The sequence below is a fragment of the Streptomyces sp. NPDC002138 genome, assembly GCF_040296485.1.
Lineage (GTDB): Bacteria > Actinomycetota > Actinomycetes > Streptomycetales > Streptomycetaceae > Streptomyces.
Window position 1 is genome coordinate 57,672 of record NZ_JBEOXE010000026.1, and the last position, 54,643, is coordinate 112,314.

At 71.0% G+C, this 54,643-nt stretch carries 46 protein-coding genes and 2 pseudogenes (1 of these 48 running past the window's edge); 24 read left to right on the forward strand and 24 right to left on the reverse strand.

What is annotated here, in order from left to right; translation table 11 throughout:
• Positions 1-658 carry the 5' end (the start) of a LamG domain-containing protein gene (locus ABT084_RS18820; protein ID WP_351044871.1) on the reverse strand. 6,665 nt of this gene lie to the left of the window's left edge, so the window shows 658 of its 7,323 coding nt (coding positions 1-658); its start codon is at positions 656-658; its stop codon lies beyond the left edge, outside the window.
• A gap of 587 nt (positions 659-1,245) precedes the next feature.
• On the opposite strand from ABT084_RS18820, the gene ABT084_RS18825 reads away from it, so the two are divergent.
• The 3 genes from ABT084_RS18825 (at position 1,246) to ABT084_RS18835 (ending at position 4,641) form a co-directional block, all read left to right on the forward strand.
• Entirely contained in the window at positions 1,246-3,051 is a 1,806-nt protein-coding gene (locus tag ABT084_RS18825; RefSeq protein WP_351044874.1) for a CocE/NonD family hydrolase, read from the forward strand.
• A 148-nt stretch (positions 3,052-3,199) separates the two neighbouring features.
• Complete coding sequence (locus ABT084_RS18830; RefSeq protein ID WP_351044877.1) at positions 3,200-3,361, forward strand: hypothetical protein; 162 nt, start codon at positions 3,200-3,202, stop codon at positions 3,359-3,361.
• A gap of 500 nt (positions 3,362-3,861) precedes the next feature.
• Positions 3,862-4,641 (forward strand): oxidoreductase, encoded by a 780-nt coding sequence (locus ABT084_RS18835; RefSeq protein ID WP_351045002.1) that lies wholly within the window; start codon positions 3,862-3,864, stop codon positions 4,639-4,641.
• 185 nt (positions 4,642-4,826) lie between these two features.
• On the opposite strand, the gene ABT084_RS18840 is transcribed toward ABT084_RS18835, so the two are convergent.
• Together ABT084_RS18840 and ABT084_RS18850 are read right to left on the reverse strand one after the other, a co-directional pair.
• Positions 4,827-5,960: a PP2C family protein-serine/threonine phosphatase gene (locus ABT084_RS18840; RefSeq protein WP_351044880.1), complete on the reverse strand. Its 1,134-nt coding sequence runs from the start codon at positions 5,958-5,960 to the stop codon at positions 4,827-4,829.
• Positions 5,961-6,514: 554 nt separating this feature from the next.
• On the reverse strand, positions 6,515-7,033 hold the full coding sequence (locus ABT084_RS18850) for a winged helix-turn-helix transcriptional regulator (protein ID WP_351044883.1): 519 nt from the start codon (positions 7,031-7,033) through the stop codon (positions 6,515-6,517).
• Between the two features lie 99 nt (positions 7,034-7,132).
• On the opposite strand from ABT084_RS18850, the gene ABT084_RS18855 reads away from it, so the two are divergent.
• Together ABT084_RS18855 and ABT084_RS18860 are read left to right on the forward strand one after the other, a co-directional pair.
• Positions 7,133-7,918, forward strand: a complete 786-nt coding sequence (locus tag ABT084_RS18855; protein WP_351044886.1) for an SDR family oxidoreductase — start codon at positions 7,133-7,135, stop codon at positions 7,916-7,918.
• 25 nt (positions 7,919-7,943) lie between these two features.
• Positions 7,944-8,303, forward strand: coding sequence for a nuclear transport factor 2 family protein (locus tag ABT084_RS18860; RefSeq protein ID WP_351044889.1), 360 nt, complete (start codon positions 7,944-7,946; stop codon positions 8,301-8,303).
• A 355-nt stretch (positions 8,304-8,658) separates the two neighbouring features.
• Here the strand turns inward: ABT084_RS18860 and ABT084_RS18865 are convergent, their stop codons facing one another.
• The gene (locus ABT084_RS18865) at positions 8,659-9,501 is read right to left on the reverse strand and encodes a helix-turn-helix domain-containing protein (RefSeq protein ID WP_351044892.1); all 843 of its coding nucleotides are present in this window, start codon (positions 9,499-9,501) and stop codon (positions 8,659-8,661) included.
• 144 nt (positions 9,502-9,645) lie between these two features.
• On the opposite strand from ABT084_RS18865, the gene ABT084_RS18870 reads away from it, so the two are divergent.
• From ABT084_RS18870 to ABT084_RS18885, 4 genes and pseudogenes are all read left to right on the forward strand, one after another.
• The gene (locus ABT084_RS18870) at positions 9,646-10,386 is read left to right on the forward strand and encodes an SDR family oxidoreductase (RefSeq protein WP_351044894.1); all 741 of its coding nucleotides are present in this window, start codon (positions 9,646-9,648) and stop codon (positions 10,384-10,386) included.
• A 47-nt stretch (positions 10,387-10,433) separates the two neighbouring features.
• Positions 10,434-10,568, forward strand: a complete 135-nt coding sequence (locus ABT084_RS18875; protein ID WP_351044897.1) for a hypothetical protein — start codon at positions 10,434-10,436, stop codon at positions 10,566-10,568.
• A gap of 400 nt (positions 10,569-10,968) precedes the next feature.
• Positions 10,969-11,331 carry a site-specific integrase gene (locus ABT084_RS18880; protein ID WP_351044899.1) on the forward strand — a complete coding sequence of 121 codons (363 nt, stop codon included), beginning with the start codon at positions 10,969-10,971 and terminating at the stop codon, positions 11,329-11,331.
• A 917-nt stretch (positions 11,332-12,248) separates the two neighbouring features.
• Positions 12,249-12,431, forward strand: a pseudogene (locus tag ABT084_RS18885) (DUF5655 domain-containing protein); the annotation flags it as partial.
• Positions 12,432-13,114: 683 nt separating this feature from the next.
• On the opposite strand, the gene ABT084_RS18890 reads toward ABT084_RS18885, so the two are convergent.
• Genes ABT084_RS18890 through ABT084_RS18915 form a run of 6 tightly spaced genes read right to left on the reverse strand, consistent with a single transcriptional unit; the run spans position 13,115 to position 25,845 of the window.
• Positions 13,115-14,872, reverse strand: coding sequence for a hypothetical protein (locus ABT084_RS18890; RefSeq protein ID WP_351044902.1), 1,758 nt, complete (start codon positions 14,870-14,872; stop codon positions 13,115-13,117).
• A 52-nt stretch (positions 14,873-14,924) separates the two neighbouring features.
• On the reverse strand, positions 14,925-16,691 hold the full coding sequence (locus ABT084_RS18895) for a hypothetical protein (RefSeq protein WP_351044905.1): 1,767 nt from the start codon (positions 16,689-16,691) through the stop codon (positions 14,925-14,927).
• Positions 16,691-17,548 carry a hypothetical protein gene (locus ABT084_RS18900; RefSeq protein WP_351044908.1) on the reverse strand — a complete coding sequence of 286 codons (858 nt, stop codon included), beginning with the start codon at positions 17,546-17,548 and terminating at the stop codon, positions 16,691-16,693. The genes ABT084_RS18895 and ABT084_RS18900 overlap by 1 nt, the downstream gene beginning before the upstream one ends.
• A gap of 54 nt (positions 17,549-17,602) precedes the next feature.
• Positions 17,603-21,046, reverse strand: coding sequence for a hypothetical protein (locus tag ABT084_RS18905; RefSeq protein WP_351044911.1), 3,444 nt, complete (start codon positions 21,044-21,046; stop codon positions 17,603-17,605).
• A 3-nt stretch (positions 21,047-21,049) separates the two neighbouring features.
• Positions 21,050-23,224 (reverse strand): hypothetical protein, encoded by a 2,175-nt coding sequence (locus ABT084_RS18910; RefSeq protein ID WP_351044914.1) that lies wholly within the window; start codon positions 23,222-23,224, stop codon positions 21,050-21,052.
• Positions 23,224-25,845 (reverse strand): DUF6603 domain-containing protein, encoded by a 2,622-nt coding sequence (locus ABT084_RS18915; protein WP_351044916.1) that lies wholly within the window; start codon positions 25,843-25,845, stop codon positions 23,224-23,226. Before ABT084_RS18915 ends, ABT084_RS18910 begins: the two co-directional genes overlap by 1 nt.
• Positions 25,846-27,236: 1,391 nt before the next feature.
• Here ABT084_RS18915 and ABT084_RS18920 point away from each other — a divergent pair.
• Entirely contained in the window at positions 27,237-27,551 is a 315-nt protein-coding gene (locus ABT084_RS18920) for an RICIN domain-containing protein (protein ID WP_351044919.1), read from the forward strand.
• A 214-nt stretch (positions 27,552-27,765) separates the two neighbouring features.
• On the opposite strand, the gene ABT084_RS18925 is transcribed toward ABT084_RS18920, so the two are convergent.
• From ABT084_RS18925 to ABT084_RS18950, 5 genes and pseudogenes are all read right to left on the reverse strand, one after another.
• On the reverse strand, positions 27,766-28,704 hold the full coding sequence (locus ABT084_RS18925) for a sporulation-delaying protein SdpB family protein (protein WP_351044921.1): 939 nt from the start codon (positions 28,702-28,704) through the stop codon (positions 27,766-27,768).
• Positions 28,704-29,303 (reverse strand): SdpA family antimicrobial peptide system protein, encoded by a 600-nt coding sequence (locus tag ABT084_RS18930; RefSeq protein WP_351044924.1) that lies wholly within the window; start codon positions 29,301-29,303, stop codon positions 28,704-28,706. Before ABT084_RS18930 ends, ABT084_RS18925 begins: the two co-directional genes overlap by 1 nt.
• Before the next feature lie 81 nt (positions 29,304-29,384).
• Positions 29,385-30,047: pseudogene (locus tag ABT084_RS38040) on the reverse strand (sporulation delaying protein family toxin).
• 209 nt (positions 30,048-30,256) lie between these two features.
• Entirely contained in the window at positions 30,257-31,246 is a 990-nt protein-coding gene (locus ABT084_RS18945; protein WP_351044932.1) for a DUF1648 domain-containing protein, read from the reverse strand.
• Positions 31,243-31,590, reverse strand: a complete 348-nt coding sequence (locus tag ABT084_RS18950) for a GntR family transcriptional regulator (RefSeq protein ID WP_351044935.1) — start codon at positions 31,588-31,590, stop codon at positions 31,243-31,245. The genes ABT084_RS18945 and ABT084_RS18950 overlap by 4 nt, the downstream gene beginning before the upstream one ends.
• Positions 31,591-31,734: 144 nt before the next feature.
• Between ABT084_RS18950 and ABT084_RS18955 the strand changes: the two genes are divergently transcribed.
• The gene (locus tag ABT084_RS18955) at positions 31,735-32,220 is read left to right on the forward strand and encodes a hypothetical protein (RefSeq protein WP_351044937.1); all 486 of its coding nucleotides are present in this window, start codon (positions 31,735-31,737) and stop codon (positions 32,218-32,220) included.
• A gap of 360 nt (positions 32,221-32,580) precedes the next feature.
• A complete protein-coding gene (locus tag ABT084_RS18960; protein ID WP_351044940.1) occupies positions 32,581-32,766 on the forward strand; it encodes a transcriptional regulator in 186 nt (61 codons plus the stop codon).
• Between the two features lie 13 nt (positions 32,767-32,779).
• Here ABT084_RS18960 and ABT084_RS18965 read toward each other — a convergent pair whose 3' ends face one another.
• Positions 32,780-33,337 (reverse strand): hypothetical protein, encoded by a 558-nt coding sequence (locus ABT084_RS18965; RefSeq protein ID WP_351044942.1) that lies wholly within the window; start codon positions 33,335-33,337, stop codon positions 32,780-32,782.
• Positions 33,338-33,812: 475 nt separating this feature from the next.
• A complete protein-coding gene (locus ABT084_RS18970; protein ID WP_351044945.1) occupies positions 33,813-34,565 on the reverse strand; it encodes a hypothetical protein in 753 nt (250 codons plus the stop codon).
• A gap of 418 nt (positions 34,566-34,983) precedes the next feature.
• Between ABT084_RS18970 and ABT084_RS18975 the strand changes: the two genes are divergently transcribed.
• Positions 34,984-35,652: a site-specific integrase gene (locus ABT084_RS18975; RefSeq protein ID WP_351044948.1), complete on the forward strand. Its 669-nt coding sequence runs from the start codon at positions 34,984-34,986 to the stop codon at positions 35,650-35,652.
• 174 nt (positions 35,653-35,826) lie between these two features.
• Here ABT084_RS18975 and exaC read toward each other — a convergent pair whose 3' ends face one another.
• Positions 35,827-37,350 carry an acetaldehyde dehydrogenase ExaC gene (gene exaC, locus ABT084_RS18980; protein WP_351044951.1) on the reverse strand — a complete coding sequence of 508 codons (1,524 nt, stop codon included), beginning with the start codon at positions 37,348-37,350 and terminating at the stop codon, positions 35,827-35,829.
• Between the two features lie 57 nt (positions 37,351-37,407).
• A complete protein-coding gene (locus ABT084_RS18985; protein ID WP_351044954.1) occupies positions 37,408-38,835 on the reverse strand; it encodes a GAF domain-containing protein in 1,428 nt (475 codons plus the stop codon).
• Positions 38,836-39,069: 234 nt separating this feature from the next.
• Here ABT084_RS18985 and ABT084_RS18990 point away from each other — a divergent pair, with 234 nt between their 5' ends.
• Positions 39,070-39,258, forward strand: coding sequence for a tail-anchor membrane protein (locus tag ABT084_RS18990; protein WP_351044956.1), 189 nt, complete (start codon positions 39,070-39,072; stop codon positions 39,256-39,258).
• Between the two features lie 48 nt (positions 39,259-39,306).
• Positions 39,307-39,852 carry an MOSC domain-containing protein gene (locus ABT084_RS18995; RefSeq protein WP_351044959.1) on the forward strand — a complete coding sequence of 182 codons (546 nt, stop codon included), beginning with the start codon at positions 39,307-39,309 and terminating at the stop codon, positions 39,850-39,852.
• A gap of 90 nt (positions 39,853-39,942) precedes the next feature.
• Here ABT084_RS18995 and ABT084_RS19000 read toward each other — a convergent pair whose 3' ends face one another.
• On the reverse strand, positions 39,943-40,734 hold the full coding sequence (locus tag ABT084_RS19000; RefSeq protein ID WP_351044962.1) for a hypothetical protein: 792 nt from the start codon (positions 40,732-40,734) through the stop codon (positions 39,943-39,945).
• Positions 40,735-40,869: 135 nt separating this feature from the next.
• Here ABT084_RS19000 and ABT084_RS19005 point away from each other — a divergent pair, with 135 nt between their 5' ends.
• Complete coding sequence (locus ABT084_RS19005; protein WP_351044965.1) at positions 40,870-41,784, forward strand: oxygenase MpaB family protein; 915 nt, start codon at positions 40,870-40,872, stop codon at positions 41,782-41,784.
• 32 nt (positions 41,785-41,816) lie between these two features.
• On the opposite strand, the gene ABT084_RS19010 is transcribed toward ABT084_RS19005, so the two are convergent.
• Positions 41,817-42,416: a class I SAM-dependent methyltransferase gene (locus tag ABT084_RS19010; protein ID WP_351044968.1), complete on the reverse strand. Its 600-nt coding sequence runs from the start codon at positions 42,414-42,416 to the stop codon at positions 41,817-41,819.
• 160 nt (positions 42,417-42,576) lie between these two features.
• Here ABT084_RS19010 and ABT084_RS19015 point away from each other — a divergent pair, with 160 nt between their 5' ends.
• The 7 genes from ABT084_RS19015 to ABT084_RS19045 all read left to right on the forward strand — a co-directional run bounded on the left by ABT084_RS19015 (position 42,577) and on the right by ABT084_RS19045 (position 49,671).
• Positions 42,577-43,353: an MHYT domain-containing protein gene (locus ABT084_RS19015; protein WP_351044971.1), complete on the forward strand. Its 777-nt coding sequence runs from the start codon at positions 42,577-42,579 to the stop codon at positions 43,351-43,353.
• A gap of 53 nt (positions 43,354-43,406) precedes the next feature.
• Positions 43,407-46,322, forward strand: coding sequence for a sensor histidine kinase (locus ABT084_RS19020; RefSeq protein WP_502968969.1), 2,916 nt, complete (start codon positions 43,407-43,409; stop codon positions 46,320-46,322).
• Positions 46,322-46,801 carry a roadblock/LC7 domain-containing protein gene (locus ABT084_RS19025; protein WP_351044973.1) on the forward strand — a complete coding sequence of 160 codons (480 nt, stop codon included), beginning with the start codon at positions 46,322-46,324 and terminating at the stop codon, positions 46,799-46,801. Before ABT084_RS19020 ends, ABT084_RS19025 begins: the two co-directional genes overlap by 1 nt.
• Positions 46,798-47,199 (forward strand): DUF742 domain-containing protein, encoded by a 402-nt coding sequence (locus ABT084_RS19030; RefSeq protein ID WP_351044976.1) that lies wholly within the window; start codon positions 46,798-46,800, stop codon positions 47,197-47,199. Before ABT084_RS19025 ends, ABT084_RS19030 begins: the two co-directional genes overlap by 4 nt.
• A 201-nt stretch (positions 47,200-47,400) precedes the next feature.
• A complete protein-coding gene (locus tag ABT084_RS19035; protein ID WP_351044979.1) occupies positions 47,401-48,027 on the forward strand; it encodes a GTP-binding protein in 627 nt (208 codons plus the stop codon).
• A gap of 130 nt (positions 48,028-48,157) precedes the next feature.
• Entirely contained in the window at positions 48,158-48,556 is a 399-nt protein-coding gene (locus tag ABT084_RS19040; RefSeq protein ID WP_351044980.1) for a roadblock/LC7 domain-containing protein, read from the forward strand.
• A gap of 362 nt (positions 48,557-48,918) precedes the next feature.
• Positions 48,919-49,671 (forward strand): DUF6397 family protein, encoded by a 753-nt coding sequence (locus tag ABT084_RS19045; protein ID WP_351044982.1) that lies wholly within the window; start codon positions 48,919-48,921, stop codon positions 49,669-49,671.
• On the opposite strand, the gene ABT084_RS19050 is transcribed toward ABT084_RS19045, so the two are convergent.
• From ABT084_RS19050 to ABT084_RS19060, 3 genes are all read right to left on the reverse strand, one after another.
• Positions 49,635-50,042, reverse strand: coding sequence for a YchJ family protein (locus ABT084_RS19050; protein WP_351044985.1), 408 nt, complete (start codon positions 50,040-50,042; stop codon positions 49,635-49,637). The two genes, ABT084_RS19045 and ABT084_RS19050, sit on opposite strands and share 37 nt — an antisense overlap.
• 82 nt (positions 50,043-50,124) lie before the next feature.
• Positions 50,125-51,024 (reverse strand): acyl-CoA thioesterase, encoded by a 900-nt coding sequence (locus tag ABT084_RS19055; RefSeq protein WP_351044987.1) that lies wholly within the window; start codon positions 51,022-51,024, stop codon positions 50,125-50,127.
• A 73-nt stretch (positions 51,025-51,097) separates the two neighbouring features.
• The gene (locus ABT084_RS19060; RefSeq protein WP_351044990.1) at positions 51,098-53,611 is read right to left on the reverse strand and encodes a DEAD/DEAH box helicase; all 2,514 of its coding nucleotides are present in this window, start codon (positions 53,609-53,611) and stop codon (positions 51,098-51,100) included.
• Positions 53,612-53,755: 144 nt separating this feature from the next.
• Here ABT084_RS19060 and ABT084_RS19065 point away from each other — a divergent pair, with 144 nt between their 5' ends.
• Positions 53,756-54,547 (forward strand): metal-dependent hydrolase, encoded by a 792-nt coding sequence (locus ABT084_RS19065; protein WP_351044993.1) that lies wholly within the window; start codon positions 53,756-53,758, stop codon positions 54,545-54,547.
• Positions 54,548-54,643 lie beyond the last annotated feature (96 nt).

The window sequence follows — 54,643 nt, forward strand, 5'->3', positions numbered from 1 at the left end:
TGTCCTCGGTGCCCAGGCTGTCCTTGGCCGACTCGGGACGGGTGGCGTGCCGGCTGCGCTTGTAGCGGACCTCAAGCACCGGCTTGAGCTTGCCGTCCACCAGCAGGAACCGGTCGCACAGCAGGGTGTCGCGCACCAGCGGCACCTTCTTCGTACCGCTGAGCACGTAGTCCGTGCGGGACGCGTTCCCCGAACAGCCGCCGCCGGTCAGCTTGTACACCGCGTCGGAGTGCGTCTCGCCGACCGACTGCCGTAACACCACCACGTACGTGCCGTCGGAGACCACGTGGAACGGGGCGTCCGCCGTCAGCCGCGCGGTGGTGGACAAGAACGGGTCGGTCTCCTGGGCCGTGGGCCGCTCGTCGACGGCCGCCTCGGCCCCGCCGCGCTTGACCGTCGGCATCGCCGTCGCGCCGACCACGGCGTACCCCACCTCGGCCAGCTCCCGGGGGAGGACCAGCTCGGCCGGGTTGTCGCTCCAGTACGCGGTGTCCGCCTCGCCCTTGGCCGGCGGGCCGGACAGGTCCAACACCGAGTAGACGATCCGGCGGGACGCATCCATCGCGAACGCGATGGTGGTGCCCTGGTGCCGCGCCATCGTCACGTGCCGGTACGACCGGTCTCCGTAGATCTTGAGCAGGGATTCCTGCGGTGCCACTGCTTCCCCTCCCGCGAGCATGGCCGCCGGCCCCGGGCCCACACGCTTCGGAGCGGCGATGGACGTGCGGATCACTCCTGACGGAGCGTCGGCCAGTCTGGCACCCGCGGCTACGATTGAGGGGAAGTTGTGAATGCACTCGGCTGCTACACGGCTTGAACACCGCTCCGGGTGGCCGGACTTCGCCGTCCGACGACCACTGTCACGGCCGAGGGGCCGCAGTCTGCCGGTCTCGGTCAGCGGGGCATTACGGTGGACCACGAGGGCCTCCTCGGCTAGGTGCGGATGTCGCAATTCACGCCGACCCCGGAGGCCCTCACCCATTTCAAGAACCCAGCACGCGTGTCGCCAACGTCCCCGGACAGCAGTGGACTGTGCGGACGCCGTTCGGGGACATGCGCTCCAGGAGCATGGGGGCTGCCGGTGGGGCGCTGAGTTCCGGAGTTCATACCGTAGCCACGTGGGGTGGGGATGTGGATCGCAGAAACATCGCTAGTTCTAATGAACATGATGGTGCATCAGTTTGCCCGTCGCTGATCTGATCATGATGTCGAGCGATATCCGTTCAGAGCAAAGGTGGTTTCCGAATGACCAGTGGCCAGACTCCCTCGGTCACCGAAGCGACGCTCACCGACATCGCCACCAACGGCATCTGGGGCCCGGGCCACAGCGTCAGCGAGGCCGTCGTCGACGTGTCCCGGGCGCTGCTCGCCTCCCTCCAGGGCGAGGAGGGCGTCGAACTCCCGGCGGAGCTTGCGGAGCTGGTGGCCGCGGTGCGGCGGATCGCCACGATCGCACTTCCCCGCATCACCGCGCACGACGGTGTCCGGCTGTCGGCGTTCAGCATCAAGCTGAAGGACGCCGCCCCGCGCCCCGTGGTGATCGTGCCCGCCGGGTGGAACCCGTACGGCTGGCTGCCGTTCCTCTACGCCTACCTCAAGCTGGCGCAGCGCGGCTACCACGTGCTCGCCTACTCCCCGCGCGGCATCGGCATCAAGGGCTGGCTGTCGACGTCCGAGGGCTTCGTCAATGTGGCCGGGCCCGACGACTGGGCCGACGGCTCTTCCGTGATCGACTACGCGCAGGAGGCCCTCGAACCCAGCCGGATCGGCTTCCTCGGTGAGTCCTACGGCTCCGGGATCAGCCAGCTGGTCGCCGCGCACGACCCGGCCGGCCGCGTCTCCACCGTGGTCGCGCTGAGCACCTGGGGCAACCTCGCCACCAGCCTGTACAACAACGGCACCCGGCACCTGGCGGCCGTGGAGGCGCTGATCGCCTTCACCGGCGGCCCGCTGGAGGAGAAGTTCGACGAGGGCTCCCAGCAACTCCTCAAGGACTTCCTGAGCGGCCGGAACCTCGACGCCGTGGTCGAGTGGGGTACCGAGCGCTCCCCGGAGACGTACGTCGACCAGACGAACGCGCGGGGCATCCCGACGTTCATCTCGAACACCTGGCACGAGACGCTGTTCCCGGTCAACCCGGTGCTCGACCACTTCGAGCGGCTCACCGTGCCGAAGCGGCTGAACCTGTGGATCGGCGACCACGGTGCCCCCGAGGGCCCCGGCCTGGCCGGACTGGTGACAGGCCTGCCGTTCCCCGGGCTGGCGGAGCCGACGCGGGAGGCCTACGAGTGGCTGGACCACCACCTGCTCGGCGTCGACAACGACGTGCCGAACTGGTCGGTGGTGAAGAGCCAGAGCATGTTCACCTACAAGACGATCGCGATCCCGGGCGGCTCCAACCTGATCACCGTCCCGGCGCACCGCGAGACGTACGACTCCTGGTCCGAGGCCGCCACCGGGAGCGAGTCGTGGTACCTCACCGGTACCGGCGGCTCCGGTGACGGCGCGCTGACCGACAAGCCGACCTCCGGGTGGTCGCGGGACTTCCAGGCCGGCGCCCTGTCCTCCTCCCACGCGGGCGAGCTGCTCAAGACGGGGCAGCGGGAGTGGTTCGGCAACCCCAACAAGTACACGCTCGCGGACTTCGAGCGCGCTCAGCTGCTGGTCTGGTCGACCGACCCGCTGACCGGCCCCGGTGAGGTGGCCCGCAAGATCCGGGGCACCGCCACCGTGCGGCTGTCGGTGCGCAGCAGCGTCGATGCCGCCACCGTGATCGCGTACCTGTACGACGTCGCCCCGGATGGCACCGCTCGGATCATCACCCACGAGCCGTACACGGCCACCGGCCTGGCCCCGAAGGCCGACACCACCATCACCTGGTCGCTCCAGGCCGCGTCCTACGACCTGCCGATCGGGCATCGCCTCGCCCTGGTGGTCAACAGCCGCGACCCGCTGTATTCCTACGCGGGCTCGGACCTCCCGGCCCTCACCACCACCACGGTCGGCTCCGTGAGCGGGAGCGAGGCCCGGCTGGAACTGCCGCTGAGCTGACACCCCCAGGGCGCCACCGCCCGTGCGGCAGCCCGCCGATCGGCGTACCGCGGGCTGCCGCACGGGTGCCGTCGGGGCCGGGCGGGAACGGCAACGGCTACCCCGTGACCATCGGGGGTCGGTCCGGCGGACTCCTGAAGATCATGTGGTGGCCGTGGGTCAGGCCATGGACGCCGTCCGTTGGCTGACGATGTCCGACCAGGCCACGCCCCGGATCGCGGGCCGGTCAAGCCCCTCCGCTCTGGGTGAGTTGACGTACCAGGCCAGGCTCACGGCCGACGTCACGATGGTCGTGCGGACCATGGAATGAAAGCGGTGGGGTACGAAGGGCGTGCCCACGCCCACGGCGCGCTAAAGAGCTGAGCCGTCCCGCTACGTCGTGCCACCACCCGTGTCAGAGGGTGGTCGCCAGCCTCATTCCGGGCGGGGAGTCTGGTCCGTGACTGGTCCGGGAGCGCGACTTGGTTCTCTAGAAGAACCCAACCGCCTTCGGGGAATAGCTGCAATGAACGTTCTTCGTCTGCTGGTGGTACAGCAGTTGTACCTATGTTGACCTGGGAAAACGGCAGTTGGTAGGGCTCCTTGGCGGGTGCTGGCCCGGAAATGGTCCGGATCTTGGTTTGCGCTTTCATGGGGCTGCGCTCGGGGCGCTGGCCCTCGGGCAGGACGTACCAGCTCCTCATGGTGGAAGGCAGGAGGACTCACCGATCACACGTCGTCGAGTCCTTCGAGGCGGGCTCGGGCGGGTCCGGTGGTGAGGTTCGGCCCGGGGCACTCAAGCGGGTGCCGCTCGTGGCCGAAGAGATCACCATGGATCTTGGACTGGAAGGTCGCGTGGCCGTGGTCACGGGTGCGAGCCGCGGCATCGGCCTCGCGATCGTGCGAGCCCTGGCGGCCGAGGGTGCCCTGGTGGTGGCCGGTGCGCGCCACTTCTCCGACGAACTGGACGCGCTGGTCGAGCGCGGGGGTGTCCGCCTGGTGCGGGTGGATCTGGCCGAGGCGGAGGGAGCAAGGCAGCTCATTGGGGCGGCGGGGGACCGGGTCGACGTCCTCGTGAACAACGTGGGCGCCGCTCCCGCCCGGCCGGGCGGATTCCTCAGCGTCACCGACGAGCAGTGGCAACAGGCGATGAACCTCAACCTGTTCACGGCGGTCCGTGTCACCCGGGAGGTCCTGCCGCTGATGCTGGAGCGGGGCAGTGGGTCGATCGTCAACGTCTGCTCGGTCAACGCTGTGTTCCCCGACCCGATGGTGATCGACTACTCCGCGGGAAAGGCGGCGCTGGCGAGCTTCTCCAAGGGTCTGTCCAAGGAGGTGGGTGGCCGCGGGATTCGAGTGAACACGGTCAGTCCCGGCCCGGTCGAGACCGATTTGTGGCTGGCTGCTGACGGGGTGGCCGCCACCGTGTCCCGTGCGACCGGGATGACGCCGGAGGAGGTGAAGGCCCGGGCTGCGGGTGCCATGGTCACGGGACGGTTCTCGAAGCCCGCCGAGGTCGCGGACGTCGTGCTGATGCTGGCGAGTGACCGGACGGGCAATGTCACGGGGTCCGACGTCACGATCGACGGCGGGTTCCTGACGACCTGGTAGCCGGTCGGCTCTCGTGTTCCGCCGCTCCGTGGCCGACGTGCAGGACGACCTTGCCGCGCGGGTGCTCCGTCACGAGTGCCTCGCAGGCGGCTCGCATCTCGGCGACCGGTACGAGGCGGTCCACGACCAGGGGTTTGCGGCGGGTCACACGGCGCCCCACCCTCGTTCGCCGCACCCCCGGTCGTTCACAGGGCAGGGTCGGTCGTCTTGCGGCGGATGGCGACGACGGCCGCGTCGTCGTCGAGGTGTGCCTGGACGTGGGCCAGGAGGTCGGCCTGGAGATGGCGCAGGAGTACGTCGGGGTCGTCCGTGGTCCACTGTGGTGCGCGCTCGGTGAACGGGTAGAAGTCGCCGTCGGTGTTGCGTGCTTCGATGACGCCGTCGGTGTAGAGGAGCAGCAGGTCGCCGGGCCCGAACGGGAAGGTCTCGACGGTGTAGTCGGCGATGCCGAAGGTCCCTCCGAATCCGATCGGAAGGTGGTTGGCCTCGGGCACGAGCGGGATGAGCCGGTTTCCGCGGAGGATGAGCGGTGGTGGGTGTCCGCAGCTGATGAGGTGGACGACCGGCTCGTGGTCGGGGATGTCAATCAGCAGGGCGGTGGCGAAGTCTTCGACGGTGTCCTGTTCCGTTTGTGGCCGCCACTGGCTGGTGTCCCAGCGGAACGCGGCGTCCAGGTGGACGGCGAGGCGGGGAAGGGTGGCCTGCCGGTGGGCGGCCGCCCGGAAGGCGCCGAGCAGCAGGGCGGTCTTGCTGATGGCGCCCAGACCGCTGCCGCGCACGTCGCCGATGAGGAGCCGGGTGCTGTGGTGGGCGGTGCGTGCGGCCGCGTACAGGTCTCCGCCCAGCTCGGCTTCCTCCTCGGCGGGGATGTACAGGCCGGCGATCTGCAGCGGGCCGGCGCGTGGGGGCAGCGGCTGAAGCAGCACTCTTTGGGCTGCCTCGGCCACCGACCGCACCTGGTGCAGCTGCTGCTCGCGCCGGTCCCGGACCACGCGGACGGTGACACAGACGGCCGAGACGACGATGAGGGCGGCGATCTGGGCCTGGACGTTGGCGGTGCCCGCGACCCCCCTGAGCACGCCGATCAGCACCTGGGCCGCCACCGCCAGAGCCCCCATGGCCGCCGTCGTGCGGGCGCCGGCGAACGCAACCGTGATCGCCGGCGCTGCCACGAGCAGCGGACCGAGATGGATGTGGGGCGGAGCCAGTACGTCCACGACGCAGACGGTGACGATCAGCGCGAGCGGGATCACCAGCAGCGCGGGCGCATGCGCCGGCTGCCAGAGGCGCCGGACGTCCAACCATGCTGGAAGGGCCATGCCCCAAGCCTTCCACCCGCCTTGGCAAGGTGCGGACGCGGCGCTCCGGGGACCGCCGTTCGTGGCTGTGCGCGACGGGGGGCTCTGCGGGCCGCGGGCGAGGACGTGCACGGTGTGCGGTCCGTCGTGCGCATGTTCTTGTGGCCGGCGACGATGTATCGGGGTGCGAGGGCCCCGGCGGTGCTGATGGCTTCGCGCCAGGCGTCCGTGCCGCCTCCCGGACGCTCTCGGCAGGCAACTCGCGGTGCTTTTCGAAGGCGCCAACGCGCTGGCGGACTCCTGTAACGACATGCAGGTGTTCACGGTGCGCGGCAGGCGGCCCGGACGCTGCTGGACGCAGATCCCGCCTTGGGTGACACGCTCGGAGGGTGATCGTTCAGGACCCCAGGACCGCGCGCAGGGCCGTCGGGCAGCCCTCGTGGGTGAGGCCGGTCTACTCAGGGGCTGTCGAAGCGGTGGCGGGCGGTTTCGATGTCGGCGAGGTGGTGGTGGGTCCATTCGCACATGCCGTCGACCGTCGCGCGCAGGGCTGTACGAGGTTCGTCCGGGCGGGCTCACGCCTCTGCCGCGGGAGTGGCCGGCCGTGCCGCGTAGCGGGTACGCATCGCGTCGCTGGCTGCGGGGCCCGCGGTGAAGACGTAGGTGTCGCTGTCGTCGAGTCGGCGGCCGGTTTTGGCGTCGACGACAACGGGCTCGACTTCCTCACCGCTGTGCGCGTCGACGAGGATCATGCTGCGCTCCGTCGGGGTAAGGCGGGAGTTGCCCCAGGCAGCCAGGGCGACGATCACCGGGCGCAGGGAGCGCCCGAGTTCGGTCAGGACGTACTCGTGCCGGACGGGGCTGGTCTGGTAGGGCCGGCGCTCCAGCAGACCGTCCGCGACCAGGGTCCTCAGCCGGGTGGTGAGCATACTGGAGGAGATGCCCAGGCTCTCCTGGAACTGGTCGAAGCGGGTGTAGCCGTCGAAGGCGTCGTGGAGGATCAGCAGGGTCCACCACTCGCCGACGTGTTCCACCGTCGTGGACAGCGGGCACTCCCGGTCCTCCAGCCTGATCCGGCTTGCCACGGCGACCATCCCCTCGGTTACTGCTAAAGTCGAAGTTAGTGGCTTCTATTTTAGCAGTAATGAGGGGAGCGGCGGCTCGCATACCCGCGCCCCGGATCGGAGCACAACATGACCACGTCCTTCAGCGAATCCCTCGAAGGCCGACGCGCTCTGGTCACCGGCGGCACCAAGGGCACCGGAGCCGCAATCGCCCGGCGGCTCGCCGAGGCCGGTGCGACCGTGCTGGTCACCGCCCGCAGCCGCCCCGACGACGTCGAGGAGGAGACGTTCATCGCTGCCGACCTGTCCACCGCCCAGGGCGCCGCCCACGTCGCCTCCGAGGTGGACGCCCGTGTGGGAGGCGTCGACATCCTGGTCAACACGCTCGGCGGCTCCGAGGCCCCGGCAGGAGGATTCGCCGCGCTCGGCGAGGACGACTGGGCGAGGGAGCTGAACACGAATCTGCTGGCCGCGGTCCGCCTGGACCGCGCCCTCCTCCCACGCATGATCGCCACGGGCAAGGGCGCGGTCGTGCACGTCACCTCGATCCAGCGCCGCATGCCGCTGTGGAACGGCACCCTGGCCTACGCCGCCGCCAAGGCCGCCCTGACCACCTACAGCAAGGGCCTGGCCAACGAGGTCGCCCCGCACGGCGTCCGCGTCAACACCGTCTCGCCCGGCTTCGTCCAGACCTCGGCCGCCGACCACCTTGTCGCCCGGATCGCCCACGACGCCGGCATCAGCCGGGAAGCGGCGCTGGGTCGGCTCATGGACTCCCTGGGAGGTATCCCGCTCGGCCGTCCCAACCGGCCAGAGGAGGTCGCCGAGCTCGTCTCCTTCCTTGTCTCCGACCGCGCCTCGGCCATTGTCGGCGCCGAACACGTCATCGACGGCGGCACCACCCCCACCGTCTGAACCCGCCCCCACCATCAGGAGCGTCATGCACGACAACCAGCCCCGCACCATCACTCCGGACGACCTGCCCGAGGTGATCACCCGCTACCTCGCAGCGCACCGCGCCCACGACACCGCCACAGCGGTCACGACGTTCACCGACGACGCCACGGTGATCGACGACGGCAACACCTACCAGGGAAGCGCCGCGGTCGAGCGGTGGCTGGACCGATCCGCCACCGAATTCACCTACACCATCCACCTCACGAACGCCCAGCAGACCGACACGGCCCACTACATCGCCACACACCACCTCGAAGGCAACTTCCCCGGCGGCACCATCGATCTCCGCTACCGGTTCACGCTGCGAGACGACCTCATCGAACATCTCGCCATCGAACCCTGAACCCGCTCCCACACCGCCTGTTCCCGGCCACGCGGAGGACCCGTCACGATGTCCATGCCGGTGACCACCGGTGGTGGGCCGTCAGCGGGCCCCAGGGGAGTCCCGACGCGGGTCCGACGGGGCGGAAGGCCGTGGCGGAACATGAGCCAGGCCAGGTGCGGCGGGCAGACGTGCCGCGCACCGTCGTGGGTGACGTCCATCTCCCAGATGGGGATGTCCCTGCCCGCCGCCACATGACGCACCTGCTGACGCACCTGCTGACGCACCCCGCCCTCCAGGCAGTGGCGCATGACCGGGATGGGAAGGGGGCGGAGTCGGCTTCCTGCCGGGTGACCCCACGGTCAACGGTGTCATGTCAGTGGCGTTCCGCCGGTCCTGAGGTGAGCATCGCCATCGAAGATCCGAGGAGGGCGAGGGCGTCGGCGTCCGTGCTGCCCGGCTCGGCAGTGCCGATCAAGAGGTGCTGACCGGGCGTGCTCTGGACGTCGAAGGACTGGTACGTGAGGGTGAACCGGCCCACCGCGGGGTGGTTGAAGGTCTTGGGCCTGAGGCCGAATGAACTGACGCCGTGACGGCGCCACATCTGCTCGAACTCGTCACTGCTGCTCCGCAGTTCCTCGATCGTGTCGGTCATCCGGGAATCGTCCGGGTGGTGTCCGGCAGCCAGGCGCAGGGCTTCGACCGAGCATTTCGCGACGCTGTGCCAGTCCGCGTAGAGCCCTCGGGCCGCGGGGTCCAGGAAGAGGGAGCGCAGGGCTCGGCGGCGGTCGGCGAGTGGCGAGAGGAGGGCATCGGCCAGGGCGTTGGCCGCGAGTACTTCGAGGCGGCGGTTGATGACGTACGCGACCGCGGTGGGGAAGGACTCCATGAGCTGGAGCAGGGCCGGGTCCACTTCGTCCGGCTCGTCGGCGGCCTCGGCAGCCGGCAGGAGGCCGGCGAGGCGGTAGGCGTGCCAGTGGGCGTCGGCGTTCAGGCGCAGCGCTCGCGAGAGGGCGTCGATGACCTGGCCGGAGGGGCTGCGTTCGCGCCCCTGCTCCAGGCGGGTGTAGTAGTCGGCGCTGACGCCGGCCAGCACGGCGACTTCCTCACGTCGCAGTCCCGCGACCCTGCGGTGCCCGTAGGTCGGAAGGCCCACTTCTGCGGGCTTCAGACGGGAGCGCCGCGCTTGCAGGAATTCGCCGAGTTCGTACCCGCTCATGACTCGATCGTACGCGGCTCGTTCCTGGGAGTGGCGCACCCAGGAAGTCTCGCCCTGCCTGCCCGGGGTGATCGCCTCCAGGATCAGAGCCTGGGTGGACGAGCACCCGGTCCGGCCTCCGCCGGCTTCATCGAAGGGGTTCTCATGACCGTCCCGTCCATTTCTGCAGGCAAGGTCGTACTGATCACCGGGGCGAGCAGCGGTATCGGTGAGGCGACGGCCCGGCGGCTGGCCGCGTCGGGGCACCAGGTGATTCTGGGAGCCCGCCGTACGGACCGTATCGCCGCCCTCGCCGAGGACATCCGCACCAGCGGCGGGCAGGCCGACCACCAGGAACTGGACGTGACCAGCCTGGACAGCATGCGGGCCTTCGTGCAGGCCGCGCACAGCCGGTACGGCCACATCGACGTCCTGGTGAACAACGCCGGCGTGATGCCGCTGTCTCCGCTGGATGCCCTGAAGGTCGACGAGTGGAACCGCATGATCGACGTGAACGTACGCGGCGTGCTGCACGGCATCGCCTCGGTACTCCCTCTCATGCGCGCGCAGGGATCCGGCCACATCGTGAACATCGCCTCGGTCTCGGGGCACCGCGTCGACCCGACAGCGGCCGTCTACAGCGCGACCAAGTTCGCGGTCCGGGCCCTGTCCGAGGGACTGCGGCAGGAGAGCCGCGAGGTGCGGGTGACCGTGATCAGCCCCGGACTGACCAGGAGCGAGCTGGCCGAGGGCATCACCGACACCGCGGTGCGCGAGGCGACCGAGGACATGCTGAGGATCGCGATGCCCGCTGACGCCATCGGTGCGGCGATCGACTACGCGATCAGCCAGCCCGCCGAGGTCGACGTCAGCGAGATCACCGTGCGACCCACCGCCCAGGGCTGACCGAAGGAGCCGACGGACCGCAGAGACACGTCGTCCGGAGACGCGCCATGGTGACGAAACAGCAGGTCGAAACATGGGTCGAGGGGTATGTGCGGGCCTGGACCCCCAACAGCCGCAAGGACATCGCAGCCCTCTTCACCCCGGAGGCCGAGTATCACGAGCGGCCGTACGAGACGGACTGACGCCCACCGCGCCCCAGGTGCCGACTGCCGCGCCACGCCACTCCAAACGGAAACGTACGTTTGTGTTAAGGCCTATCCGGTGTCTTCGGCCCACGCGCCCCAATCGCCCGGTGGCAGCCTGGAAACGGCGTGCATCGCTCGGCCTTGAGCCGTACGCCGAGAGGCCCCGGCTCGACACCGGGGCCACGCGGGCGGCAGGACGGATCGGGGCCGCTGCCACATCAGAGACAGTGCTCCCCGACTGGTTCGCGCACTCCCCAGCAAGTAACCGTAGCCGTGTGCGCACACCGATGCCGGCACAGAACTGTCATCGCGGCGACGCCGTTTCCGAGGTCTGCCCACACCTATTCGATCTCAGTGGCTCGAAGGTTCACCGCACCGCCGCCTGTACCCACTCGACGTGGGTACGCAGGACGCGGACGAACCGCGGCGGAATTTTCAGAACCAGGCAGGCAATCAGGTGGAGGCGGCGGCGTACGGGATCACTTGGTCGAGTGCGCGGGAGTACGTCCTGACCCGGACAGAGCTCGCGGCCGGTCCGGCGAAGCGACCCTACGACCTCCGGCATGCGGGGATCTCGTTCTGGCTCCACTCGGGTGTCGACCCTGCCGACTGTGCTGGGCGGGCCGGTCACAGCATCCACGTCCTGTTCAAGTGCTACGCCAAGTTCCTCGACGGCGTTCAGGAGCAGGCCAACCGTCTCATCGAGCAGTCCATGGAGGAGTGGGACCGCGTCAGCCAGGGCCTGCCACCTGCCCGGTGAGCTCGGTTTGGTCCGTAACTGGTCCGGAACAGCCGATCTGGAGGGGGAGAAGGGCGGGAGAAACTGGGAGGACCAGAAAATAGCGATGTCCGCGTTCAGTGGGTCGAGCTGACGGCGCCTAGCCGCGATGTCCCAAGGCTGAACACGGTGCGCGCAGCGCGGTACTGGGGGCACTTGGCCTGGATGTCGCCCCCCGGGCATCAGGGGCGCGCGTGAACTCGTCCGCCTGTCGTTCGGCTCTCCGAACGTCGACCGAGAAGAGCTGGCCGCAGCTGTGCCGGGGCAAGCCGGGCGAGTACCTGCGGGCTTCGCGGCGTCCTCCGGCGGCAGGCGGGCCAGCACTTGGCGAACATCCCGATCCCGGTGCGTGAGCCGCTCTGATCGGGCACCCAAGGGCTCCGGCTGCCTCCGGGCGCCCGTCTCGCGGGTTGTCCGCAAGGGCTGACCGCTGGCTCTGGCCCGAGACCTGGCCGTCGGCGCCGATCACAGCTGCTGCATCTGCGTCTTCGACCTCTTCCCGATGACCCATCATGTCGAGTGTGTTGCGATCCTTGAGCCCGTTGGAAAGGGCCTCTGACCTGCGGGTTAGGGCGGTGTGCATTATGTGCGCTGTGGGCGTTAAGGGCGATATCTTGACGCTGGTTTGACGCTCGTGACGCACGTTTGACGCACGCTCGACTGATTTCTGATGGATCGCCAGTACAGAAAGGCCGCCTCCCGTACCAGGGCTACAGCCCGGTACGGGAGGCGGCTTTCTCTGTTGCTGCCGGTCGAGGGGACCCCTGCTCTGTCCTCCATCCCGGCTTCCCTGCCTAAACACGCTCCGTGACGAACGGAGGAAGGGGCAGGGTTGTCTGGCGAGCCGGAAACAATCTTGGACAGCTGCGTGTTGGGCAAGGGTCGGTATGGAGGGGGAGGTGTCGGGCCTGAAGCTGTTCAACACGAAGGGCGGCGTGACCGAGGTCATGCCGCGCCTGGCGGAGGTCGAGGCGGATGTGCAGGACCTTGTCGAGTCGCACATGGAAACGATGCTTGGGGTCTGTTTCCTGGCCGACGAGTACAGCGCCGGGCCGGTGCATGGTCGGCGGATCGACTCGCTCTTGCGTGGCGGACAGCAGCTCGCTGGCGCGGGCGTCGGTGGAGACGTAGAAGGCGACCAGGGCCGGTGCGAGGGCAGCCGCGCGAAGATCTCGTTGAACTGGTCTGCAGGGACACTTCGCGGCACCCGCTTTGGCACCGTCGGCCGGTAGAGCCCGGCACGTTCATTGCGGGGAGGGTCCATCGGGTTGCGGTGCGCGGGCGCGCGTCGTCCCCGGCGGGAGCGGTCCAGCGGGAACGGATTGAGGATCGGCCCGGTGCCGACATCGCGGTGGAAGTCGTAGAAGCTCCGCAGCACCGTCTCGCTGTGCGCGCGAGATGACGCCGCGTTCGGCTTTCCGCCAGGTGCCCACCGGCCGGTCGCGCTCCCCGGTGGCGCGGCGCGATGGCTGGCCCGCGATATGGAACCAGCGCAGCAGATCCAGCCCGTAGGAGCGGGCGGTCGTCTCCGGCCGACCGGCGGCTTGTCGCGGAAGAACGCAGTGACCGCCTCGACCACCGCCCCGTCGGCGTCGACGAGCTGGTGGCGCTCCCACGGGTCGTCGGTGTCGACCGACTGCCCGTCCAATGGCGCGAACATGGCCGCCACGTCTCTTGCCGACTCCTGCGTGGCCGGACCAGCGACGAAGCGGCCATAGGGCCACTGACCTGCAAGAACTCTGTCAGTAGTGGTGTCCCGGCGGGGTCACGGAGAGCAGGCGCCGCCCCGGCCGATCGCGATCAGGTGGTTGCCGTACCAGGCCAGGGCGGGGGTCTCCAGGGTGCGGTACTCGTCCACCGGGGCCGCTGCCGACCAGGTCGAGCCGTCCGAGGACCGCAGGTGCAGTACGCCCTCGGAGTCGGGGAACAGCATGTACAGCGTCGGCCCCGCGACCGCGAGCCGTACGTTGTTGGAGGCCCGCACATCGTCCATCCTCTTCGCGATCCAGCCCTCGGACGAGCCGTCCTTGGGGCGCGACCGTGTCCACACACTGCCGTGGAGGGAACGGGAGTAGCACGTCAGGTTCCCCTGCCACAGGACGAGTTCGGGGGTGTGGACCAAGAGCTGCGAACCGCCGCCGTCGCTCTGCCATTCGCCCTGGGCGTCGCGCCGATGATGGCCTGTGACCAGACCGACCAGCACCGTCCGTAGCGCCGCGTGCAGAGCGGTGCCGTCCCAGCAGAGCGAGACCCCGCCGCCTCCGCCGCCCACGGGGGCGGGCATCGCCGAAACCGCGCCCCAGGACGTGCCGTTGCCGCTGGTACGGGTGAACCACTCGCCGCCGGGGGCCTCGTAGGCGCAGATCAGCGAGGTGCCCGCGGCGGTCAGCGCGACCGGCTCCACCGCGGCCGGACCGGGGGAGTTCGGCAGGGTCCGCCAGGTGCGGCCCCCGTACTCCGCCCACGTCAACTGCTCGCTGTCATAAGGCCGGAACAGGAGATGGAGCTTCCCGTCACGGACGGCGATCGCGGGCGCGGAGGCGGCGGGGCCGAACGGCAGCCGGACCGGCTCGCTCCAGCGGCGCAGGCGTGGGTCGAAACTCCGCATGGACAGTTCCGCCCGGTGTTCCAGCCGGGTCGCGGTGAATTTCGGCACGGTGTGGGTGCGGGCCGCGAGCCGGTCCGTGACGACGCCCCGGGTCGCGGTCAGGGTCGGGACCTCGACATCCGGCATGGTGACCGTCACCCACACCGAGCGCACCGCCTCCGCTTCTCCGGAACCGGTCGAGGAGGTGCCGTGCAGTTGGAAGAGCGTGTCCTCGGTGATGTTGTGGGCGGTGAAGCCGTCCCGGTCGGTGACGGAGATGTCCGCCTTGCCGTAGCTCAGCCGGAAGGTACCGTTCGCCGCCTGCCAGCTGAGGGTGACACTGCCGCCGTGCTCGACGCGCAGGGGGTCCGCGCGCAGTTCGCCCAGACTGAAGGTGGGTGGGAACTTCGGTACGGGCAGCGTGACGGTCTCCGTGCTCCAGGGGTCCTCGCTGGTGTCGCCGGGGACCCGCCAGCGCACGGTCACGGTCAGCTGGGCGCGTCCCTCGACACGGTTGACGGGGACTTTGGCGATCGACAGCGCGAGACCGTTCGCCTTGTCGATCTCGGCGACGCCGCCGGGCGGGGTGAACGTCACCACCCCCGAGGCGGCGACCGTGGCGCCCCACCCGGCCGGGTTGGTGGAAGCTGTCATCCCGGTGGTCTGGGCGGCCAGCGCGGTCGCGCCGGTGCCGACGGGCACGGAGACGGTGATGCCGCCGCACTTGATCGGGCGGGCGGCGCGGCGGGTGAGGACGAGGGTCAGGTCCGCCAGGCGGTACGCACCGGTGGCCGGGGACACCTGTACCGGGAAGGGCGCTGTGGACAGTGTGTACAGCAGTTCCACGCCGGCTTCCGTCGAAGCGGTGGTCGCTGACGCTGCGCCCGGGTCGGCATCGCCCGGTGTGGCATCAGGTGCCGCGATGTCGGTGGTCATGACGGGTCTCCTCCTCGGCGGGCGCGGCTGCACATACGGATACGGATACGGTTCAGAACAGCCATATCCGGCCCCCGGTCGCCACCAGAGCCGGGTCGTGGGCGTAGATCCGGTCGGAGACCGGCGACGGACCGGTCCATGCCGTGCCGTTGTAACTCATGAGCTGGGCCAGGCCGGAGACATCGCGGTAGACGCAGTACAACCGGCCTTCGTGGGCCGCGAGCGAGGGCGGGCCCGCGGGCGACGGCCCGGACGGCAGTGCCGCGCCCGCCACCCACCGGTCGCCGTCGTGGTGGTTCATTCGATGACTGCCGTTGGAGGGGTACACGCAGACCATCCGGCCGTCGAACGCCGCGAGCGCCGGGGCGCCGGTGGCCGCGGCGCCCGGCATCCGGGCCCCCTCGGACCAAGTGGCCGGTTGGTTGTTGAGATGACGCCGCCTCCAGTGCATCGGTGGCGAATCGGTGCGGTCGGTGACCGCGAGGAACAGTGACGTGGTGTTCAGGTCGGCCAGGGCGGGGCGGAACTGGCTCGTGACACCACCCGGAGCGGGTACGGGACTGTCCCATTGCCCGTCGAACTTGATCCGGCGGGTCATCACCTGTGTGTTGTTCGCGCCGCCGCGATATGCGGTCCAGAGCCGGATCACGGGCACGGGCAGCGGCAGGAGCCACTCCAACATGAGCGCGACAGACGGATCGGCACCCGGGCCGAGGGGTTGCTCGACGCGGGTCCACGCGTAGCCGTCGAACGACGACCACACCAGGTCCGATCCGCCGAGCGGCTGGTGGATCAGCTCTACGTACGGGTGGAGCTCGGACTCCGGGGGCTGTCCCGTGGAGTGCGAGTACAGCGCCGGGGCACCGACCGGCAGCGTGCTCCGGATCCAGTGACTGTCCTGCCATCCGAACGTGGCGGTACGGTGCGCCTCCGGGAGCGTAGGCAGCCGCTGCGGGAAGACGAGCGGAGTGCCGGGAGAAGCCGCCGGGCCGATCTCCCCCACCTGCAAGGTCCCGCGAACGATCACCCGGCCCACCGACTCCACGGGACCGGAGACCTGTACCAGCACGGTGAGCGTGCGCTCCACGCTGCCCGCGCCCTCCTGCGCGACCGCCCGCAGATGGAAGAAGGTCGTCTGCCGCAGGTCAGGGACGGTGACGGAGGACTGCCCGGTCACGGGGTGCGACTCACCGTCGTAGTACAGCGTGAGAGAGGTGGCGGCACTCGCGTCCCAGCGGAGGGTGACCGAGCCGCCCTTGGGAACGCTCTGCGGCTCGGCGACGAACGATCGTAGATGGAATCCGAGCGGGAACTTGCCGACGCCCAGGCCGGCGGTCTGTGACTGCCAGTTGGCCGTGCCCGGCGTACGCCAGGAGGCGCTGATGTCCACCTGGCTGAGTCCGACGCTCTGGTTGACCGGCAGGCCCATCACCTGGAAGGTCACACCGGTGTCGGGCCCGAACTCCGTCTGCGCGGGGGCGCCGGGCCCGGGAGCGAAGGTGAGGGTGCCGGCCGACGCGTTCACCGTTCCCGTCCAGCCCGCCAGGCTGATCCGCCCGGTGACGCCGGTCAGGCTTGAGCACAGGTCGTTCTCGCCGGGACCGACCTTCAGCGTGACGGTGAACGACCGGCATTCGACGGGTGCTTCGGCGGCCAGCGAGGCCACAACGATCAGGTCGCCCTTGGCCGGGGCCCCGCTGGACGGGGAGACCCGAAGTGGATCCGGGTGGACGGCGAGATCGAAGTAGAGCGGATCGGTGTCGGCGGCGGCGGTGGCCCGGCCCGACGGCGGAGCGGTCACATGGCGGACGAGTGACATCAGACCTCCTCGGCGGTGGGCTCCGGCACGGCCGCGCTCTGCGCGATCGGTGCCGCGATCCTGATCCGGTCCAGGGTGTGGCTCTCCAGCCGGTCGGTCCGGAGGGCGCCCGTGACGACCAGGTTGTTCACCTCGAAGTCCGGGTCGGCGACCCCGGCGATCGTCCCCAGCGTCAGTTCGGCGGCCCCGTGGCTGCCGCGCAGATAGAACACGGTGGTACGGCGCATGTCGGGCACGGTGAACTCGCTGCGCCCGGTGACGTCGTACTGCACGTTCTCGTGCAGCAGATGCAGGGTCGCGCCGTTGGAGGCCTGCCAGCGCAGCTCGACGTCCTCACCGTTGTCCACCACGGCCGGCACGGCGAGGAAGTCCTTCAGGTAGAAGCCGGGCGGGAACTTGGCGACTTCGAACATGGTCTTTCCGGTCCCCGATCCGTTGTTCCAGTACGCGGTGACGGTCACTTGTGACGAGCCGACCGCCTTGTTGACGGGGATGCGGTCGAGGGTGACGGTCAGGCTCGTGCCGGGTTCCACCACCTCACCGCCGGAGGACGGCATGAAGGAGAACGTGGACTGCTGGACACCGGTGTAGATCCAGCCGGAGCGGTCGACCGACGGCTCCACTCCGGTGAGCGAGGAGGCGAAGTGGGGGGAGTCGGACCCGGCCAGGACCTTCACGGTGATCTCGCTGAGGGTGATCTTCTCGCCGGCGGTCACCGATCCGACGACGGTGATCTTGGCGTGCTCGGTGTCGCCGGTCCCTGGAGAGACCCGCACCGTCTCCGGAACGGTGTCCAATCGGAAGGCCATGCGGCTCTCGGCGGCGCGTGGCGCGCCCGCCGGGACGTACTCGGTCATGGTGACGCTCCTCGTGACGTAGGGGGGGCGGGGTGGCGGGCGGGGCGACGGGCCTCAGCCCTCGCCGTCGCGGCTCGCTCCCGCCGCGTCGTCCAGCACCATGAATCCGCTGCGGATCCGGGGCCGGACCCCCTGGGGCCATACCGCCGGGTCCGGCGCCGACATGGGCGAGCGGGGCCACGTATCGCCGTCGGGCTCGGCCCACGACCAGGTGCCGGTGGCCGTCGCCGGATGCGGGGCCAGCACGGTGTCCGGGCCTGAGGTGCCCGGCTCGACGGGAGCGAGCAGCGGGCCCGCGCGGAAGGCCACCGCCATGGCCGCGACGGCCTCGTCCGTGAACTCCTGCGGTACGAACACCTCTCCCGTCGGCAGGATCTCCGTCGTCGCGTGCACCGAGGCGCGCGCGTCCAGCAGGAGCGTCACCTGCGTCCGGGGGCCGTCGAACGACAGCTTCAGCCGTTCCGCGGTGTCGATCCACCGCAGGTAGCCGTCCTCGCCGTCCTTGCCGGGGTCGAGGGTGGTCTCGAAGTGGTCGTAGTCGTCCCCGTGCGCGTATCCGACCAGACCGTCGTCCAGTTGGGCGGCCTCGCCCAGCCGCACCCGCCACCGGTAGCTTCCCAGCTTCGGTTCCGGCTGGTCGAAGATGGTCTGCCAGTGCACGTCCCTGCGGGCGGGCCCGCACAGTTCCAGGCCCAGTTCGGCCCGTACGAGGGCCAGCGGGCGGCCGAAAAAGTAGGCGAGCGAGGCGTCGTCCGGGCCGTCCGGGTCGATTCCGGCGAGCGAGGCGTCCAGGTGCCGGCGCAGCGTGTCGAAACCGGTGGGGCCCTGCCGGATCACCCCGGCGAGGAAGCCGTGGGCGTGCGGGGAGAGGTCCGCGAGGCCGGCGAAGTCCGGGACGGGCGAGCCCGGCAGCGGATTCCAGTCGACCACCCGCTGCCCGGTCGCGCCGACGACGACCCGGATGTCACCCAGCGCCGCGCCCTCGGGCCCGTAGCAGGCGATGGACCGGTCGAGCCGGTTGTGGATCAGCCAGGCGCACACCGGGTTGGCTCCGGCGGTGACGTCCACCTCCTGGCCGGTCTTGCCGTCCACGAAGTGGAAGGCGAGCCGCCCGGGCTGGAGCAGCCGGGGGCCCAACTGCGCGTAACGGTCCTGCTCGATCTCGCCGACTTCCTCGTCGGGCTCGAAGGTCTCGGGCTTGGCGAAGTCGAAGTGGAGCGGGTTGTCGATGAGGTTGACGGCCCGGCCGAACCGGTCGACGACGGCGAGCCGGGTGAACTCCAGCTGCCCGGAGCGCAGTTCCTGGAAGTCGGTGGCCTCCCACTCGCCGTCCTCCCAGTCCTCCTCGGGGAAGTTGCCCGGCCGGGGCTTGCCCTGGTCGCCGTCGGCGATCAGGTCGCCGAGCGTCCCGTCGGGCCGTAGCCCCGAGCCGATGATCCGCTGGCTGATCTGCGCGGAGAGCCCGTCGAGGCGCTGCGAAAGCTCGTCGGTCTCACGGAGCCGGGAGCGCAGGGAGCGGATCATGTCCTGATCGAGGTCCGTGCGGCCGTTGGCGTACGCGGCGAGGCGGCCCTCCGACTGGTGCCCGCTGGTGGGGGTGAGGATCTGCCGGCCGGAGGCGGGGATGCGGTGGGTGACGTTTCCGCTGCCCGTCCAGCGGTAGCGGGTGCCGTCGAAGCGCCAGTTCTCGGTGCCGTCCGGCTCCTGGAAGGGGATGGCCACGTAGTCGGCCTTCCAGGCCAGGTACAGCGGCTGCCAGGGCTGGACCCATGCCGCCGTTCCGTATTCGGGCAGCGCGCCCTCGGCCAGTTCCAGGTCCAGGCCCTGGGCGCGGGCCCGGTCCAGGATGAAGAACTCCGCCAGCAGCCGGGGGACGAGGGTGGGCAGTCCGGCCGTGTTGACCTGGGCGACGTCCGCGGCCACCGTCAGTTCGGTGACCGGGCCGACCGCCGTGACCAGGCGTTCCTCGGTGCGGCAGGGCAGGAGCGAGTCCCGGTCCAGGGGCGCGTGGAGCTTGGCACCGCGCAGCAGGACGACCGGGTCGCTGGACTCCTCGTACGGGGCGAGCGGGACGCGCTGGAGGACGCGGGCCGCGCGCATGCCGTGGTCGGCGGCGTGCCGCAGCGCCTGGGCGTGGAGTTCGTCCTGGTCCATCGACCAGGGCAGCTCGGTGCGCTTGGCGGTGACCGCGGCGGTCAGGTCGGCGACCTTCCGGGCGGGCGATCCCGCCGTCGCGGGGTTGAGCTTGGCATTGATCTGGTCGGTGAAGAAGGCCGGCTTCTTGTGCAGCCTGCTGAGCGACCAGAGGTGGAAAAGGTACTCCTGGGCGCTCCGTAATGTCCGTTCGAGGGAGTCCAGCTCGCGCTGCGTGGCGTTGAGGTCGGCGAGTACGTTCGCTTCGGCGGTACGCTCGTGGGCCGCCTCGGCGGCGGAGAGCGGGGGCAGGGCGTCCGGGTTCCCGCGGTCCACCACGCGCCAGGCGAAGCCGCCCGGCACCGGGCCGAAGCCGGAGCGGTGCGCGGCCCGCGCCGGGAACAGGTCCCCGTCCGTACGGTCGAGCTGGTCCAGGCAGCCGAGGGCGAACGCCTCGTACAGCCGGGCCTCGTCGGCGTGCAGCGCGCCCGTGCCGCCGTACTGCTCCGCCACCGCGGCGGACGCTTCGGCGGTGGAGTTGCCGATGCCGACGGCCACCTCGCCGGGGTGCGGGTTGGTCCGGGCCGGGACGGGCCCGCCGGGCTTCCAGTCGACTCCGAGCACGCTGCCCGCGTACAGCGAGCGTCCGGGGGCGCCGTAGCCGGGCGGCAGGATCCACTCCAGCTCGGCCATGAGGTCGCGGAACTCGCCCTCGCCGCGCAGGGGGTCGCTGTCCTCCTGCGCGTACCAGCCGATCACCCGGTAGCTGACCCGGGCGTCGGCGGTCACGTCCTCCAGCGTGTCGTGGAGGGAGAAGACGTTGGTGTTGTACGGCTGGTAGACGGAGAAGGTCAGCAGGCCGGGGCCGAGCGCGGTGAGGAAGGGCTCGCGGCGGTCCGACGGCTCCTGCCAGGGCGAGGCGGCGGTGAGCTCGTGCTTGCGGCCGATCTTGGTGGGGGTGGCTGGGGTGGCGTGCGGGTCAAGGTAGGAGACGGTACCCGTCTCGCCGCCGAGGTGGTCGCTCTCGACCAGCCAGCTGCGGATGCCGCCGTCCCAGCGGCGGGTCACCAGCCAGCGGTTGGGGACGAGCGGGAAGTCACCGATGCCGTCCTCGGTCTCCCGGCCGTGGGCCAGGCCGGACGGCAGCTGCCACATCACGTACGCGCCGAGCCGCTCCGGCTTGTCCCGCCAGGGCTCCAGGCCGTCGAACGCGGACGGCTCCGGCGCGTCGTTGCGCGAGGCGAAGGTGAGGAAGCTGGACTGCCAGCGGTGCATCACATAGGAGTCGTCGGTGTCGCGCACCTGAGGGTTCACCGCGAACGCGGCGACCTCGACGGGCACCACCAGTGTGTCGTTCAGCGCCATGGCTTACAGCGTCCCTTCGGCGGGCTCGGACGACAGGTTCGGGTTCAGGGTGAACTCCTGCAGCAGTGGGGCCTTCACGACCTGGAGCGCGAACTGCGCGGAGGAGAGTTCACGCGCGGACAGGGCAGTGGCCAGCGCCGGTGCGAGCCGGTGCTCGATGTCGAGGACGTCGTGTCCGCCGGGCCGCATGAACGGCCTGTAACCGCTGCCGTCGGCGGGGAAGTCGCCGAGCGCCTGTCCCACCGGGGCGACGATGGAGCGCAGCTCCGTGGTGTGGTTGAAGCTGAGCCCGAAGTGCAGGCCCTGCGCGGGCTCGGCGAGTGAGAAACGGTCGATCACCCGGGGGTACAGCAGCATCCGCAGGTCGTCGCCGAGGTTCCGCTGCCGGACGGGCGCGATCTCGCGGTCCTCGCCGAACGCGGTGAGGACGGCCTCGGGCCAGTTGACCAGCAGCTCGGAGCGGATCAGCACCCCGCAGACGGGCTGCGCAGCGCCCCGCAGCTCCCGTGCCAGGTCGTTGAGGTCGGCGTCCAGCGCGTGTCCCTCCCCGACGCTCAACGCCCCGTCGACGGCCGCCTGGATCCAGCCGGGGTCGACGTGGAAGAACCGCACCGACTCCCGCGGCAGCTGCCGCTCGTCCGGTACGAGATATCCGAACGGCACCATCTCCAGCCGGGCCAGCCGGTTCAGCCACGCCTGGACCGGCGTCAGCTCGGCGCGGACGGCCGACGCCAGCACCGACCGGGTCGAGGCGTCGGCGACGGCGGTGCGCAGCCGGTCGACGCTCATCGGGGCGACGGTCGCGGCTCGGGCCGCGGGCCGCCTGCCCCCGGCCTTCACCTCGGCGCCCGGCCGGGCGAGTGCGGAGATCAGCGGGCCGTCGTCGCCCAGCAGCCGGTCGAAGGAACGCCGTACGACGCGGGTGTCGATCCCGGCGGCGGCGCCCCGTTCACCGAGCGCGGCCAGTTCCGGGAAGGCCAGCAGCCTGCGGGCCGCCCGCCGCGCCGCCTTGCGGTACGCCACGAGCGCGCTGCGGAACTCGGCGTCGGCCAGGGCCAGCCCGCGCCCCAGGCTGAAGGCGACCGCGTACCCGGTGTCGTACGCGCCCAGCTCCTCCATGTACACCAGGCCCTCGCCCGCCGACTCCAGGCGGACGCCCGTGCCCTGCGGCAGCCGATGGGCGGGGGCGGCCGTCAGCGGGCCCCGGTAGAACCCGACGGTCAGCTCCCCGGACTCCAGGCCCTGCGGCAGTACGGTGCCACCCTGGCGCAGCAGGTCCAGCGCGAGCGGCACCTCGGAGGTCGTCGGCAGCCCGGGGTGACGGAGCAGCGGGTCCGGATCGGCGGCCAGTTGCCGGGCGTACTCGCCGAAGTCCGGCTTCCCGTCGTCGATCGAGGTGAACGCCCACGAGTGCAGCGACACCAGCCGCAGCCCTTCGTCGGGCGGCGTGGTCCTGCCGTCGAGATAGTCCTCGAAGCCGTCGAGGGAGACGAGGTGGGCGACGTGCAGGCCGCTCGTGTCCGGGAACCGGCCGGACACCACCACGGCCTTGATGTCGTTCTCGTCCGGCGGCGGGTCCTCACCGACCCGGCGGGTGGCGTCCGGCGGGCCGCCCTCGCGGATGTGCGCGAGCATGCCCAGTTCGTACGTGGTGGGACACACCGCCGTGAACAGCGGGCCTGGCACCAGGACGGTGGTGACGGTGAGCTCCCGCTCGTCGTCGTACAACGGTGGGTCTAGGGTCGGCGGGCGGCCGGGGCGTACCTGTCCGGCGGCGAGCTGGGCGGCCGTCGAGACCTTCACCTGGCCCACGGCCTCCAGGTCCTCCGGGAGCTCGCCCGCCCGGAAGACCAGCAGCGCCAGCCAGGGGGCGCCGGCCTTGGCGCCGCGCAGCAGATGCATCCAGGGAAAGCCGGGCCGGGTGAGGGTGATGTGCGGGAGCAGCGTGCCGTACTCGCCCTCCGCGCCGGGCGGCGGATAGCAGGCGGTGACGTCCTCCGGCAGCAACTGGAAGCGCGGCTGGCGCACCGCGAAGACCTGCTCCAGGTCCGGCAGCAGGTCGGCGCCGACCTTGTCGGAGCCGCTGACGGTGTGGTCGACGGTGACGGTGTGCCGTCCGGAGTACAGCGGAGGGAGCCGGTGGTCGAAGAACCGGGTGCGGTGTCCGGGGCCTGCCATCAGTTGTCTCCCTCGGGGGTGCTCGGGGCGCTCGCGGTACGCGTGGCACCTGCGGGCACCAGCAGAGGTTCGGCGGTGAAGTAGCCGGTCACGCCTCGGGCGTAGCCGGGGAGGTCGGACTTGGCGACCTCGGTGTCCAGGCCGAGCGAGCCCATCAGCGTGTGCAGCTTGGTGCGGGCGGTGCGCGACGCGGCGGTGTCGATGCCGCCCGCGATCCGCCCGATGACTCCGCCGGGCCGGGTCGGGGCCGGCACCAGCGGCACGTCCGTGGCCTTGAGCGGCAGTTTGCCCTGCGGGTGGATGGGGTCGAACTTGAAGGTGTCCTCGCCGATGTAACCGGTCGAGGTGCCGTAGTCGGGGTCGGGCGACGTGAGGGTGACCCCCGTCAAGTGCTGCCGCTGCCCTCCGCCGTGTTCGGGGTCGCCCGTGTCGTCCCACAGCTGCGGCGGCAGCGCGGTGTACTGCCCGGTCGCCTTCCACCGCGCCAGGTCGACCGGTTGCCCTTCGAGAACCACCTTGATCCGCTGGCGGGTGCTGAGCCCGGTCACCGCCATCGGGTGGACGCCGAACGCCGCCCCTCCGATGACCTTGTCGGATCCAGTGGTGGCGAGTTCGATCCGGCTCAGCGGCACCTGCGTATCGGTGCCGAAGGTGAACCCGGAGGCCTTGACCAGCCAGTCGCCGTGGTGCGGATCGGCCGGGGTGCCCTCGGTGATCAGCCCGTCACCGGGCCGCAGCCGCGCCCGGGCGCCCGCTTCGGGCAGCATCGCGCGGGTGCCGGGCCAGTCCAGGGTCTTGTCCATGCTGCGCCGGGAGGCACCGAAGTCGATGCCGAAGGAGACGAACCACACCTTCACCCGGGCATGGCCGCCGGTCGGCGGTCCCCAGACGCTCAGCGATACGCCGACCTCGATGCGCACCGTGATCCGTACGAAGAGCACCTTGACCGAGCCCTCGACACCGATCGACAGCGACAGGCCCACGTCGAAGTAGAAGGGCTTCCATTCGATGAGCGCGTCGACCGTAGCGGTACACCAGGCCTTGATGATCCCCGACTTGTAGCGCACGTCGAGGCCGCCGCCCGCCATCGCGGCGCGCGGGGTGAGCGCGAAGTAGGCGTTGCCGGAGACGGTGACCTTGCCACCGAGCGACCAGTCGAAGCCGACCCTGGGCAGCCTCGGATAGTGCGCGGGGGTGTGGTAGTTCTCGTGGTAGCCGCCCACGCTGAAGACGAAGTCCCCGGAGTCGGGGTGGTCTCCGTACCAGATCTTCAGACCGATGCCGCCGCGCAGCTTGCAGTTCTCGTCCAGGACGAACGAGCTGGGGTTGAGGGAGGTGCCGACCGTCAGCTCGCCGGAGTTCGGCTTGACCACCAGCTGGAGCCCGAGGTCGATCCGGGCGATCTTCTTGCCACTGCCCTTGGGGAACGACGTCCCGGCCGTGCCCAGCAGCCCGATGGTGAGGTCCGCCCCGGTCTGGAGCACCGCCATCGCGGAGCCGTCGATCAGCTCGCCGATGGTGAAGGCGAGGCCGCCCGCCACCCACACCTCGCCCTGCCGGGGAGTGATCCACGGGGTGGCGGTGCCGGTCAGGGTGTTGAGGATCTGTACGGGGTTGGTGTCGTCCCCGCCGATCGACGAGGGGTCCTTGAGCGCCTTGAGGAACGGGAAGGTGGTCAGATCCCCGAGCCCCGGTGTGCGCAGGTGGCTGTTCCAGCCGAAACCGGCCGCGACGCCGGTGAGCCGGAACGCCGGTATGCCGATTCCCGGTTCGGCGCCGAGCGAGGCGAAAGCGAAGAAGGAGGCCTGGGTGCCGGTCTCCCGGGGGAAGACCACGGCCCCGGTGCCCATGCCGTACAGGCCGCGCTTCCCTGTCGTGCCGCCCCCGAAGGAGAAGAGCAGCAGGCCGCCCACCACGGCCCGGTACGGGGCCTGGGCGGGCTGCACCTGCAACGCGCCCTTCACCGTCAACGGGGACTTGTCGTAGACGATCTCGATGCCGTGCTCGCCGTCGATCGGCCCGTTCGGAATGAACGACACGCCTGGACCGCCGGACGTAGGCGGGTTGAGCACCACGAAGCCGTCCGCGGTGGGCACGGCCCGGGTACGCCGGGACAGCCCCGGATAGGCGTGCCGCGCGTACGGGACGCCGGCGGCAGTCGTCTTCGGGCGGCCCAGCCCGTCCGTGGCGCCGGAGCCGTCGGGGACCACGGTGCGGGGCGTGCTGACCGGCACCACCGTCCCGTCCGGCAGGGCGAGCCACACCCCGGCGGGCAGCGCGGCCGCCACCGGCACGCCCAGGCCGCTGACCTGGTGTGCGGTCAGGTCGGTCCGGGTGGCCAGGACATGACCGCCCGGGGCGGGCACCACCAGCACCTGCGCGCCGTCCCGGTCCAGGATGCCGCCGTCCCCGGCGAGACCGTCCAGCGCCAGAGTGAATCCGCCGGCGTCACCGCGGAACGCCATCCCCGTCACCGGCGGCACGGGCAGCGCGGGCAGCTCGTACCCGTACAGCCGGGCGATCTCGCTTACGGGTACCCCCGCCCCGGGGAGTGTGATGGCGAGGGCGATCCCGGAGACCTCTCCGTCAGCTCCGTCAGCGGACTCGAACTCCGCGCGCACGTCGGCTGGTTCGGAGCCGATGGCGGTGGTGATCGGGGCCCGCCCCCGGACTCGGAGTCCTGCCGCGTTTGCGTCGTCGCGTGTCAGGCGGAGTGTGCCGCCCGGGAACAGGGGGACAGCGCCATCGGCGGGCCCCAGATCGCGCAGCGGGAGGACGCATGGTTCAGCGAGCTCGCCTTCCAGCGCCTTGCGCAAGTCACTTTCGTGCATGGTGGCGAATCTCCTCGTACGTGGCCGACAGCCCGTTGACGGATTCCCTCGACGGCAGGCACGTGCCAGTGACAACCGCCTGGCGTGAGCTTAGGGTCGCGCCCCGCAGAGAAATAGGCCGCGAATCGGACGGGCGGTTACACAAGGTGGCCGGATTGCTACTTTCCGCTTCGGCGTCCCGCATGGTCGCTACAAGGACGGCTACTGGTGACGGCCGGAGGCGAGCATCGAGCCCAGGTGCGCGCGGAGCATGTCATGGATGATGCGCGCGACCCGGTGAACGCGGTCTGGTGTCGCGCCCGGCACCAGTCGGCGTCCGTGGACAGCGCGGCGCGGGAGTCACCCCGTGCGGAGCGTCGGCCAGGCAGAGGTGCCGCACAACCGGGTGGCCGCTGCGGGGTGTTCCACGATGAGTGCCCCGGGCATGAGCTGGGGTTCGCCTGTTCAACAGGGATGCGATCCCTGAGTCCCGCTGTCATGTCGCACGATCAGCCCGGGATGGCAGCGCAGGACGGTGGAGAGTGTGAATCCGGCTGGTCGTGATCTCGGGCAGCCTCGGCCGCCCCGTGCCGGGTTCGATAGCCCGACAGAACAGCCCTAAGGGCGGTCGGGGGCGGCGAAGGTGGTAAATCAGCGTCGCTTTTCCGCACGCAGCGCCCATAACGCACACCACTCGCTTCGTAGAATCAGCCCCGCGAGGCTCTGACCTGCGAGTTCCTTCTACCTGTTTTGGATAGACCTGTTTCTTGTGACGCACCACGTGGAGCGCTTCGCGATCCCTGAACTCATCGCGAAGGCGTAACGCTCGAACGACGATCGTTCTGATGTGGCGCCAGGTGGAAGGTCGTGCAGGTCGTGCAGGTCGTGCAGGTCGTGCAGGCCGCGCTGGGTGCTGGGGTGGTTTCCGAGGTCTGGCATTGCCAAGACTTGAAGAAAATCGGTCCGTTCCGCCGTTGCTGATTGTGGCGGCGAGCGCGCTGCCGGGTGTGGCATCGCGGCCGGCGGCCGGGCGGAGTGGGCGCTCAGTAGGTGGTCCGTAGGGGCTCAAGCCGCGCATGAACGGCTTGAGGTCCTCAGCCCGAGGCTCGGGGATTTCCGGCGTCAAGGCCCGGGAATGGCCCGGATCTTGGTGACCGTTGCTCGTCGGCGGCTCGCTGGCGGGACGGCGCCGGGCAGGTCCGGTGCCCGCCCTCGCGTGCGGTCTGCGGGGTGGCAGCGAATCCCAGTGGAAGGTCGCCTCGGTGGGCGGCGGTCGCTACCGGATCACCAGCTCCTACGGGTTGGAACTCACCGAGAACGGCGCCTACATGGCCGAACTCCAGCCGTGGAGCAACTCCTCCAGGCAGAAGTGGGAGCTCGTCGGAGTCGGCAACGGCAAGTACCGGATCCAGATCTCCGACGACGACTGCCTCACCCATGACTCCGACCACAAGCAGCTCGGGGTGTGGAGCCGTGAGGGCGGTTGGAAGCAGGAGTGGTCTTTCCGGCTCCTCTGATCTTCCGGCTGTGCCGTATGAGCGCAGGGCCTCCCGGTAGCTCGGGGATGCGAATCCGACCGAGCAATACCAGGAGCCAGGAGGCCCTGTTGTCACATGTGCACGCGGTTACGCCGGTACCCGTCGGGCATGGCAGACGCGGAATGGGCGGCGCGGCCCTCGCTGCCCACGCCGCCCTGGCGGGAGGGCCAACACAGGGTAGGTGGACCGCTGTTCAGGACCGGATCGGCTCTTCGGCGGGAGTCTCGGCAGCTGTGGGTTCGGGCTCGGCAGGCCGGGCTCGCCGACGCCACGGGCGGGTGAGTCGAGGGTCGTGCCCGTAGGGGGCGAGGAGCAGCAGCAGTCCGGCCCACATGGCGAAGGCGAAGCTCCACAGGCCCATGACGATCGCGATTCCGAGGTGGAAGAGCACGCCGGCGGGCAGGAGCACCCACCGCACCCGCTGAGGCATGAGCAGCGCGGCGGCGAGAGTGATCTCCAGTACGAGCGGGCTCCACGTCAGCACGGCGACGCCCAACGGGTTGTCCACCACCAGGTCGAGGGCGGGTCGGAGCCAATCGGGTGCGCCGAAGGCGTAGTTGTTGATCCAGTAGTACAGGGCACTGCCATCGGCCCATTCCGCGTGGGGGAGTTTGGCCACACAGGACTGGAAGTAGATGACGGACATCTGGATCCGGGTCAGAGTGATCGCGCTGACGCCGAGCAGGGCCAGAGTGCCGCCCCTTGGGGTCTCGGACGGCTGGGGCTGCCAGTGCCAGCGACGGGGGTCGCCGACGGCGACGAGGACGAGGAGCAGCGTGAGGATCCAGGTGACCTGGTCTCCGCCGTCCGGGATGGAGATACCGGTGAACACGCTGAAGGCGACGTAGGCGTGCGGGATGGCAGTGAATCTGGGGCGCCAGCCGCTGGCCGCGACGACCAGGACGGCGCAGCACATCCAGCGCACGGCTTCGAAGTGAGCGGGGGACACCGTGCAGAAGGCCCCGGCCGCCGTGACGCCCCGGCACAGCGGGTACTGGCCGACGGTGGCGACTTCCCGGAAGAGCGTCGCACTGTCGCTGAAGGCAAGGGTGCCCAGGGTGCCGAGGGCGAGGAGCGTGCGGGCCAGGCCGTAGCCGGCAGCCCACGGCAGGGCGATGGTGCGGTGCCGCATCAGCACGTCACCTCCAACACCATGACGCGTTCAGTGGAGTGGGACTCAGGCACGAGGTCGCGCCAGGCGTAGGGCGTGGGGCGCGCCTGCACGAGTCCGACCGTTCCGCACAGGGTGGGCTCCGGGGAGCCGTTCTCCAGCCGGCGAGTCGGGGCTTCCGCGTTCGCCAGGCAGGTCTGGCTGTCGTCGGTGCAGTCCCGCCAGTCGCCCTTCTGGGCAGCTGCGAGAAGCAGGGAGATCTCCACGCCCTGTGCACGCGATGCGCGGTCGAGTCCGAAGGAATTGTGCGGTGACGCGTGAGGGGTCAGGGAAAGTGCGCGCCAGCCGTCGGAGGTCTTCCCGTACGGCACGACCTCGGGGTCGCGTGGGGACTTCGTGAAGAAGGCCCATCCCTGTGGTGCGATATTGGCGACTGTGTATTTCACATCATTTTGCGCAGGCAAAGTAAGAACGTTCTTCGGGACTTGTTCCTGCACTACATAGAGGGCGACAATCGCCCAGGCGGCGCACACGAGCACGACCGATCTCATGGGCACGGATACGGCGCCTGTTCCGCTGCGTATGAAGGCGGCGCAGGCCGTTCGGATTCTACTGTTCATGTGGTGAAGGATTTTCTGCCGCTGGGACGGGGGCGCAGCACCGGGGGCGGAGAGTCTGCAGCCTCTCCGCCCCCGTATCGCTTACGCGACCTTGAGGGCCTTCGTCACCTGTGCGACCGACTCGTCCTTCGACAGCGGGGTGCCGTCACCGGTGGTGGGCTGCGGGCTCCAGAACCAGTTCTTGCCCTTGACGAAGTTGGCTCCCACGGCGACGGTCACCGTCACCACGGCGCCGGCCGCCGTCACGACGGCCGCGATGTGGATGACCGCGGCGGCAACCGCGACAGTGACGCCGCAGAGCTGGCCGTTCTCGGCGGGCGTGGCCTTGTCGTCCTACTGCGCCACGGACATGAGCATGCTCTGGGCGTCCGTGACGGCCTTCTCGACCTTGCGGGGGTTCCCGCTGCGGGTCTGGGTGCTGAAGTCCGCGAAGAAGCCCGGCGAGTGCTTGTTGATCAGGTCGATCACGACGTTCGAGGCCCGCACCTCCTCGAGGTCGTCGTTGTCGACGTGCTGGCGCGCCTCCGCGAACAGGTCGAGCTTCGACAGGTCGGCGCCGACCTGGCCCTGCCCGAAGAACAGGCCGCGGAAGACCTTCTCGCCATCAGCCTTCGCCGACACGGACGGACGGGCGGTTGCGGTCACCGCGGACTTCGCGGGCTTCGCGGACTTCGGCCCGGCGTCGACGATTGCCGACGGTGCCGCGGCCACGCAAAGGGCGGTCGCGGTCAGACCGGCCACCATCAAGGTCCCGCGCTGCTTGACGTTCAACTTTCTTCCCCTCGTTTGGATGCAAACAACGGGGGTCGGTCGACATGGTCAGTGTTCGTCCGATCCCCCGATGCGCGAACTTGCCCCAGGGGTATTCGCACAAGGAGTGATCACCTGTCGATCGAATATGACCGCACTCACAGTCGCGTGGGCCGGAATAGAATGTTCCAGTGATCCTCCGGCTATTTTCGGCCAGATTCATTGGAGGAAAGGGTGTTGAGCAGTGCGGCTCCTCGTTCGGCGTCGTCGACACTCACTGCGAATTCCGCGCCTTTGCGGGGGTGGATGACCAGGCATTCGCCCGCACGGAGCATGACGGTCGTGCCCAGCCCGCTGAGGCGGTAGCCCCATCCGCCCACCTGCGCGGCGGTGCGAACCTCCATGCGGGCCGAGTCGATCTCCCCCGCCGACCAGCGTCGTCGCGGCCAGCCGAGCGGCCCGAAGGCCACCTCCAGGCCGGAGTCCGTCACGCGCGCCTGCACGGAGGAGCAGAAAAGTACCAGGACGGAGGCGATCGCGAACGGTGCGATGAGCGTCCACTGAAGGCCGATCAGGCCGCAGGCGGCCGCCAGTACGCCGGCTGCGGCCACCAGGCCCGTGAGGGCGGCGGTCAGGTGGAGCCAGGGGTTGGCGGTGCGGGAGAGCCAGACGAAACGTTCCCCCGCGGGGATCTCCATCACGAGGCCAGCCGCGACCGGACTCTCCGGAGCGCTGTGCACCCCGCGCCGCCCAGCCAGCCATCCGAGCAGACCCGCGGCCACCGCGGCCACGGCTGTGATCGTGACCCCGGCGCCCACCGACCCGGCGTCCCGCCAGTCGGCCCGGTCCAGATTGGCGCGAACGATCGAAGCCTGTACGCCGGCCAGGAACACTCCGCCCGACAGCAGCACGGCGTCTACCCAAGCCCGCGCGGGCGCTCCGCCACGTCGGCCCGCGAAGAGGAGGGGGGTCACCAAGGCCGCCCACAACAGCGCGGGAAACAGAGCCGCCGCCCATAGGGGCATCGAGCCGTCGGGGGATGATGAACTACCCCAGTGGGTGGCGAGGCGCTCCGGCAGCCGACTGCTCGCGGCGGGCGGGAGTACGGCCAGCGCGGCAAGCACGCCCACCACCCAGATCGCGGCGCCCCACCGGGCGCCATTCCTCCGCTTCGCGTTCGTACGGACGGTCACGACAGCCCCCTGATCAGGTCAATGAGATCGCTCCTGCTGTACCCCAGACCTGCCGCGTCGGCCACCAGCAGGCGGGCCCTGACGAGCAGTTCCGCGCGCTGGTCCGCGCCCTTGGCGACAGTGACCCCGCGACCGCGCCGGAACTCCAGCACTCCTTCGTCCCGCAGGGCGCGCAAGCCCCGCAGGACCGTGTTGGCGTTCACGCCCAGCACCTGGGAGAGATCGCGGGCCGACGGGAGCCGGTCACCCGGCGCGCACTCACCCTCGGCGATGGCGCGCCGGATCGCCCCAGCGACCTGCTCGTGGAGCGGGCGGCTGTCCGTGGTGTCCAGTCTCAGCAGCATGATGCTAATGACAGTAGCACTATTACTGTCATCGGTCATGGTTCGGTGGATCAAGGGGAATCGGCGTGCACCTCTCAACTGCCACCCAGGGGCCCGGACTTCCGGTTCGGCTGTCGGAGCGCCAAGTAGTACCGACTGCTCAAGGTGATCCTGGAGACGGCGGCCGACGACGTGCTGATTCGGCGGAACCCTGCCGGATCGGCGGGCAACGAGGTTGCCCCGGAACGCGAGGTCGCCCCGGCCGGCGCAGGTGGATGCGTCGGCCGAGGCGATCGGGACCCGGTGGCGGTCGGTGTGCGCGGAGACCTGGGAAGCCCGGCCGTATTGCACCGGGGCGCCGCCGAAGCCCGGCAGCGCGATGCGGAACTTCGGGTCGTCATGGCCTGGCAGGCTCCCGGCGGAGAACTGGGGGGCTGGCTCGCTTCCGAGAAGGGCGCGCTGCGCGGCGCCTCCGGTCTCTTCGCGCGCAATGACATCGGTCTGGGTGATCAGTTCCGGCCGATCGGCTCCCAGTCGAAGCTCAACGGGCTGGAGGGGGGGCACGTGCTGACGTACTACGAGCTCATGACCACGGATCTGGGCCACTTGCCCACTGCCGCGGGCAAGTGGAATTCCTTGGCCGCCGAGTGAAGAAGGCTGAAAGCCGCGCCGCTACGGTGACAGTGTCCAGAAGATCACCATGGGTCAGAGCTGGACCGGTATCGGCGTCGGTGTGGCCCACGCGAGCTTCGCGGCCACCCGTTACGAGTACTCCGCCGCCCAGATCCAGGCCAAGGCCGTCGCATATCTGCTGCGCGATGCCCACGGTCAGCCCTGCTGGCCGGTTGCCAGCCCTCACGCTGGCCGCCCGGGGGCGCTCCCTCGGCAGCGACGACCAGCGTGTGCTCGGCGCGTGCGCCGCGCAGTTGGGCATGGCGTACTCCCACGGCCGGCTCGCCGCCCACGACGCCGAAACGGGCCTTCGCGCCGCGGCCGAGCACGCGGGATCTCGTGGAGATCACCGACTCCGCCCTGTCGAAACAGGTCACGCGCCTGGAGGAAGCGGGCTGGGTGACGGTCGAGAAGGGGCAGGTCGGGCGCAGGCCCCGGACCTGGCTGTGTCTGGCCGAGGAGGGACTAGTCACCTACCGGCGCCACCTCGCCGCCCTCACGGCCATCGCGGGCCCGCTGTCCTGACAGCGGGCCGAGGTCACTGCAAGCTGGAGACCTTGAAGACCGTACGGGCGGTCTCGCCGTCGATCCGCTGGGCCAGCTCGCGCAGCGCGGTCGCGCCCGATAGCAGGGTGCCGCGCCGCATCGACGTGCGGGTGTCCGAGTCCAGACGCCTCCACATCGCGGGGCTGCGGACCAGGACGGTCGGGTCGATCTCGACCCGGCTGCCGTCCGTGTCCCGCAGGACCAGACGCTGGGCCACCCCGTCGGACCACTGGACCGAGACGAGGGAGTCGGTACGGACGCTGTTCCGCACCAGCAGCCCGCGGGCCATCAGCAGACCGGGCCGCGCGCAGACCCGTAGAGGCCACAGGATGACGAAGACAAGCGCGGCCAGGCCGGCCCACAGGGCCCCATGGGTGACATCGAGCCGACCGACACTCGCGTCCAGGACGAACAGCGCCGCGAACAGCAGCGCAGCGATGCCGATCGCGGAACGCCGCTCACCGGGCCAGTGGATGTCGTCCGGAGAGGGTTCCGAGGGCTCCGCGTGTGTGGCGCGCGAGCCGGTCGGCTGAGTGATACGTCGTCCCATGGGGCAGACGCTAGGGCAGGTACAGGCCTTGGCGTCGAACCCTGACGCACCGCTGATGCGCCGGCTACGACATCTTGACGAGCGGGAAGACCTATTCGGCCGGGCGGGGGCGACGGCCCGCTGGGTGCGGTTGGACGCCTGCCATCAGGGAGTCGAGACCGCGGCGTGTGGTCACCAGTATGACGCGATCGTCGTGACGCAGGACCCGTCCGTGGGGTGGGCGCCAGTCGAAGGCGGCCCGGTCCGCGCGGAATCCGCCGATAGTGTCCGTGGAGGACGCCGTATGCCGGCTGGTGGTGGGGCCGACGGCAAGCACGCGCCACTCGTGCTCCTTGAAGGCCTCGTGTAACGAGTGCCCTTCCAGCTCCGGGTGGTCGGCGACGTCCACGACGGTGAAGAGCAGGGATGGACGAGCGGCGACTTGCTGGTGCTGATGCGGGCGAGGTCCAGTACTCCCGGGGCGGCGGCGGCGTCCTCAAGTAGCAGGTGCACACCGAGCTCGCGCGCCAGGGCCACCCCCCCCGGGCCTGCGGATCACGCTCGATGACCACGACCTTGTGGTCGGTGGTGCACAGGTGGGCCAGGACGCGCGTGCCGATCTTGCCGAGGCCGACCAGGACGATGTGGTCGCGCGTGCCCGCATCCGGTACGTGGTTGGCCGACGCGGTGCGGAAGGCCGGGGTGGAGTTCCTGGCGGCAGCCACGACGAGCGAAGGACGGCCAGGCCGATGGAACCCGCGATGAGCTGGAGGGCCTGGCGGGCCGTGGACTCCTCGGTGGCCGGGTCGCCCATGGTGAAGATGTCCAGCAGCGGCAGGTACACCGACTTCCACAGCGGCCCGTCCTCCACGACGGCCGTTGCCGTGGCCAGGAGCACCACGGCCGCGCCGAGGACGCCGAAGACGGCCGTCACTTCGCGGGAGACGAAGATCTTCCGGGGCAGGTGGCCGAGCCGGTCGCGCAACCGGCTCCCGTACGCCCGTCGTCGGGAAGGGGACTCCGGCGCCCGGTGGTGGGTCACCTCTTCGAGCATGAGCCGGCCGTGCGTGAATTGCCGGTGGTACGCGGTCGCGGTGTCGGGCAGCAGTTGGGTGCCGTTGGCGCCGGTGGTTTCCGCGCTGTCCTCGCCCAGCGGATCGTCCATGTGCGTACCGGAGAGGACGGCGAGCGTGGCCAGGTCCGTCGCGTGGGGTGGCGTTCCGGCGAGGCGTACGACACCGCGGAACACCTTGCCCTCGACCTGGAGCGTGTGCCCGCGGCCGACCGCGGCGGCGGCGACCAGTTCGGGACGGCGGTGTCGGCGTCGGAGAGGATCGTTGTGGACGCGTCGATGGCCGCGTCGACGAGGAGCAGCCGTCTGGGGAGTGGCAGCCGGCCATCGACTGGATGAAGAGGAACTCGCTCCCTGTCGGCGCGCTGGCTGAGGCTGACGTGTTGCGTCGCGGTGTGGACGCGATGGCCCGAAAATTGGACGGCAAGGCCGCCGTGGCCTCGACCACGCGGCGCAAGCGGGCAGCGGTCAGCGAGGTGCTGGGGACCGCAGTTGAGAGGGGCTACTTCGCCAATTCCCGCTTGCCGGGGTCAGATGGTCCCCTCCGCCGGTCAGTGAGGAAGTCGACCCGGCATCGGTCCCGAATCCCAACCAGGTGGCCCAGCTACTCGCGGCGGTGGCCGCAGGCCGAGGGAGAGGGCCCCACCTCGAAGCCTTCTTCGGCTGCATGTACTACGCGGCGATGCGGCCTGCCGAGGCCATCCACCTTCAGCGGTCCCAGTGTCATCTCCCCAAGAGGGGATGGGGGATGCTCAACCTGACGGGTGGAGTCGTGGCGTCGGGCAAGGCTTGGACTGACAGCGGGGAAGTGTACGAGATCCACTCGCTGAAACGTCGCGCTGTCTCCGCGACGCGTCTTGTCCCCATTCCTCCGACGTTCGTGCGGATGCTCCGCGGGCACATCGACCGGTTCGGAGCGGCTCCGGACGGTCGGCTGTTTCGCAACGCGGCGGGCAACTACCTGGATGCTGCCGCTTATGGCATGCCGTGGAAGCGGGCGCGTGAATACGTCCCGACCCCGAACGGACTCTCCACGCGCCTTGCGAAGCGGCCGTATGACCTCAGGCTTGCCGGGATCTCGTTCTGGATCCACTCTGGCGTGGACCCGGCTGAGTGCGCGCGGCGTGCTGGGCAGAGCATCGAGGTTCTCTTCCGTCACTACGCAAAGTTCCTCGGCGGCGTCCAGGAGCACTCCGACCGGCTCATCGACGAGTCCATGAAGGAGTGGGCCAATCGTGCCAGCGAGGCTCCCGAAGAGGGTTGATCGCCGGATTCTGGTCCGTGACTGGTCCGTGACTGGTCCGGAACTGCTGGTCAGGGGTGGGATACCAGTGGGATGAACTGGGATAGGGCTCGCAATCCGGGCTGTGTCGCGATGGAGTGGCGCGGAAGGCGCCTGCCTGGGAAAACCCCAGGTCAGGCGCCTTTTTTCGGGCCTCTAGAAGAAGCCGAGCTTCTTCGGGGAGTACGACACGAGGATGTTCTTCGTCTGCTGGTAGTGGTCGAGCATCATCTTGTGGGTCTCGCGGCCCACGCCGGACTGTTTGTAGCCGCCGAAGGCCGCGTGCGCCGGGTATGCGTGGTAGGAGTTCTGCCAGACCCGGCCCGCCTGGATAGCGCGGCCCGCGCGGTAGGCGGTGTTGACGTCGCGCGTCCACACCCCGGCCCCCAGGCCGTACGGCGTGTCGTTGGCGATCCGGATCGCGTCCTCGAAGTCCTGGAACGAGGTCACGGACACCACCGGGCCGAAGATCTCCTCCTGGAACACCCGCATCCGGTTGTTCCCTTCCAGGATCGTCGGCTGCACGTAGTACCCGCCCGCCAACTCACCGCCCGGTACAAGGCGTTCACCACCCGCGAGGATCTTTGCGCCCTCCTGCCGGCCGATCTCCAGGTACGACAGGACCTTCTTGAGCTGCTCCTCCGAGGCCTGGGCGCCGATCATCGTGTCCGTGTCCAACGGGTGCCCGGGCACGATCAGTTCGGTACGGGCGATGGCCGCGTCCAGGAAATCCCCGTACCGGCCCCGCTCGATCAGGGCGCGCGACGGGCACGTGCACACCTCGCCCTGGTTGAGGGCGAACATCGCGAAGCCCTCCAGCGCCTTGTCGCGCAGCTCGTCGTCGACGGCCCAGATGTCGTCGAAGAAGATGTTCGGGCTCTTGCCCCCCAGCTCCAGCGAGACCGGCTTCAGGTTCTCGGCGGCGTAACGCATGATCAGCCGGCCCGTCGAGGTCTCACCGGTGAAGGCGATCTTCGCCACCCGGGGGCTGGAGGCGAGCGGCTTGCCGGCCTCCTCGCCGAACCCGTTGACGATGTTGACCACACCCGGCGGCAGCAGGTCCGCCACCAGGCTCATCCAGTAGTGCACCGAAACCGGGGTCTGCTCCGCCGGTTTGAGCACCACCGTGTTCCCGGCGGCCAGCGCGGGCGCCAGCTTCCACACCGCCACCAGGATCGGGAAGTTCCACGGAATGATCTGGGCGACCACCCCGAGCGGCTCGTGGAAGTGGTAGGCCACCGTGTCGTCGTCGAGTTCGCTGAGGGTGCCCTCCTGGGCCCGCAGCGCGCCCGCGAAGTACCGGAAGTGGTCGATGGCCAGCGGAATGTCCGCGGCGAGGGTCTCCCGTACCGGCTTGCCGTTCTCCCAGGTCTCCGCGACCGCCAGCGCCTGGAGGTGCTGCTCCATCCGGTCCGCGATGCGCAGCAGGACCAGCGAGCGGTCGGCGGGGGAGGTGCGACCCCACGCGGGCGCCGCGGCGTGCGCCGCGTCCAGCGCCCGCTCCACGTCCGCCGCCGTACCGCGCGCGACCTCCGTGAAGGGCTTCCCGTCGACGGGGGAGGGGTTGGCGAAGTACGCGCCGAGCGCGGGCTCGACGTACTCGCCGCCGATGAAGTGGTCGTAGCGGGGCGCGTACGACATCAGCGCCCCCTCGGTTCCGGGCGCAGCGTAGCGGGCCATGTGAACGTCCTCCCCTTGCCGGGCGCCGTGCCGGACCGGACGGCGCTCGGGAGGAGGCTAGGAGCGCGCAGGTTGCGGATACGTTGCATTCGACCGGGGGCGTACGCCGGGGCGCGCGGGTACGTCGATACGCGGGCGTACGCCGCCGAGCTCGGCATCGAGCGCGCGCAGCCGGGCCAACGCCACCGGACGCCCCTCCGCCGGAAGCGCGCCGGCCAGGGCCCGCCACACCGCCGGATCGTCCTCGCCCCACGGGCTGCACACCCAGTCGGCCAACAGCCCCGCGTCGGCCCGGGCGATCACCGCGGCCCGCGCCTGGTCCTCGATGCGACGGCGCAGCCGTACGATGCCGGGCGCCGTCGAACCGGGCAGCAGGGGCCCCGGATATCCCGCGAGCGCGGCCGAGACGGCGCCCGCGGCCAGGTGCCGGATCACGGTGGTGAAGTCCGCCTCCAGCGGTGCGGCCGTCCGGTAGGGGCGCGAGAGCAGGGCGCGCGGACCCACAAGAGCGCGCAGCCGTGACATTTCGGCGCGCAGGGTCACCGGTGACACCGCCTCGTTCTCGTAGAGGCCGATCGCCAGCTCCTCTCCCGACAGCCCCTGCGGATGGTGTGCGAGGAGCGCCACGATCTCGCTGTGCCGGGGCCCCAGCCGCACCGTGCGGCCATCCGTCACCAGCACCGCCTCGTCCCGCCCCAGCGCGGCCAGCGTGTCCACCGCGCCGACCACCGCGCCGACCACCGTGCCCACCACGGGGCTCAGCCTCTGCGGCGTCCCGGTCCCCGCCTCCGCATCCCCCGCGTCCCTCGAAGCCGCCGCGTCCCCCGAATCCAGCAGCGCGAGCTGCGATTCGGCCGCCCGGGCCACCGCCTGGACGAACGCCAGTGAATGCGGATGCGCGAGTCCGTCGCCGCCGGTGATGTCCACCGCCCCCAGTAACCGCCCGCTCCGCGGATGACGCACCGGAGCCGCCGCACACGTCCAGGGGTGCACGTGCCGGCTGAAGTGCTCCGCCCCGAAGACCTGCACGGGCTCCCCGACGGCGACCGCCGTCCCCGGGGCGTTCGTCCCCATCGCCGATTCCGACCAGCGCGCACCCGGCACGAACCCCAGCCCGCGCGCCCGGTCCAGGGTCCCGCTCTCGCCCTCCACCCACAGCAGCGTCCCCCGGGCGTCGCACACCGCCAGCAAATGCGCCTCGTGCGCCGCGAACGCCCCCACCAGCTCCCGGACCACCGGCATCACCCGGGCCAGGGGATGCCGCTCCCGGTACGCGCGCAGCTCCGGCTCCGCCAGCTCGACCCGGGCCGTGCACTCCGGGCTGACCCGGGCCCGCGCGCAGCGCCGCCAGGACGTCGCGATCACCGCCCGGACCGGGGGCTCGACCCGCCCGTCCTCCGTGAACGCCCGGTGCGCGCGCCGCAGCACCCGCCCGCGCTCGACCGGATCCGCCCCGCCCGGCAACGCCACCGAAGGATCGCCCACGCGTCGGCCTCCCGGGGTGCTGCGGTTACCTGGCGCGCCCCATCGTCACCCCGGGCTGGGCCCCCGGCAAGGCGTACGTCGGCCAGTCCCAGGGAGCCGCATGTGCGCCCGACGGCCGGTTCGGGTCCACCGCGGAGCCGGGGCCCACACCCGGCGCGGTGACCGGGAACGTGTGGCCGGATGTCCGCGTTGGAAGGGGAGAAGCAGTCGGAGCACACGCGGAGAGGGGTCCCCATGTCGACGAGTGGAAAGATCGCCGCTGTCGGAGTCGTGGCAGCGATCATCCTGTTCCTCACGGTCGGATTCTGGGTGGGCCTGCTGGTCCTGATCGGGGTCCCGGCCGTCGCCTATCTGATGCTTGACCCGTCTCAGCGGCGCCGACTGCGCGGAGTGTCGGGTAACCGCAAGCGAATAGGGCGCTGAAGGCACCCGGAGACAGGGCGCTGAAGGCGCCCGAAGGGGGACGTACGGATGGGTACCGGCCTGGTCACGGCGGTCAGCAGCAACGGCGTGTACTCCTTCACCAAGCCCACGCGCGAGAGCATCACGCTGCTCGAAGGGCTCGGTGTCGAGGGGGACGTGCACGCGGGGGTCACGGTCAAGCACCGTTCCCGGGTCGCCCAGGACCCGACGCAGCCCAACCTGCGGCAGGTCCACCTGATCCACCGGGAGCTCTTCGACGAGCTCGCGGAGCAGGGCTTCGAGGTCTCGGCGGGCCAGCTCGGGGAGAACGTGACCACCGAGGGCGTCGACCTGCTCGGTCTGCCGACCGGCGCGGTCCTGCGCTTCGGCGAGGAGGCGGTCGTCGAGGTCACGGGCCTGCGCAACCCCTGCCTGCAGATCGACGCGTTCCAGCAGGGCCTGCTCAAGCAGGTGGTCGGCCGGGACGCATCGGGCCGGCTGCTGCGCAAGGCGGGCATCATGGGCGTGGTCCGCCACGGCGGCACGATCCGCCCCGGCGACGCCATCAGCGTCACCCTGCCCCCGGAGCCGCACGTCCCGCTCGAGCGGGTCTGACCCCGCGGGCCCGCCCGGGCTCGAGGACCCGTCCCGGATGGATCCGGGCGCGGGCGGTGCTTCGGGCCCGGCGGTCCGGCGCGCGTCACCTCACACCGGGCGGACCGCGACCTCGTCCAGCGCCGTCAGCAGACCGGGCAGGTCCACGTCCCCGTCTCCGTCTCCGTCCCGGGGCACCGGAATGACCTCGCTCGGCCCCTCGTCCAGCAGGACGAAGGCGATGTCGTCGGTACGGGCCACCAGCGACCAGCCGGGCCCGTCGACCCGCAGCGTCCGGGCGCCGTCACCCGCGAAGGCGGACCGCACCCGCCCCGGCGGCGGCGGAGCCGTGGTGTAGGCCCGGGCCTCCTCCAGCACCCTGGCCAGCCCGGGATGGACGACCGGCTGCCCGCCGCCGTCCGTCTCGAACCGCTCGCGCCACTCGGCCCACTGCCGGGCGATCTGGTCCGCGCCCATCCGCCGCTGCACCGGCCCCCAGGCTTCGGCCGACGGCGGAGCCAGCGGCACCCGCCCGGTGCCGTCCGCGCCCTGCTCGGGATCGTGCGGATCGGGGATGCCGGGCGCGGCGACCGAGAGGGCCAGCGGCCAGCCCGCCAGGGAGACCACGATGCTGCGCTCGTCCGGCGAGAGGTCGTACTCCATGCCGCAGTCCCACGACGCGATGGCCGACGCGACGAGCGCGACGTCGTCGACGACCACCGTCCAGCGGGCGCCGTCCTCGTCCTGGCCGAGCACCAGCCCGTACCCGTCCCCGGCGGGAGGCACGCCGAGCAACGAGCACGCCTCCGGGTAGTCGTCTCCCAGGATGCTCGGGAACTGGGCCGGGGTCAGCAGTACGGCGGACAGCACGTACAGCGAACCGTCGCCCTCCTCGTCGGACACGTACCCTCCTGGTGGCTCACCTGTCGGCGCACCCTAACCAGCTGGTAACCCGCACGTCGAGAGCGGGAAGGCACCGATTTCCAAGGTCCCTGCCTGCACGTAGAGTTGGGAGCCCGCCACAGAAAGGGTTCCTCGGTGCAGCGTTACGACCGGCTGAAGGAGATCCTCCGGCTCGATCCGGAGCAGGATTTCCTGGCCATCTACCGGCTCACCGCCACCTACGAGTTCCCCTGGGACTTCGCCCGGGCGCTGGAACTCGCCCTCTACCGGTCGTACGCGGTCCCCGGCATCGGCCGGCTGCTCGCCGAGACCGGCGAGTTCACCGAGCGGGCCCAGAAGCGCCACGACGACACCGTGCTGCTCCTCGACGCGGTGGTCGAGCACGGCTTCGACAGCGACATCGCCCGCACCGCGATCCGGCGCGTGAACCAGATGCACCGCGGCCACGCCATCTCCAACGAGGACATGCGGTACGTCCTGTGCACTTTCGTGGTGGTTCCGAAGCGCTGGCTGGACGTCTACGGCTGGCGCTCGATGACCCACCACGAGCAGCGGGCGAGCGCGCGGTACCACGCCACCCTCGGCCAGCACCTGGGCATCACGGACATTCCGGCCTCGTTCGAGGAGTTCGAAGCCACCATGAATGCCTACGAGAAGGCCCATTTCGGCTGGGACGAGGGCGGTCGCGAAGTCGCCGACGCCACGCTCGACATGATGGCGTCCTGGTACCCGGCCCCGCTCGCCCCGCTGGCGCGCGGCGCCCGTCGCGCTCTGCTCGACGAGCCGCTGCTGCGCGCGTTCCGGTACGAGCCCCCGCACCCCCGCGTGCGCGGTCTGGTCCGGGGCGCCCTGCGGCTGCGCGGGCGCGCGGTCCGGCTGCTGCCGCCCCGCGCGGAGCCGCGCTACGCCCGGCAGAACCCCGAGGTCAAGGGCTATCGCGGGGGCTACGACGTGGGGGAGCTGGGCACCTTCCCGATGCCGGGCGCGGGCGGCTGTCCCGTCCCGCACCCCCGCCGCCCCCAGGGAGCGGACGCACCGCCCTTCGGCTAGGACGGCTCCGCCCCGGGGAGGGGCGTCCGGGGTCAGGGGCGGCGTACCGCCATCGCCAGGAAGCGGGCGTCCTCATCGGCGTACGCGGTCATCTCCCACCCGGAACCGGCGAGCAGCGGTCCGAGGTTGTGCCGGGCCCGCATGTCCTCGGGGGTCAACTCCCGGCCCTGGCGCGCGGCCAGGGCGGCTCGCCCGATCGGGTGGAACAGGGCGAGGCGCCCGCCGGAGCGCACCACCCGCGCGAGTTCGCGCAGGTTCGCCCCGGGGTCGGGCAGGTGGGCGATCAGCCCGGCCGCGAACACGGCGTCGAGGCAGCCGTCGCGCAGCGGCAGCCGCGCCACGTCCGCCAGCAGCAGTGCGCCCGCCGTCCGGCGCCCGGCCCGGACCGCCTCGGCCAGCATCTGCGGGGTGAGGTCGGCGCCGAGCACGGTCCCCGAAGGGCCGACGGCCGCGCGCAGTTCGGTCAGCGCCCGCCCGGTCCCGCAGCCCGCGTCGAGCACCCGGTCCCCGGTCCGGAGGCCGAATTCGGCCACGGCGGTGGCGAAGGCGGGCCCGTCGTCGGGGAACTTGCGGTCCCAGTCGGCCGCTCGCGTCCCGAAGAACTCCTGCACGTGTGTGTGGTCTTCGCTCATGCGCCCATGATCCCTCACCGCTCGCCGCCTGCGGACGGTGTGCAGGATGCCACTCGGTGTGATCGAAGATGAACGTCTCGCTGTCATATTCCAGCAGTTCCAGCGGCTTTCGAAATGCTCCCCCTGTTCGTGGCCTCACCCGGACTAGCGTCCCGAGGCCATGGGACACCTCGACCACGCGGCCTACGGCTGGCTGACACCCGTACTGTCGTATGTGATGGCATGCATCGGCTCGGCCCTCGGGCTGCGCTGCACCGTCCAGGCGCTGGCCGCCACCGGACGCTCCCGCCGCAACTGGCTCCTCACCGCGGCCTCCGCCATCGCCACCGGGATCTGGACGATGCACTTCGTCGCGATGCTCGGATTCGGCGTCACCGGCACCGAGATCCACTACAACGTCCCGCTGACCCTCCTCAGCCTCGCCGGCGCCCTCATGGTCGTCGGAGCCGGCGTCTTCGCCGTCGGATACGGCCGGGACCGCGGCCGCGCCCTCGTCCTCGGCGGCCTCACCACAGGCCTCGGCGTCGCGAGCATGCACTACCTCGGGATGGCGGCGCTGCGCATGCACGGTCGCGTCTCGTACGACCCGCTGGCCGTCGGCCTCTCCATCGCCATCGCGGTCATCGCCGCCACGGCGGCCCTCTGGGCGGCGGTCAACATCAAGTCCCCGGTGGCCGTGGCCCTCGCCTCCCTGGTCATGGGAGCCGCCGTCAGCAGCATGCACTACACCGGCATGCTCGCCGTGTCCGTGCGGGTCACGCCCTCGGACGCGCCTCTGCCCGGGGCTCCGCTCATGCAGTTCGTCTTCCCGCTCGCCGTCTGCCTGGGCTCCTACCTGTTCATCACCTCCGCGTTCGTCGCCCTCTCGCCGAGCGCCGACGAGCGCGCCGCCTCGGCCTCCGCACAGAGCCTGGGCGCCCACGCCCCCGCCCACTGAACCGCCCTCCGCACGCCCGCAGGAACGCACGCACCACACCGGAACGAGGACCCATGCGCACACCCCGCAGGAAACCGGACGCAGCGGCTCCGCGGCACCCCGCGCCCCCGGCGCGCGGCCGCCGGGCGCACGCCGGGCCCCCGGCCGAGGAGCCCCACCCGGGTCCCGTGGACGCGCCGCCCGCCCCGGGGCAGGCGTACGCCCCCGGCGCCCGGTCCCGCCTTCCGCGCCCGGGGCACGCGCCCGCACCTGGGTACGCGCCCGGACCGGGGCACACACCCGGACCGGGGCACACACCCGCCGCCTTCGCCGTCGGACCCGTGCCGCCCGGAGCCGGGGCTCCCGGGCCCGGCGACCCCGGACCCACCACCTACGGCCACGGCGCCTCGGGGTTCGCCGCGGCGGCCGCGGTCGCCCCCGGCCCCGCGCCGTACGCCCGCCGCGGGCCGCGGTTCGCGCGCTCCGGCACGGTCCGCGCGAAGGTCGTCTCGCTGCTGATGGTCCCGGTCGTCTCCCTGCTCGCCCTGTGGGCCTTCGCCACCGTCAGCACCGCGCAGGACGTCGCCCGCATCGGCCGCGCCCAGCAGGTCGACGACCGGATACGCACCCCTGTCGACCGCGCCGTCGCCGCGCTCCAGACCGAGCGGGCCACGGCGGTCCGCTTCCTCGCCGACCCGGCCGCCGCCGATCAGGCGTCGGCCCTGCAGGAGCAGGGGCGGCGCACGCAGGCCGCCATCGACGGACTCCGCCTCGGGGACGCCCACACCGTCGCCGACTCCGGCGGCTACCCCGCCGAACTGGCGGCCAGAATGCGGGCCTTCGTCGCCGCCGCCGACGCCCTCGGCTCCGCCCGTACCGAGGTCACCGACCGGAAGGCCACTCCGGACGCGGCCTACGCGGCCTACACCAAGGTCGTCGACTCCGCCCTCGGCGTCGGCGGCGCGCTCAGCGGCGGCCAGGACGCCGAACTCGGTGTCGAGGCCCGGGTGCTGCTCGAATTCGAACGCGCCGCCGAGCTGCTCTCCCGGGAGGACGCGCTGCTCGCCGTACCGGGGCCGCGCAGCGCCGAAACGCTTCGGCTGCTGACCGGAGCGATCGAGACCCGGCGCTCCCTTACGGAGTCCGCCGCCCGCGACCTGCCCGCCCCCCAGCGGACTGCCTGGCAGGCCGTGGCCAAGAGCGTGGTCTACGCCGGGCTCACCGCGGCCGAGGACCAGGCTGTGGCGGCCGGGACCGGGCGCGACGTCCACGGCGCGCCCTCCGGCTGGCAGCCCGCGTACGCCGGTGTGAGCTCCTCGATGCACGCCGTCGCGAGCGCCGCGCACGCCGGTTCCACTGACCGCTCCGCTCCGCTGGCCCAAGGGCTGCTCAGCCCCTCCGGAGCCGCCGTCCTGCTCGGGCTGGCCGCCGTGGCCGCCTCTCTGGTCATCTCGGTGCGCATCGGGCGCGGCCTCGTCGTCGAGCTGGTCTCGCTGCGCAACGGCGCCCTGGAGATCGCCCACCGCAAACTCCCGCACGCCATGGACCGGTTGCGCGCCGGGCAGGACATCGACGTCCTCGCCGAGGCCCCGCCCGGACGGCCCGCCGAGGACGAGATCGCCCAGGTCGGCGAGGCCCTGTCCACCGTCCACCGAGCCGCGCTGAGCGCCGCCGTGGAGCGTGCCGAACTCGCCAGCGGTGTCTCAGGGGTGTTCGTGAACCTGGCCCGCCGCAGCCAGGTCCTGGTGCACAAACAGCTCACCCTGCTCGACTCGATGGAACGGCGCGCCGACGACCCGAACGAGCTGGGTGACCTCTTCCGCCTCGACCACCTCACCACCCGGATGCGCCGCCACGCGGAAAGCCTGATCATCCTCTCGGGAGCGGCCCCCGGCCGCGCCTGGCGGATGCCGGTCCCGCTGACCAACGTCGTACGGGCGGCGGTCTCCGAGATCGAGGACTACCCGCGCGTCGAGGTGCGCGGCCTCGCCGAGGCCGGAGTGGTCGGCGGCGCGGTCGCCGACCTCACCCATCTGCTCGCCGAACTGATCGAGAACGCCGCCCAGTTCTCCCCGCCGCACACCCGGGTCAGGGTCAGCGGCGAGCCCGTGGGCGCGGGGTACGTCCTGGAGGTCGAGGACCGCGGGCTCGGCATGGGCCGGGAGGCCCTGGCCGATGCCAACCGGCGCATCGAACTGTCCGAGGCGCTCGACCTCTTCGACAGCGACCGCCTCGGGCTCTTCGTGGTCAGCCGCCTCTCCGCCCGGCACGGAATCAAGGTCCACCTGCGGACGTCGCCGTACGGCGGCACCACCGCGGTCGTCCTCATGCCCAACGCGCTGCTCCAGGGCGCGCTCCCCGCGGGCGACGGCGGCGTACCGGCCGAGGGGGACCCGGGGGTTCCGGCGGGGGATCCGGCGGAGTCGGTGACGGATCCGTCGGGCGTTCCGGGGGCGCCTCCGGTGTTCCCGGGGGCCCGCCCGGTACCTCGCGGACCCGCTGCGCCCGCACCGGTTCCCCCGGCCGGCCCCGTCGTGCCCGCCGACCCTGCCCGTCCCGCCGGTCCCGCCGCCCATGGGGTACGGGAGGACCCGCGCGGGATCGCGGCCGCGCCCGGGACCCCGGTGGAGCGGGACCCCCGCCCTGCCCCGGTGGCCAGCCTCCGGCTCCGCGGCTCCGCGGGCGCGGGCGCCCGTACGCCGTCCCCCCACGGCTCGGCCGGACCGGCGGGCCACCCCCTCCCGGCCGCCCCCGAGCCCGAGCCCGTACTGGCCGGGGTGACCGAACTGCCCCGGCGGGTCCGGCAGGCCAGTCTCGTCCCGCAGCTGCGCGAAGCCCCGGCCCCCGAGGCCGTGCCGGGCCCCCGGACCCCGCAGGACCCGCCGCGGCGCAGCCCCGAGGAGGCCCGGGACCGGATGGCGGCGTACCGGGACGGCTGGGCCCGCGGCACTCAAGACGTCACCCCCGCAGAGAGCGAAGGAGCAGAGTGATGATCGAACACCAGAGAACCGACCAGCAGAGGATCGACCAGCAGAGGCAGCGGATCGGCATCGACGGCGTCCGCCGGTCCGGTGAGCTGGACTGGCTGCTGGACGATCTGGTCGTCCGGGTGGGGGAGGTCCGGCACGCGGTGGTCCTGTCCAACGACGGGCTGGCGGTCGGTGCTTCCAGCGCGCTCGGCAGGGAGGACGCCGAACACCTGGCGGCGGTGGCCTCCGGCTTCCACAGTCTTGCCAAGGGCGCGGGGCGTCACTTCCACGCCGGGGGCGTGCGCCAGACCATGGTGGAGATGGACGAGGGGTTCCTCTTCGTCGCCGCGGCCGGGGACGGTTCCTGTCTGGCCGTGCTCAGCGGTGCGGGAGCCGACATCGGGCTGGTCGCGTACGAGATGGCCCGGCTGGTCAAGCGGGTCGGCGAACACCTCTACACACCGCCCCGGTTCGCGGCGTACCCGCCGGCCGCGGGTTGAGAGCGGCGGCCGACGAGGTGAACGGCCATTGGTACGACGCCGACGCGGGCCCCCTGGTCCGGCCGTACGCGATGACGGGAGGGCGCACCAAGCCCGGTCCGCACGGCGTGCGTTTCGATCTGATCGCCCTGGTGGTCGTCGAACCGGGCGCCGTGGACGCGGCGGAGGAATCGCTGCTCGGACCGGAACACCGGGCCCTGCTCGGGCTGTGCCGCTCGGAGACCCAGTCCGTCGCGGAACTCGCCGCGGACGCGGACCTTCCGGTGGGTGTGGTCCGGGTGCTGCTGGGGGATCTGCTGGAGGCGGGCCACGTCCGCGTGAGCAGGCCCGTACCGCCGGCGCAGTTGCCGGACGAGCGGATCCTGCGCGAGGTCATCGAAGGGCTGCGGGCGTTGTGACGGGGCGGGTGTGACGGCGAGACGAGCGTGACGGCAGGCGAGTGCGGGTGCGGGTGCGAGTGCGAGTGCGAGGCGAGTGTGAGTTCGGGGCGAGTGTGATGACGAGGCGGCGATGAGGGCACACGCGTGAGGGCGCGGCGGTGAGTGAGCGCGGCGGCGATGGCACGGGACAGATGGCACGAGACTGATGGGACGACTGTGATGGGACAACACGTCCAGGAGCCGGAAGCGGACGAGGAACTGGCCGCGCTCGCCCTGAAGATACTCGTGGCCGGAGGCTTCGGGGTCGGCAAGACCACTCTGGTGGGCGCGGTCAGCGAGATCCGCCCGCTGCGCACCGAGGAGTTGCTGAGCGAGGCCGGTGAACTGGTCGACGACACCGGTGGTGTGGACCAGAAGACCACCACGACGGTGGCGATGGACTTCGGCCGGATCACCATCAGGGAGGGCCTGTCGCTGTACCTGTTCGGCACGCCCGGGCAGGACCGCTTCTGGTTCCTGTGGGACGAGCTGTCGCAGGGCGCGCTGGGGGCGGTGGTGCTCGCGGACACCCGGCGGCTACAGGACTGCTTCCCGGCCGTGGACTACTTCGAGCACCGGGGCATCCCGTTCGTGGTGGCCGTCAACTGCTTCGCCGGGGCGCGCGATTACGGGGCGCACGAGGTGTCGCGGGCGCTGGACCTGGAGGCGGGGACGCCGGTGGTGCTGTGTGACGCGCGGGACAAGGACTCCGGGAAGGAAGTGCTGATCAGGCTGGTCGAGTACGCCGGGCGGCGGCACACCGCCCGGCTGCTCGACTCGGTGGAGCCGCAGGCGGACTCGGTGTGACGCATGAGCCATCTTCCGTGCCGTCGGGACATCCTCCTTGCCGGAAAGCCGCTGGTGGGGAAGGCTGGCGGCACGACGGTGCGGGGGTGGACGCGGCCGGGTCGGCCGGGTCGACGGGGAGGGGCGGAAAATGGCACTGGACAAGCAGCTCGACTGGCTGCTGGACGACCTGACGCGCAGGGTCCAGCAGGTCCGGCACGCGGTGGTGCTCTCCAACGACGGCCTGGTGACGAGTGCGAGCGCGGGTCTCGCGCGGGAGGACGCGGAGCACCTGGCGGCGGTCTCGGCCGGGCTGCAGAGCCTCGCGAAGGGGTCGGGACGGCACTTCCGGGCCGGTGAGGTGCGCCAGACGGTCGTCGAGTACGACGAAGGGGTGCTGCTGGTGATGGCGGCGGGCGCGGGCAGCTCGCTGTGCGTCCTGACCGCGACCGAGGCGGACTACGTACAGGTCGCGTACGAGATGACGCTGCTGGTCAACCGGGTGGGCGAGCACTTGGACGTCGCGGAGCGGCGGATCACGGGCGGCTGAATCCGGGGCGCGGATGCCGGGCGCGGGCTGCCCGGCCGGGGTCATCCCGCGGAGTTATCCACAGGCATTGCGGGGCTTCGTCGCGCTGCGTTACGGTCTTTACGCAGAGTAATCAACGCGTGCGGGGGAGGACCGTCATGGAGGTCAGCAGCAGGGTGCGGGTGCGGGGGCCGGTCTCGGTACGGGTGCCCGCGAGGGTGCCGGTGCCGGTGCCGGTGCACGTCGGGGTCGAGGGGCCGGCGTCGCCAGCGGCGGAAATCGTGGCGCCGGAGGTGGCAGCGGGGACTGGTCCGGGGCGTAATCCGGGGCCGGGGCGTGATTCGGAGCCTGGTGCGGGGCCGCGGCTCCGAAAGGCGCCGGAGGTGGTGGGCGGTGGCCGGGCCGCCGAGGAGTTGGGGCTGGGGCGGGGCGAGTTCGCCCGGGCCGTGCAGCTGGGCATGGTCCGGGCCGGGCCGTGCGCGACGAGCGGGGCCGCGCGCTTCGCGCGGGCCGAGCTGGACCGGGTCCGGGCGGTGGAGGGGTTCCCGGACGCCCTGCGGGAGCGGGTCCGGACGGTGGTCGCCGCGGGTGCGGCCGAGCTGTTGGGGATCAGCCCGGGCCGGTTCACCCGGCTCGCGCGTTGCGGGAGGGTCACCCCGGTGGGGTACCGGATCAATCGGTACCGGGCGGTCGTCTGGATCTATCTCGCCTCGGAGCTGCTCGAGTTCGCCCGGAGGGAGCCCGGGCTGATGCGTGGGAGCGCGCCCCCGGAGGACCGGGAGCTGATGGAGGCCCGGGCGGATCTGCGGCCCCGGCGCTGGCGCGGCCGGCACGTGGGGCTCCTGCTGAGACGTACGGCGGATCCGTGGGAGCGAGCGGCGGTCCTGGCCTCCGTGCTGCCGGAGGAGGAGCTGGAGCGGGCGGTGCCCGACCGGGCGGAGCGGATCCTGCTCACCGGGCTCGCCCCGCCCCCGCCCTACGGGCACCCGCAGATCCCGGCCGCGGCGGCCGTCGCGGCCGGGCTGCTGCGGGCCGATCCCCCGGACGAGCTGCGCTGGTACCGCACCAGCCTGGAGTTCGCCCTCGTCGGAGCGCGGGATCAGTCGAAGACGACGGGGGAGAGGGGGCCGACGTAGACCCAGGCGCCGCCTTCGCGGGAGAAGGTGCTGTGCTCGAGCAGCGATCCCGTGTGGCCGCCCTCGCGGTAGTGCGCCCGGAATTCCACCGTGCCCTCCGTCTCGAACATCCCGCCGCGCTCGGTACGCAGGATCTCCAGCCGCTCCCAGCGCTGTCCGGGATCCAGGTCGAGGCGTCCGGGGCGGGTCGAAGGGTGCCAGGAGCGGAGCAGGTACGCGGTGTCGCCGACGGCGAAGGCGCTGAACCGGGACCGCATCAGCAGCTCCGCCGTGGGCGCCTGCCGCTCGCCGGAGTGGAAGCGTCCGCAGCAGTCCGGGTAGGCGGCGGGCAGCCCGCAGGGACAGGGGAGGGCCGGGGTCGGCGTCGGCATGGGTGCGCTCAGCTCTTCGATGACGTTCGGGCGGGCGGAGGGATGGGGCGGAGGGGATCGGGAGGCCGGCCGGGCCGGTCGGTCAGGCGGGCTCCGACGGCTTCGGCGGCCCGGCCGGGTAGGGGCGGAACAGCCCCTCCTGCACGACCGAGACCAGCAGCCTGCCCTCCACGTCGTAGATGCGGCCGCGGGCCAGCCCCCGGCCACCGTGGGCGATGGGGGACTCCTGGTCGTAGAGGAACCATTCGTCCGCCCGGAACGGGCGGTGGAACCACATGGCGTGATCCAGGCTCGCCATGTCGAAACCGCGCATGCCCCACAGCGGCTCCACGGGGATGCGCACGGCATCGAGGAGAGTCATGTCGCTGGCGTAGGTCAGGGCGCAGGTGTGCACGAGGGGGTCGTCGCCCAGCGGGCCGACCGCCCGCATCCAGACGGCGCTGCGGGGATCGGCGTCCTTGAGGTCCTCCGGGGTCCAGCGGAGCCGGTCCACGTACCGGATGTCGAAGGGCTGGCGGCGGGCCATCCGCTCCAGGGCCTCCGGCAGCGCCCCCAGGTGCTCACGGATCTCGTCCGCGACCTTCGGCAGCGAGTCGGGGTGCGGAAAGTCCAGACGAGGAGGCAGCTGGTGCTCGATGCTGCCCTCCTCCGGCTGATGGAAGGAGGCGGTGAGGTTGAAGATCGTCTTGCCCTGCTGGACCGCGGTGACGCGGCGGGTGGTGAAGGAGCGCCCGTCACGCACCCGCTCCACCTGGTACACGATCGGCACCCCGGGAATGCCGGGGCGCAGGAAGTACGCGTGCAGCGAGTGGACCGGGCGGCCGCCCTCGGTGGTCCGGCCGGCCGCCACCAGCGCCTGGCCGGCCACCTGCCCGCCGAAGACCCGCTGGAGGGACTCCTGCGGGCTGCGGCCGCGGAAGATGTTGACCTCGATCTGCTCCAGGTCGAGCAGATCGACCAGTCTCTCGGCGGGGTTCGTCATCAGGGGTTCTCCACTGAGGTCGGGGGCGGCGGTGCCGGTGGCGTCGAGGGCGCCGGACGGATACGGGGGACGGTCAGAGCTCGCCGACGGCGGTGACCCGGACGACCGCCCGGCCCTCCTCGTCGGAGGCCGCGAGGTCGACCTCGGCGCTGATGCCCCAGCCATGGTCGCCGTTGGGGTCGGCGAAGGCCTGGCGGACGCGCCACAGGCCGTGCTCCGCGTCCTCCTCGATCATCAGCAGCTTGGGGCCGCGCGCGTCCGGGCCGGTGCCCAGGTCGTCGTACTCGTCCCAGTACGCGTCCATGGCGTCGCCCCACGCGTCGGCGTTCCAGCCGGAGTCGGAGTCCAGCTCGCCCAGCTCGTGGAGGTTGTCCAGGGCGGCCAGCTCCACCCGGCGGAACATGGCGTTGCGGACGAGGACGCGGAAGGCGCGGGCGTTCGCCGTGACCGGCTTGACCTGGTCGGCCTTCTCCTGAGCCTGTTCCGCCGTCTCCACCTCCGGGTTCGCCAGCTGCTCCCACTCGTCGAGCAGGCTGGAGTCGACCTGGCGGACCAGCTCGCCGAGCCAGGCGATGAGGTCCTGGAGGTCCTCGGACTTCAGGTCGTCCGGGATGGTGTGGTCGAGCGCCTTGTACGCGCCCGCGAGATAGCGCAGCACGATGCCCTCGGTGCGGGCCAGCTCGTAGAAGGAGGTGAATTCGGTAAAGGTCATCGCGCGCTCGTACATGTCGCGGATGATCGACTTCGGGGAGACGGGGTGGTCGCGGACCCACGGGTGGCTCTTGCTGTACACGTCGTAGGCGTGCAGGAGCAGCTCTTCGAGGGGCTTGGGATAGCTGACGTCCTGCAGCCGCTCCATCCGCTCCTCGTACTCGATCCCGTCGGCCTTCATCGCGCCCACGGCGATGCCGCGCTCCTTGTTCTGCTGGGCGGCGAGGATCTGGCGCGGGTCGTCCAGCGTGGACTCCACGACCGAGACCATGTCCAGCGCGTAGGAGGGGGACTCCGGGTCCAGCAGGTCGAAGGAGGCCAGGGCGAAGGTGGACAGCGGCTGGTTCAGCGCGAAGTCCTGCTGGAGGTCGACGGTGAGCCGGATGGTGCGGCCTTCCGCGTCGGGGGTGTCGAGCTTCTCGATCACGCCGCCGTCCAGCAGCGAGCGGTAGATCGCGAGGGCGCGGCGGATGTGGCGCAGCTGGTTCTTGCGCGGCTCGTGGTTGTCCTCGAGGAGGTGGCGCATCGCCTTGAACGCGTCGCCGGGTCGGGCGATGACCGACAGCAGCATGATGTTGGTGACCTTGAACCGCGAGGTCAGCGGCTCCGGGTCGGCGGCGATCAGCTTCTCGAAGGTGATGTCCGACCAGGCGACGAAGCCCTCGGGGGCCTTCTTGCGGACCACCTTGCGGCGCTTCTTCGGGTCGTCGCCCGCCTTCGCGAGCGCCTTCTCGTTCTCGATCACGTGCTCGGGGGCCTGCGCGACCACATAGCCCGCGGTGTCGAAGCCCGCCCGCCCGGCGCGGCCGGCGATCTGGTGGAACTCGCGGGCGCGCAGTGTGCGGACCCGGTTGCCGTCGTACTTGGTGAGCGCGGTGAAGAGCACCGTGCGGATCGGGACGTTCACGCCGACGCCGAGGGTGTCGGTGCCGCAGATGACCTTGAGCAGACCAGCCTGGGCCAGCTTCTCGACCAGTCGCCGGTACTTGGGCAGCATGCCCGCGTGGTGGACGCCGATGCCGTGGCGGACGTAGCGCGAGAGGTTCTGCCCGAACTTGGTGGTGAAGCGGAAGTGGCCGATCAGCTCGGCGATCTTGTCCTTCTCCTCGCGCGTGCACATGTTGATGCTCATCAGCGACTGTGCCCGCTCGACGGCCTGGGCCTGCGTGAAGTGCACCACGTACACCGGAGCCTGCCGGGTCTCCAGCAGTTCGGTGATGGTGTCGGTGATCGGCGTGGTGACGTACTCGTACGACAGCGGGACGGGCCGGGTCGCGGAGCGGACCACCGAGGTCGGCCGCCCGGTGCGCCGGGTCAGGTCCTCCTCGAACCGTTTCATGTCGCCGAGGGTGGCCGACATCAGGACGAACTGCGCCTGCGGGAGCTCCAGCAGTGGGATCTGCCAGGCCCAGCCGCGGTCCGGCTCGGCATAGAAGTGGAACTCGTCCATCACGACCTGGCCGATGTCGGCGTTGCGGCCGTCGCGCAGCGCGATGGAGGCCAGCACCTCGGCGGTGCAGCAGATCACCGGGGCGTCCGAGTTCACCGAGGCGTCGCCGGTCAGCATGCCGACGTTCTCGGTGCCGAAGAGCTTGCACAGCTCGAAGAACTTCTCCGACACCAGCGCCTTGATCGGCGCGGTGTAGAAGGTGACCTTGTCCTGGGCCAGGGCGGTGAAGTGAGCGCCGGCGGCCACCAGGCTCTTGCCGGAGCCGGTCGGGGTGGAGAGGATCACGTTCGCCCCGGAGACGACCTCGATCAGGGCCTCCTCCTGCGCCGGGTACAGGGTGATGCCCTGGTCCTCGGCCCACGAGGAGAAAGCCTCGAAGAGGGCGTCGGGGTCGGCGTTCGGCGGGAGCTGATCAATGAGGGTCACACCCCCCATCTTGCCTGGCTTCCCCCCGGATGAGGGAACCGGCGGCGGGAAAGAAGATCATCGAAGGTACGCTGTGCCGTCGACCGGGTCCGAACGAAACAGTCAACTGGGCCCGACTTCCACAGCACTGGGGCGGGAACGAGCATGATGGGTCCGGCGCACTCACTCTCCGGGGCAGCGGCCTGGCTGGGGGTGGGCGCGGCGACCGCGGCCGCCGGTTACCCCATGCCCTGGCCGGTCCTCGTCGTCGGGGCGCTCATCTGCGCCGGAGCGGCCCTGGCCCCCGACCTCGACCACAAGTCGGCGACGATCTCGCGCGCTTTCGGGCCGCTGTCCCGCGGCCTGTGCGAGGTCGTCGACAAGATCTCCTACGCCGTCTACAAGGCGACCCGCTCCCCGCGCGACGCCCGCCGGACCGGCGGTCACCGCACCCTCACTCACACCTGGCTCTGGGCGGTCCTGATCGGCGCCGGCGCCTCGGCGCTGGCCGCCACCACCGACCGCTGGGGCGTCCTGGTCCTGCTCTTCGTCCACCTCGTGCTCGCCGTCGAAGGCCTGCTCTGGCGGGCCGCCCGGATGTCCAGCGACGTCCTCGTCTGGCTGCTGGGCGCCACCAGCGCCTGGATACTGGCCGGGGTGCTGGACCAGCCCGGCAACGGCGCGAATTGGCTCTTCAGCGAGCCCGGCCAGGAATACCTCTGGCTCGGCCTGCCGATCGTGCTCGGCGCGCTGGTCCACGACATCGGGGACGCCCTGACCGTGTCGGGCTGCCCCGTGCTGTGGCCCATCCCGATCGCGGGCAAGCGCTGGTACGCGCTCGGCCCGCCGAAGATGATGCGCTTCCGCGCGGGCAGCTGGGTCGAGCTGAAGGTCCTCATGCCGGTGTTCATGCTGCTCGGCGGCGTGGGCGGGGCCGCGGCCCTCGGCTTCATCTAGGTGTATTGCCCCGGGAGGTTGTGGACGGGTGATGCAGGTCTCGGCTGAGGCGTCTTGAACGGGTGAGGGCCTTCCGGGTTCGGTGTGGATTGCGAC

What these genes read in the sequence shown, in the direction of transcription:
- ABT084_RS18825 (WP_351044874.1), top strand. Translation starts at nt 1,246, where the DNA reads ATGACCAGTGGCCAGACTCCCTCGGTCACCGAAGCGACGCTCACCGAC.
- ABT084_RS18835 (WP_351045002.1), top strand. Translation starts at nt 3,862, where the DNA reads ATGGATCTTGGACTGGAAGGTCGCGTGGCCGTGGTCACGGGTGCGAGC.
- ABT084_RS18840 (WP_351044880.1), bottom strand. Translation starts at nt 5,960, where the DNA reads ATGGCCCTTCCAGCATGGTTGGACGTCCGGCGCCTCTGGCAGCCGGCG.
- ABT084_RS18850 (WP_351044883.1), bottom strand. Translation starts at nt 7,033, where the DNA reads ATGGTCGCCGTGGCAAGCCGGATCAGGCTGGAGGACCGGGAGTGCCCG.
- ABT084_RS18855 (WP_351044886.1), top strand. Translation starts at nt 7,133, where the DNA reads ATGACCACGTCCTTCAGCGAATCCCTCGAAGGCCGACGCGCTCTGGTC.
- ABT084_RS18860 (WP_351044889.1), top strand. Translation starts at nt 7,944, where the DNA reads ATGCACGACAACCAGCCCCGCACCATCACTCCGGACGACCTGCCCGAG.
- ABT084_RS18865 (WP_351044892.1), bottom strand. Translation starts at nt 9,501, where the DNA reads ATGAGCGGGTACGAACTCGGCGAATTCCTGCAAGCGCGGCGCTCCCGT.
- ABT084_RS18870 (WP_351044894.1), top strand. Translation starts at nt 9,646, where the DNA reads ATGACCGTCCCGTCCATTTCTGCAGGCAAGGTCGTACTGATCACCGGG.
- ABT084_RS18875 (WP_351044897.1), top strand. Translation starts at nt 10,434, where the DNA reads ATGGTGACGAAACAGCAGGTCGAAACATGGGTCGAGGGGTATGTGCGG.
- ABT084_RS18890 (WP_351044902.1), bottom strand. Translation starts at nt 14,872, where the DNA reads ATGACCACCGACATCGCGGCACCTGATGCCACACCGGGCGATGCCGAC.
- ABT084_RS18895 (WP_351044905.1), bottom strand. Translation starts at nt 16,691, where the DNA reads ATGTCACTCGTCCGCCATGTGACCGCTCCGCCGTCGGGCCGGGCCACC.
- ABT084_RS18900 (WP_351044908.1), bottom strand. Translation starts at nt 17,548, where the DNA reads ATGACCGAGTACGTCCCGGCGGGCGCGCCACGCGCCGCCGAGAGCCGC.
- ABT084_RS18905 (WP_351044911.1), bottom strand. Translation starts at nt 21,046, where the DNA reads ATGGCGCTGAACGACACACTGGTGGTGCCCGTCGAGGTCGCCGCGTTC.
- ABT084_RS18910 (WP_351044914.1), bottom strand. Translation starts at nt 23,224, where the DNA reads ATGGCAGGCCCCGGACACCGCACCCGGTTCTTCGACCACCGGCTCCCT.
- ABT084_RS18925 (WP_351044921.1), bottom strand. Translation starts at nt 28,704, where the DNA reads ATGCGGCACCGCACCATCGCCCTGCCGTGGGCTGCCGGCTACGGCCTG.
- ABT084_RS18930 (WP_351044924.1), bottom strand. Translation starts at nt 29,303, where the DNA reads ATGAACAGTAGAATCCGAACGGCCTGCGCCGCCTTCATACGCAGCGGA.
- ABT084_RS18950 (WP_351044935.1), bottom strand. Translation starts at nt 31,590, where the DNA reads ATGCTGCTGAGACTGGACACCACGGACAGCCGCCCGCTCCACGAGCAG.
- ABT084_RS18965 (WP_351044942.1), bottom strand. Translation starts at nt 33,337, where the DNA reads ATGGGACGACGTATCACTCAGCCGACCGGCTCGCGCGCCACACACGCG.
- exaC (WP_351044951.1), bottom strand. Translation starts at nt 37,350, where the DNA reads ATGGCCCGCTACGCTGCGCCCGGAACCGAGGGGGCGCTGATGTCGTAC.
- ABT084_RS18990 (WP_351044956.1), top strand. Translation starts at nt 39,070, where the DNA reads ATGTCGACGAGTGGAAAGATCGCCGCTGTCGGAGTCGTGGCAGCGATC.
- ABT084_RS18995 (WP_351044959.1), top strand. Translation starts at nt 39,307, where the DNA reads ATGGGTACCGGCCTGGTCACGGCGGTCAGCAGCAACGGCGTGTACTCC.
- ABT084_RS19010 (WP_351044968.1), bottom strand. Translation starts at nt 42,416, where the DNA reads ATGAGCGAAGACCACACACACGTGCAGGAGTTCTTCGGGACGCGAGCG.
- ABT084_RS19015 (WP_351044971.1), top strand. Translation starts at nt 42,577, where the DNA reads ATGGGACACCTCGACCACGCGGCCTACGGCTGGCTGACACCCGTACTG.
- ABT084_RS19020 (WP_502968969.1), top strand. Translation starts at nt 43,407, where the DNA reads ATGCGCACACCCCGCAGGAAACCGGACGCAGCGGCTCCGCGGCACCCC.
- ABT084_RS19025 (WP_351044973.1), top strand. Translation starts at nt 46,322, where the DNA reads ATGATCGAACACCAGAGAACCGACCAGCAGAGGATCGACCAGCAGAGG.
- ABT084_RS19035 (WP_351044979.1), top strand. Translation starts at nt 47,401, where the DNA reads ATGGGACAACACGTCCAGGAGCCGGAAGCGGACGAGGAACTGGCCGCG.
- ABT084_RS19040 (WP_351044980.1), top strand. Translation starts at nt 48,158, where the DNA reads ATGGCACTGGACAAGCAGCTCGACTGGCTGCTGGACGACCTGACGCGC.
- ABT084_RS19050 (WP_351044985.1), bottom strand. Translation starts at nt 50,042, where the DNA reads ATGCCGACGCCGACCCCGGCCCTCCCCTGTCCCTGCGGGCTGCCCGCC.
- ABT084_RS19055 (WP_351044987.1), bottom strand. Translation starts at nt 51,024, where the DNA reads ATGACGAACCCCGCCGAGAGACTGGTCGATCTGCTCGACCTGGAGCAG.
- ABT084_RS19065 (WP_351044993.1), top strand. Translation starts at nt 53,756, where the DNA reads ATGATGGGTCCGGCGCACTCACTCTCCGGGGCAGCGGCCTGGCTGGGG.